62 protein-coding genes (1 of these 62 cut by a window edge) are annotated in these 56,209 nt (G+C 44.9%); 40 read left to right on the forward strand and 22 right to left on the reverse strand.

The window, feature by feature from the left end:
* Positions 1-194: 194 nt before the first annotated feature.
* The 4 genes from GWI56_RS18700 to GWI56_RS18715 all read left to right on the forward strand — a co-directional run bounded on the left by GWI56_RS18700 (position 195) and on the right by GWI56_RS18715 (position 2,576).
* Positions 195-1,136 carry a hypothetical protein gene (locus GWI56_RS18700; RefSeq protein WP_198573770.1) on the forward strand — a complete coding sequence of 314 codons (942 nt, stop codon included), beginning with the start codon at positions 195-197 and terminating at the stop codon, positions 1,134-1,136.
* A gap of 64 nt (positions 1,137-1,200) precedes the next feature.
* Positions 1,201-1,584, forward strand: coding sequence for a hypothetical protein (locus GWI56_RS18705; RefSeq protein ID WP_198573771.1), 384 nt, complete (start codon positions 1,201-1,203; stop codon positions 1,582-1,584).
* A gap of 101 nt (positions 1,585-1,685) precedes the next feature.
* Positions 1,686-2,099: a hypothetical protein gene (locus GWI56_RS18710; RefSeq protein WP_198573772.1), complete on the forward strand. Its 414-nt coding sequence runs from the start codon at positions 1,686-1,688 to the stop codon at positions 2,097-2,099.
* A gap of 81 nt (positions 2,100-2,180) precedes the next feature.
* Positions 2,181-2,576: a hypothetical protein gene (locus GWI56_RS18715; RefSeq protein ID WP_168825513.1), complete on the forward strand. Its 396-nt coding sequence runs from the start codon at positions 2,181-2,183 to the stop codon at positions 2,574-2,576.
* Positions 2,577-2,763: 187 nt separating this feature from the next.
* Here the strand turns inward: GWI56_RS18715 and GWI56_RS18720 are convergent, their stop codons facing one another.
* On the reverse strand, positions 2,764-4,704 hold the full coding sequence (locus GWI56_RS18720; RefSeq protein WP_198573773.1) for a GGDEF domain-containing protein: 1,941 nt from the start codon (positions 4,702-4,704) through the stop codon (positions 2,764-2,766).
* Between the two features lie 224 nt (positions 4,705-4,928).
* On the opposite strand from GWI56_RS18720, the gene GWI56_RS18725 reads away from it, so the two are divergent.
* The gene (locus tag GWI56_RS18725) at positions 4,929-5,687 is read left to right on the forward strand and encodes a phosphatase PAP2 family protein (protein WP_198573788.1); all 759 of its coding nucleotides are present in this window, start codon (positions 4,929-4,931) and stop codon (positions 5,685-5,687) included.
* A gap of 54 nt (positions 5,688-5,741) precedes the next feature.
* On the opposite strand, the gene GWI56_RS18730 is transcribed toward GWI56_RS18725, so the two are convergent.
* A complete protein-coding gene (locus GWI56_RS18730; protein WP_113939984.1) occupies positions 5,742-6,290 on the reverse strand; it encodes a DUF2799 domain-containing protein in 549 nt (182 codons plus the stop codon).
* Positions 6,291-6,470: 180 nt separating this feature from the next.
* Between GWI56_RS18730 and GWI56_RS18735 the strand changes: the two genes are divergently transcribed.
* Both GWI56_RS18735 and GWI56_RS18740 read left to right on the forward strand, forming a co-directional pair.
* Complete coding sequence (locus tag GWI56_RS18735; RefSeq protein ID WP_173246900.1) at positions 6,471-6,785, forward strand: hypothetical protein; 315 nt, start codon at positions 6,471-6,473, stop codon at positions 6,783-6,785.
* A gap of 335 nt (positions 6,786-7,120) precedes the next feature.
* Positions 7,121-7,981 (forward strand): PA4780 family RIO1-like protein kinase, encoded by an 861-nt coding sequence (locus GWI56_RS18740; protein ID WP_028759534.1) that lies wholly within the window; start codon positions 7,121-7,123, stop codon positions 7,979-7,981.
* Between the two features lie 715 nt (positions 7,982-8,696).
* Here GWI56_RS18740 and GWI56_RS18745 read toward each other — a convergent pair.
* On the reverse strand, positions 8,697-8,930 hold the full coding sequence (locus tag GWI56_RS18745) for a transposase (protein ID WP_106649408.1): 234 nt from the start codon (positions 8,928-8,930) through the stop codon (positions 8,697-8,699).
* 673 nt (positions 8,931-9,603) lie between these two features.
* Here GWI56_RS18745 and GWI56_RS18750 point away from each other — a divergent pair.
* Both GWI56_RS18750 and GWI56_RS18755 read left to right on the forward strand, forming a co-directional pair.
* Positions 9,604-10,293, forward strand: coding sequence for an OmpA family protein (locus GWI56_RS18750; protein ID WP_168825788.1), 690 nt, complete (start codon positions 9,604-9,606; stop codon positions 10,291-10,293).
* Positions 10,294-10,558: 265 nt separating this feature from the next.
* The gene (locus GWI56_RS18755) at positions 10,559-11,395 is read left to right on the forward strand and encodes a molybdate ABC transporter substrate-binding protein (RefSeq protein WP_173246897.1); all 837 of its coding nucleotides are present in this window, start codon (positions 10,559-10,561) and stop codon (positions 11,393-11,395) included.
* Positions 11,396-11,474: 79 nt separating this feature from the next.
* Here GWI56_RS18755 and mgtE read toward each other — a convergent pair whose 3' ends face one another.
* The 11 genes from mgtE to GWI56_RS18810 all read right to left on the reverse strand — a co-directional run bounded on the left by mgtE (position 11,475) and on the right by GWI56_RS18810 (position 19,905).
* Positions 11,475-12,839 (reverse strand): magnesium transporter, encoded by a 1,365-nt coding sequence (gene mgtE / locus GWI56_RS18760; RefSeq protein WP_113939980.1) that lies wholly within the window; start codon positions 12,837-12,839, stop codon positions 11,475-11,477.
* 250 nt (positions 12,840-13,089) lie between these two features.
* Positions 13,090-13,365, reverse strand: a complete 276-nt coding sequence (locus GWI56_RS18765; protein WP_006083073.1) for an HPr family phosphocarrier protein — start codon at positions 13,363-13,365, stop codon at positions 13,090-13,092.
* Positions 13,352-14,206, reverse strand: a complete 855-nt coding sequence (gene rapZ, locus GWI56_RS18770) for an RNase adapter RapZ (protein WP_105251390.1) — start codon at positions 14,204-14,206, stop codon at positions 13,352-13,354. Before rapZ ends, GWI56_RS18765 begins: the two co-directional genes overlap by 14 nt.
* Positions 14,203-14,646 carry a PTS IIA-like nitrogen regulatory protein PtsN gene (gene ptsN, locus GWI56_RS18775; protein ID WP_006083071.1) on the reverse strand — a complete coding sequence of 148 codons (444 nt, stop codon included), beginning with the start codon at positions 14,644-14,646 and terminating at the stop codon, positions 14,203-14,205. Before ptsN ends, rapZ begins: the two co-directional genes overlap by 4 nt.
* Before the next feature lie 2 nt (positions 14,647-14,648).
* Positions 14,649-14,936 carry a ribosome hibernation promoting factor gene (gene hpf / locus GWI56_RS18780; protein ID WP_006083070.1) on the reverse strand — a complete coding sequence of 96 codons (288 nt, stop codon included), beginning with the start codon at positions 14,934-14,936 and terminating at the stop codon, positions 14,649-14,651.
* Between the two features lie 28 nt (positions 14,937-14,964).
* The gene (locus GWI56_RS18785) at positions 14,965-16,443 is read right to left on the reverse strand and encodes an RNA polymerase factor sigma-54 (RefSeq protein ID WP_105251391.1); all 1,479 of its coding nucleotides are present in this window, start codon (positions 16,441-16,443) and stop codon (positions 14,965-14,967) included.
* Between the two features lie 107 nt (positions 16,444-16,550).
* The gene (lptB, locus tag GWI56_RS18790) at positions 16,551-17,282 is read right to left on the reverse strand and encodes an LPS export ABC transporter ATP-binding protein (RefSeq protein ID WP_105251392.1); all 732 of its coding nucleotides are present in this window, start codon (positions 17,280-17,282) and stop codon (positions 16,551-16,553) included.
* Positions 17,279-17,833, reverse strand: coding sequence for a lipopolysaccharide transport periplasmic protein LptA (gene lptA, locus GWI56_RS18795; protein ID WP_198573774.1), 555 nt, complete (start codon positions 17,831-17,833; stop codon positions 17,279-17,281). Before lptA ends, lptB begins: the two co-directional genes overlap by 4 nt.
* Positions 17,820-18,380 carry an LPS export ABC transporter periplasmic protein LptC gene (gene lptC, locus GWI56_RS18800; protein WP_105251394.1) on the reverse strand — a complete coding sequence of 187 codons (561 nt, stop codon included), beginning with the start codon at positions 18,378-18,380 and terminating at the stop codon, positions 17,820-17,822. Before lptC ends, lptA begins: the two co-directional genes overlap by 14 nt.
* Positions 18,377-18,928 carry a 3-deoxy-manno-octulosonate-8-phosphatase KdsC gene (kdsC, locus tag GWI56_RS18805; protein WP_028759542.1) on the reverse strand — a complete coding sequence of 184 codons (552 nt, stop codon included), beginning with the start codon at positions 18,926-18,928 and terminating at the stop codon, positions 18,377-18,379. The genes lptC and kdsC overlap by 4 nt, the downstream gene beginning before the upstream one ends.
* Positions 18,928-19,905: a KpsF/GutQ family sugar-phosphate isomerase gene (locus GWI56_RS18810; RefSeq protein ID WP_168825500.1), complete on the reverse strand. Its 978-nt coding sequence runs from the start codon at positions 19,903-19,905 to the stop codon at positions 18,928-18,930. Before GWI56_RS18810 ends, kdsC begins: the two co-directional genes overlap by 1 nt.
* A 643-nt stretch (positions 19,906-20,548) precedes the next feature.
* Between GWI56_RS18810 and mlaF the strand changes: the two genes are divergently transcribed.
* The 7 genes from mlaF to murA are packed head-to-tail and all read left to right on the forward strand — an operon-like array spanning position 20,549 to position 25,180.
* Positions 20,549-21,367 carry a phospholipid ABC transporter ATP-binding protein MlaF gene (gene mlaF / locus GWI56_RS18815; protein WP_063882287.1) on the forward strand — a complete coding sequence of 273 codons (819 nt, stop codon included), beginning with the start codon at positions 20,549-20,551 and terminating at the stop codon, positions 21,365-21,367.
* Positions 21,364-22,149 (forward strand): lipid asymmetry maintenance ABC transporter permease subunit MlaE, encoded by a 786-nt coding sequence (gene mlaE, locus GWI56_RS18820; RefSeq protein WP_105251396.1) that lies wholly within the window; start codon positions 21,364-21,366, stop codon positions 22,147-22,149. Before mlaF ends, mlaE begins: the two co-directional genes overlap by 4 nt.
* A gap of 56 nt (positions 22,150-22,205) precedes the next feature.
* Positions 22,206-22,679, forward strand: a complete 474-nt coding sequence (gene mlaD, locus GWI56_RS18825) for an outer membrane lipid asymmetry maintenance protein MlaD (protein WP_028759401.1) — start codon at positions 22,206-22,208, stop codon at positions 22,677-22,679.
* Between the two features lie 11 nt (positions 22,680-22,690).
* Positions 22,691-23,353 (forward strand): ABC transporter substrate-binding protein, encoded by a 663-nt coding sequence (locus GWI56_RS18830; RefSeq protein WP_105251397.1) that lies wholly within the window; start codon positions 22,691-22,693, stop codon positions 23,351-23,353.
* The gene (locus tag GWI56_RS18835; protein WP_105251398.1) at positions 23,350-23,634 is read left to right on the forward strand and encodes an STAS domain-containing protein; all 285 of its coding nucleotides are present in this window, start codon (positions 23,350-23,352) and stop codon (positions 23,632-23,634) included. The genes GWI56_RS18830 and GWI56_RS18835 overlap by 4 nt, the downstream gene beginning before the upstream one ends.
* Positions 23,635-23,653: 19 nt before the next feature.
* Entirely contained in the window at positions 23,654-23,911 is a 258-nt protein-coding gene (locus GWI56_RS18840; protein ID WP_006086065.1) for a BolA family protein, read from the forward strand.
* Between the two features lie 9 nt (positions 23,912-23,920).
* Entirely contained in the window at positions 23,921-25,180 is a 1,260-nt protein-coding gene (murA, locus tag GWI56_RS18845; protein ID WP_105251399.1) for a UDP-N-acetylglucosamine 1-carboxyvinyltransferase, read from the forward strand.
* 97 nt (positions 25,181-25,277) lie between these two features.
* On the opposite strand, the gene degS is transcribed toward murA, so the two are convergent.
* Entirely contained in the window at positions 25,278-26,360 is a 1,083-nt protein-coding gene (degS, locus tag GWI56_RS18850; protein WP_198573775.1) for an outer membrane-stress sensor serine endopeptidase DegS, read from the reverse strand.
* A 115-nt stretch (positions 26,361-26,475) separates the two neighbouring features.
* Positions 26,476-27,828: a Do family serine endopeptidase DegQ gene (gene degQ / locus GWI56_RS18855; protein ID WP_105251401.1), complete on the reverse strand. Its 1,353-nt coding sequence runs from the start codon at positions 27,826-27,828 to the stop codon at positions 26,476-26,478.
* A gap of 412 nt (positions 27,829-28,240) precedes the next feature.
* Here degQ and zapE point away from each other — a divergent pair, with 412 nt between their 5' ends.
* The 8 genes from zapE to rlmB all read left to right on the forward strand — a co-directional run bounded on the left by zapE (position 28,241) and on the right by rlmB (position 36,147).
* A complete protein-coding gene (gene zapE, locus GWI56_RS18860; RefSeq protein ID WP_105251402.1) occupies positions 28,241-29,353 on the forward strand; it encodes a cell division protein ZapE in 1,113 nt (370 codons plus the stop codon).
* 290 nt (positions 29,354-29,643) lie between these two features.
* Positions 29,644-30,072 (forward strand): 50S ribosomal protein L13, encoded by a 429-nt coding sequence (gene rplM / locus GWI56_RS18865; protein WP_105251403.1) that lies wholly within the window; start codon positions 29,644-29,646, stop codon positions 30,070-30,072.
* A 14-nt stretch (positions 30,073-30,086) separates the two neighbouring features.
* Positions 30,087-30,479: a 30S ribosomal protein S9 gene (gene rpsI / locus GWI56_RS18870; protein WP_006083052.1), complete on the forward strand. Its 393-nt coding sequence runs from the start codon at positions 30,087-30,089 to the stop codon at positions 30,477-30,479.
* 138 nt (positions 30,480-30,617) lie between these two features.
* Positions 30,618-30,806 (forward strand): DUF2065 domain-containing protein, encoded by a 189-nt coding sequence (locus tag GWI56_RS18875; RefSeq protein WP_198573776.1) that lies wholly within the window; start codon positions 30,618-30,620, stop codon positions 30,804-30,806.
* A 72-nt stretch (positions 30,807-30,878) separates the two neighbouring features.
* Entirely contained in the window at positions 30,879-32,174 is a 1,296-nt protein-coding gene (locus GWI56_RS18880) for an adenylosuccinate synthase (RefSeq protein ID WP_028759421.1), read from the forward strand.
* 112 nt (positions 32,175-32,286) lie between these two features.
* A complete protein-coding gene (gene motX, locus GWI56_RS18885; RefSeq protein ID WP_113939975.1) occupies positions 32,287-32,943 on the forward strand; it encodes a flagellar protein MotX in 657 nt (218 codons plus the stop codon).
* Positions 32,944-32,982: 39 nt separating this feature from the next.
* Complete coding sequence (gene rnr / locus GWI56_RS18890; protein ID WP_198573777.1) at positions 32,983-35,406, forward strand: ribonuclease R; 2,424 nt, start codon at positions 32,983-32,985, stop codon at positions 35,404-35,406.
* Positions 35,407-36,147 (forward strand): 23S rRNA (guanosine(2251)-2'-O)-methyltransferase RlmB, encoded by a 741-nt coding sequence (gene rlmB / locus GWI56_RS18895; RefSeq protein WP_198573778.1) that lies wholly within the window; start codon positions 35,407-35,409, stop codon positions 36,145-36,147.
* A gap of 146 nt (positions 36,148-36,293) precedes the next feature.
* On the opposite strand, the gene GWI56_RS18900 is transcribed toward rlmB, so the two are convergent.
* Positions 36,294-37,736: an MFS transporter gene (locus GWI56_RS18900; protein ID WP_198573779.1), complete on the reverse strand. Its 1,443-nt coding sequence runs from the start codon at positions 37,734-37,736 to the stop codon at positions 36,294-36,296.
* Between the two features lie 242 nt (positions 37,737-37,978).
* Positions 37,979-38,722, reverse strand: a complete 744-nt coding sequence (locus GWI56_RS18905; RefSeq protein ID WP_168825486.1) for a DUF481 domain-containing protein — start codon at positions 38,720-38,722, stop codon at positions 37,979-37,981.
* A 213-nt stretch (positions 38,723-38,935) separates the two neighbouring features.
* On the opposite strand from GWI56_RS18905, the gene rpsF reads away from it, so the two are divergent.
* Genes rpsF through rplI form a run of 4 tightly spaced genes read left to right on the forward strand, consistent with a single transcriptional unit; the run spans position 38,936 to position 40,374 of the window.
* A complete protein-coding gene (gene rpsF, locus GWI56_RS18910; RefSeq protein ID WP_105251410.1) occupies positions 38,936-39,331 on the forward strand; it encodes a 30S ribosomal protein S6 in 396 nt (131 codons plus the stop codon).
* A gap of 8 nt (positions 39,332-39,339) precedes the next feature.
* On the forward strand, positions 39,340-39,645 hold the full coding sequence (gene priB, locus GWI56_RS18915) for a primosomal replication protein N (RefSeq protein ID WP_105251411.1): 306 nt from the start codon (positions 39,340-39,342) through the stop codon (positions 39,643-39,645).
* 12 nt (positions 39,646-39,657) lie between these two features.
* On the forward strand, positions 39,658-39,885 hold the full coding sequence (rpsR, locus tag GWI56_RS18920; RefSeq protein WP_006083042.1) for a 30S ribosomal protein S18: 228 nt from the start codon (positions 39,658-39,660) through the stop codon (positions 39,883-39,885).
* 36 nt (positions 39,886-39,921) lie between these two features.
* Positions 39,922-40,374, forward strand: a complete 453-nt coding sequence (gene rplI, locus GWI56_RS18925; protein ID WP_113939970.1) for a 50S ribosomal protein L9 — start codon at positions 39,922-39,924, stop codon at positions 40,372-40,374.
* A gap of 264 nt (positions 40,375-40,638) precedes the next feature.
* Here rplI and GWI56_RS18930 read toward each other — a convergent pair whose 3' ends face one another.
* Positions 40,639-42,837: a S46 family peptidase gene (locus GWI56_RS18930; RefSeq protein ID WP_198573780.1), complete on the reverse strand. Its 2,199-nt coding sequence runs from the start codon at positions 42,835-42,837 to the stop codon at positions 40,639-40,641.
* Positions 42,838-42,962: 125 nt separating this feature from the next.
* On the opposite strand from GWI56_RS18930, the gene dnaB reads away from it, so the two are divergent.
* Positions 42,963-44,369 (forward strand): replicative DNA helicase, encoded by a 1,407-nt coding sequence (gene dnaB / locus GWI56_RS18935; protein WP_198573781.1) that lies wholly within the window; start codon positions 42,963-42,965, stop codon positions 44,367-44,369.
* Positions 44,370-44,472: 103 nt separating this feature from the next.
* Positions 44,473-45,549: an alanine racemase gene (gene alr / locus GWI56_RS18940; RefSeq protein WP_198573782.1), complete on the forward strand. Its 1,077-nt coding sequence runs from the start codon at positions 44,473-44,475 to the stop codon at positions 45,547-45,549.
* 424 nt (positions 45,550-45,973) lie between these two features.
* Here the strand turns inward: alr and GWI56_RS18945 are convergent, their stop codons facing one another.
* On the reverse strand, positions 45,974-46,438 hold the full coding sequence (locus GWI56_RS18945) for a chemotaxis protein CheX (RefSeq protein ID WP_105251417.1): 465 nt from the start codon (positions 46,436-46,438) through the stop codon (positions 45,974-45,976).
* Positions 46,439-47,183: 745 nt separating this feature from the next.
* On the opposite strand from GWI56_RS18945, the gene dusA reads away from it, so the two are divergent.
* The 3 genes from dusA (at position 47,184) to GWI56_RS18960 (ending at position 49,056) form a co-directional block, all read left to right on the forward strand.
* Positions 47,184-48,203 carry a tRNA dihydrouridine(20/20a) synthase DusA gene (gene dusA, locus GWI56_RS18950; RefSeq protein ID WP_198573783.1) on the forward strand — a complete coding sequence of 340 codons (1,020 nt, stop codon included), beginning with the start codon at positions 47,184-47,186 and terminating at the stop codon, positions 48,201-48,203.
* Between the two features lie 210 nt (positions 48,204-48,413).
* Positions 48,414-48,704, forward strand: a complete 291-nt coding sequence (locus tag GWI56_RS18955; RefSeq protein WP_131524117.1) for a hypothetical protein — start codon at positions 48,414-48,416, stop codon at positions 48,702-48,704.
* A 151-nt stretch (positions 48,705-48,855) separates the two neighbouring features.
* The gene (locus GWI56_RS18960; protein ID WP_131524116.1) at positions 48,856-49,056 is read left to right on the forward strand and encodes a PspC domain-containing protein; all 201 of its coding nucleotides are present in this window, start codon (positions 48,856-48,858) and stop codon (positions 49,054-49,056) included.
* Positions 49,057-49,187: 131 nt separating this feature from the next.
* On the opposite strand, the gene GWI56_RS18965 is transcribed toward GWI56_RS18960, so the two are convergent.
* Complete coding sequence (locus GWI56_RS18965; RefSeq protein WP_028761866.1) at positions 49,188-49,925, reverse strand: enoyl-CoA hydratase; 738 nt, start codon at positions 49,923-49,925, stop codon at positions 49,188-49,190.
* A gap of 33 nt (positions 49,926-49,958) precedes the next feature.
* Here GWI56_RS18965 and GWI56_RS18970 point away from each other — a divergent pair, with 33 nt between their 5' ends.
* The 3 genes from GWI56_RS18970 to GWI56_RS18980 are packed head-to-tail and all read left to right on the forward strand — an operon-like array spanning position 49,959 to position 52,161.
* The gene (locus GWI56_RS18970; protein WP_028761867.1) at positions 49,959-50,441 is read left to right on the forward strand and encodes a copper chaperone PCu(A)C; all 483 of its coding nucleotides are present in this window, start codon (positions 49,959-49,961) and stop codon (positions 50,439-50,441) included.
* An 11-nt stretch (positions 50,442-50,452) separates the two neighbouring features.
* The gene (locus GWI56_RS18975) at positions 50,453-51,421 is read left to right on the forward strand and encodes a DUF2333 family protein (protein ID WP_105251468.1); all 969 of its coding nucleotides are present in this window, start codon (positions 50,453-50,455) and stop codon (positions 51,419-51,421) included.
* A 2-nt stretch (positions 51,422-51,423) separates the two neighbouring features.
* Positions 51,424-52,161: a TIGR04219 family outer membrane beta-barrel protein gene (locus tag GWI56_RS18980; protein WP_131524113.1), complete on the forward strand. Its 738-nt coding sequence runs from the start codon at positions 51,424-51,426 to the stop codon at positions 52,159-52,161.
* A gap of 76 nt (positions 52,162-52,237) precedes the next feature.
* Here the strand turns inward: GWI56_RS18980 and tolC are convergent, their stop codons facing one another.
* Positions 52,238-53,545 carry an outer membrane channel protein TolC gene (gene tolC, locus GWI56_RS18985; protein ID WP_105251469.1) on the reverse strand — a complete coding sequence of 436 codons (1,308 nt, stop codon included), beginning with the start codon at positions 53,543-53,545 and terminating at the stop codon, positions 52,238-52,240.
* Between the two features lie 244 nt (positions 53,546-53,789).
* On the opposite strand from tolC, the gene nudF reads away from it, so the two are divergent.
* The 4 genes in view from nudF to GWI56_RS19005 are tightly spaced (at most 26 nt apart) and all read left to right on the forward strand, a layout consistent with a single transcriptional unit that may run on beyond the window.
* Entirely contained in the window at positions 53,790-54,392 is a 603-nt protein-coding gene (nudF, locus tag GWI56_RS18990; protein ID WP_028759445.1) for an ADP-ribose diphosphatase, read from the forward strand.
* Between the two features lie 6 nt (positions 54,393-54,398).
* A complete protein-coding gene (locus GWI56_RS18995) occupies positions 54,399-54,839 on the forward strand; it encodes a DUF1249 domain-containing protein (protein WP_105251470.1) in 441 nt (146 codons plus the stop codon).
* 15 nt (positions 54,840-54,854) lie between these two features.
* Positions 54,855-55,694, forward strand: coding sequence for a 3',5'-cyclic-AMP phosphodiesterase (cpdA, locus tag GWI56_RS19000; RefSeq protein ID WP_105251471.1), 840 nt, complete (start codon positions 54,855-54,857; stop codon positions 55,692-55,694).
* A gap of 26 nt (positions 55,695-55,720) precedes the next feature.
* Positions 55,721-56,209: the 5' portion of a YqiA/YcfP family alpha/beta fold hydrolase gene (locus GWI56_RS19005; RefSeq protein WP_105251472.1), read on the forward strand. Its footprint extends 87 nt past the window's final position; only the first 489 of its 576 coding nucleotides appear in the window; its start codon is at positions 55,721-55,723; its stop codon lies beyond the right edge, outside the window.

Genomic DNA, 56,209 nt, shown 5'->3' on the forward strand with positions numbered 1-56,209 from the left:
TATCAAGTGATTACCCATCAAACTGTATAAAAAACCGCTACCGCAAAAAAGCAAATTCCTATAGCATCATTTATACCCATTTACATGGATGTGGCAATGGCCATATTTGAGATTTAGTCAACAAGCGATTTATGCCCTGCAAACAGCGCAGCGCATAAATACTAAGACGTTAACTGCTACCTAGAATTGAGATTATGCGCGTAAAACTAAAAAAGATAGCCGACAATTTGAGCGATGAAGAACATTCATCTATCGCGGATGAAATACGCCAAGGAAAAATCGATGGTATATCTCTATCATACTTAGGTGGTGCTTTTGGTCCTACATGGTCTGCGGGTAACGATTACAGTTTAGATTTCCTGAAACACTATTCGGGCATTAGAGCTTTAGAGATGTTTCTTCCTGCGCTAACAAGTATTGATGCTATTGCTGAGCATGTAAACGATATAGAGTTTTTGAGTCTGGGAGAGCTTAATAAAAAAACTGTATCTTTAAGGCCTCTATCAGATCTGAATAAGTTAAATTCTCTGAGTTTGGTCAAAAATAAGAAAGATATCGATTCTATAGCTACGCTCACTAGCCTTAGAGACCTAACCCTTTCAGGGTATCAAGAAAAACAAATAGAGCATGTTGCCAGTCTGAGTAATTTAGAAAGTTTATATTTGGGTTTCGGCACATTTGAAGACCTAAATGCTATTAAAGGATTATCTAAGTTAACAAGCCTAGAAATACTTTGGGTAAAGAAATTACACGACCTAAGTGCCCTGGAAAACCTGACATCTCTTGAGATATTGCATTTAAGTACTCTAAAGCAAGTTACATCCATTCCAGATGTTTCCAATCTAACGCACCTTAAGAGCTTGGTCATGGATACCATGAATGGACTTTCCTCTTTGTCAGGTATTAAAGGTAGCTCAATTAACGAATTGGCTGTAATTAATTCGAAGATAGATCCTGTATTGTTTTCTGAGCTAAATAATAGTTTGCCAGTGCTGCAGCGGCTTGTACTTGGTCTCGGAACTAAAGGGAAAACAAATGAAGCATCTAGTTTCTTTGATAGTTCCGTTATATGCGACACATTTAATGATTTAAAATACAGTACAGCCAGAGGCTATAGAATTGAGTTCTGCAGTTAACAAGGCGCTGCTGTCAGACAAATTTTCCGCTGCGCTCCGCAGAGCGCGGCGTTAGGCATACACAATGAGCCGTAGATACCTTAATCTTCAAGAAGCCGAGTCGGCGCTTAAGCGAGGGAAAGCAGTTGAGTGCTTTCTTGGTGGCTGTGAACGGGATGGCCGTGCTGGTATTCAGTGGCTAAGCGTTCGAGGTCCCAAATCCGAAATAGATGTTTCAGTTTACGAAACTGCTGATTTGGGTGATGAATCATTCCTTAATATTTATGAGTTTGGTCCACTAGATCTAGACCTAGAGCTAGAGGATGCCAATGAGGTCAAATCATTCACTTCATTTGGCCAAGCGATAGAGTTTATTGAGCAACGATTCGCAGGATCATCTGAAAGGTTATTGAACGAGTTTATGATTCAAGATGAATATGCCGACTATATTTCGAGGGGCCGGAAGTAGAAATGCCTAACAATCGCAGGCACAGCGACGGCCTTTTCGTTGCAGCTCCGCCTTCACTACAAAGCCGCGCGTGCTGCGGGCGTTAACTTTATGGAAGAACTATGCACCCTCAAGCACCGCTTAAATTTTGCTATCAGGCCCTTACAAAAAAGGCGGCAAGCTATTATCGCTGGTGGGTTATCGGCACTATGTTACTTGTTCTTGCTGCATTCGTTGGTGTTACAGCTTTTGAAATGGCTGAGTGGTTATTATTTTTTACCTTTGTCCTTGCAGGGATGGTAATGACTATCACAACGCTAAGGCTTTTCTTAGTGAAACTATTTGAAGAGAATGCTGATGCGATTAATCTGTTCTCTAGTTATTTTCCGTCTCTGCTAGGCACCCGTAGATTGGAGTTAGCTTGTAAGATAACAAATTCAGTTTATTACGGAGTGTTTTATCTTTGTTGTTATTTCTTGTTGGCAGCTATTTTTTTGTTCCCGCTGTCTTTAGTTGTAGAGTATGCAAAAAGTTAACAAGGCAAGTCAGCATCGCACCTTCGGTGCTGGACTCGCTAACGCTCGCCGCTTGCGGCGTTATGTTCTCAGGGAGAGGTTGTGAATTTGGAGCACTTTTTACGAGCCGTGTTTATTGCTATAGCAATATGTTTTGTTCCAATTATGCTGTTTTACTGGAGTAATGAATCTGACTTAATAACAATGGATTTTAAATACTTCTATGGATCAATACGTTTTGTTTTAGTGTTCTATTTTATATTCTCAATTATTGGATGGATGTTAATTGGCTTTCCTGTGCATTGGGTGGCAGTAAAGTTCTTTAATCAGAATAAATGGTGTTATTTTTTAGGGATTCTAGCTTTCGGTATTCTGATTTCACTACCTTCTATGAAAATTGAATTGTTTTTGTTTTATGCAGGTATTTCGGGATTACAAGCAATCTTATTTTTGTGGTGGTTAGCAAGAGAACATAATAAGTTGCTTAAACGGACGTAAAACAGTTGGCTTGCGTTTGTAAGGTGATAACCCATAGAAATTTTAATCCGAACTCCACGAATTAGAGTAAAAAAACTAGCTCACTTTTGTACAAATGTGAGTTATAACATTCTGTGGAATGACTATTCACGTAGCATTATTCAGTCGGTTTTAATTCGCGAAATAAAAAAGAGCATTAAGGATGAACTTAATGCTCTTTTTTATGGATAAATGCCTGCTCAAACTGTGTTGCGGTAATGGGTTTACCGTAGAGATAGCCTTGGCCTAAGTCGCATTCTTCGTGACGAATAAAGGCATCTTGTTCTAGGGTTTCTACGCCTTCGGCGATCACTTCCAAGTCCAGTTTCTTACCAATGGCAATAATTGCCTTTGTTAACTCTCTATTTTGTTCGTTTTCTTCGAGTTTACTAATAAAGCAGCGATCGATTTTTAAGGTGTCGAAAGAGTATTTTTGTAGATAACTTAAGGATGAGTAGCCTGTGCCAAAATCATCTAGGGAGATGCGGATACCGAGTTCTTGTAGTTTTTGGATGGCATTGTGGGCAATGTGTTCATCCTGCATCAGCATGCCTTCGGTAATTTCAAGTTCTAAGGCGGTGGGGGGCAATTGATAGAGGGTGAGTAAGTCGGCTATGTGTTCGCTAAAGCGGGGATTGCGCATTTGCAAAGGGGAAATATTGATGGCGATTTTAAACTCTTGGCCTACCTCGCGACACCATTTTGCCGCCTGAGACAGCGCGGTATGCAATACAAAATTGCCAATATCGATAATCTGCCCATTACGTTCAGCTAAGGCGATGAATCTGTCTGGGGCGACATTGCCAAGGATGGGATTATGCCAGCGCAGTAGGGCTTCGGCACCAATCACTTGCTTCGTCTTTAAGTTAATAAAGGGTTGGTAATGCAGGCTTAACTCGTTCTTGTTCAGTGCATCGACCAAGTGGGATTCAAGTTGATAGCGTAGGTTTAAAGCGGCTTGTGTATCTTGATTAAAGAAGCTGTGAGTTGAGCCATCAGCCTTGCTGATCGTCATGGCCGCTCCGGCTTTTTGCAGCAGGATGGCGGCATCGATACCATCCATAGGTGCTTGTGCTATACCCATGCTCGAGGGCATCGTGATAACAAAATCAGCCACACCAAAGGGGGTATTACAGCAGTTAAGCACTTTATTGATGAGTTTATTGGTTTCGTTATTCGAAGGTTTGTGGGCCTGAATAATCACAAATTCGGCGCCGGCGATGCGGGCGATAAAGGTATTTTCATCGGTATAGTGCTGTAAACGTTGGCTGAGAATCGTGAGAATTTTATCGCCAATCAGGTAACCATAACTGTCGTTGATGGATTTGAAATTGCGCAGCCCAAGATAGAGTACTGAAATCTTTTCTTTGCGATTCACTTCTTCGAGCATGATCGACAGACTATTAATCAAATTGATGCGATTGGGTAATCCCGTGAGCGGATCGTAGCTTTTATGGTATTCCAGTGAGGTTTCGGTGGAGGTGCGGTTTTCGATTTCTTTAATGAGCTTGCCGCTAAGTTCGGCGAGTTCATGGGTGCGCTGTTGTACTTTTTGCTCTAGCTGCTGATTGTGCAGTTGTAGCTTAGCCTGTTGATAAAGGGTGACTAGGTTAGCTTCGATACCATTTTGAAAACGAGCGAGTAAGCTGCGAAAAGATTGGCGGTAATTATGCTCTTGGCTATCGAGCATGCAGATAGTGCCAAAGGCACTGCTATCTGGCCAACGTAAAGGTAAACCACAGTATGCGATCATGCCGAGTTTAATGTCAGGATTTTTGTCCCAGTTTTTATCCTTTAGGGCGTTAGGAATGTGGAGTTCCTTACCTTCTTTGATCACTGTTTCGCAGTAAAGCCCGTGGCCTAAATTGTCTTTATCATGTTTTTTATAGGGATTACCTTGGGTGCGGCTCGAGGTAAAGACCTCAATATCGGTTTGATGGACACGCATGATCAAAGCGGCGGGGGTGTCGACTAATTCAGAGAGCAAATCTAAGGTTTGTTGCCAGTTATCAACCATTTCTTGGGGAACAACGATTTTGTCTGTGTCGATCGTAATGTCGGCAAATAAACGATCTTTTTGAGACTGGTTAATGGCGAGGTTGTATGGCATGAATGCTCAGTCCTAGAGGCGCGATACTATTCATAAACTATAGTCTTTTTACTCATGATGTGAGTCTTTTCGGTAAATTTAGTTACTGCAAAATCTCGGTTCTATCTTAAATGCTGCGCTGTTAGATCTCTTAAGTGTTAGGTAAGAATTCAGCGGTACTCTAACACTAAATGTTCTGATTTTTGGATTTATTAGTGAGTAACTATCTGAAAGATAAAGTTATGATGACATTTATGGATTTTGCTAAGGGGCATTTAATTACGCCGCTTTTAGTGTTTGCAGTGATCATAGTGGGGCTTGAATGGACTCACGCTGATATGAAAGTCGCGACTTTGTTATTTCATTGGCAAGGGGGCATCGACTCTTGGCCATTGAGAGGATATTGGTTGACCGAAGATTTACTGCATGTCACTGGGCGTAACTTTGTCATCTTGCTGGCGGTGAGTGTCGTAGTCGGCATTGCCTTTAGTTTTCGAAGTGACAGGGTAAAACCGTACCGCAAGGGCCTGATTTACCTATTTAGTAGCGTATTGGCGAGTGTGTTGTTGGTCCGAATCGGCAAGAGCGTTACTCACATGACCTGCCCGTGGGATGTGATTGAGTTTGGCGGCCAGATGATACATTCATCCTTGTTTTCTCGTTTACCTAAAAGTGCTGAGTTTGGTCAATGTTTCCCTGGTGGCCATGCCAGTGGGGGATTTGCTTGGGTTGCCTTGTATTACGTGCTGCGTGAGTATCGCCCGCATTTAGCTAAGTTTGGATTAATCTTTGGTTTGAGTTTAGGCCTAGTATTTGGCATTGGCCAAGAGTTACGCGGCGCCCACTTCTTGAGTCATGATTTATGGAGTTTAGCCATAGCATGGACGTCCGCTAGCCTACTCTACTATGTGTTTTTTCTGCGCTCGCCTGCGTTTAGAAAGTCTAAATTGGTCGCTTTGGGTCAAATGTTCAAGGTTACAAGTAGTGGAATACCGCAAAAATAACGAGCTGCGAAGCTAACGCCCTGAGTCCTTATTGGGTTCAGTGTTTTTTATGGCTTAAAATCTAAATTCGAAGCGCATATCAGGTCTGCGTAGGCGAGATCTTTCATCTAACAGTTGGTTTTTTTCGTTGAGTAGGCTGTTTTTCTGTTTCAATAAGTCAGCCTTGTCGGTGAGATTATTGATCTTGCCATCAAGACTGCTTATTTCCCTCTCGATGGTATTTAAGCGATCGGCAATCTCAGTTAAACGTTTGTTGGTCAGGTATTGTTGATGGCCTTGGTTATAGCGCTCAACAAACTGGTTATTACTGCAAACCCCATAATAACTTTCTCCCGCTAAGCCTACGCGGTAGCCATTTTCTGGCACGCAGTAACTGGCTAACCCTTGCTGGTATCCTTGTTTCCACTGCGCGGTATCGACACTGAGATTAAATTCACGACAATCTTTTTGATATTGATTTAATTGCCCAGAACTTGTTCCACGGTTGCCATCGGCAAGCCCAAGGGCAAACCAATCACTATTGGCGCATTCTTCAATAGATAAGCTGCTGCATTGAGTCAGGGATAGGACTGAAAGTGCGAGGAAAATGCTGGGATAGTGCATGGATAAGTTCTCTATATGTTGTGGTGTTTAGGATAAAGGCTCTTATGGGGGAGATCTAGCTATATATACCGCTATTTATACTGTAATAGATGCGTTTTGTTGGGCAAAATCCATCACAGTTTAGCGGATGAATGCATGATAACCAGCTGATATTGTGTTAGTTTGCGGTTAACACTTTAAATGTCTGCTTTGGTGCTCGCTATGATTTCACTTATTTCATCTGCGTATTCAGCTTCATTACCAGCAGTTAAGTCGGCTCATCAATCCCTTGATACCGCCGAGCCAAGCGGACTTAAATCCTTTACCTATGGTGCATTAGGGCTGGCGGCTCCCAAAGCTGAGGTCAGTTTTGATGGCAATGCAAGGAGTAAAATACCTGAGCCTAGTGCGGATGATGTAGATGACGTTAAGAGTTCAAACGACACTTATTACAGTGCAGGCCAAATATTGAAAGCGGCGGCGACCGTGGGCAGTGTGATTGCCTTGTTTGTTTGAGTTATGTTCCTGCACCAATTTAGCTATGGGTATTATTTCAACTGGCTTGGATTGGCATATTCGGCGCGGAATATGGCTTGTCGTTTTGAGTCTGGTTTTACTGGGGTGAGCATAAAAGAATATTCTTTTAGTTAAAGCGGTATTTTCAGTCTCTTTCTTTGCCAACGCGCTGAGTAAATCTGGTATTGTGTTTAACACGCAAGTGCATTAGTTTTTACTTAAAATTCGTTTAATAATCCTAAACTATATTCATCAAACTTCCGCTGGAGACCGCTTTTGTATGAAGATTTGCCCGCAGTATTCCATATCATGCCTAAGTAAGGTATAAGGGCGCTATGAAAACTCCGAAACGAATCCAACCCCTGGTTGATGAAGGACTGGTCGATGAGGTCATTAGCCAGTTAATGAGCGGTAAAGAAGCGACTGTGTACGTTGTACGCAGTGGTGATGATATCCGCTGTGCCAAAGTCTATAAAGAAGCGGACAAGCGCAGTTTTAAGCAAGCTGTGTTATATCAAGAAGGCCGAAAAGTCCGTAACAGTCGTCGTGCGCGCGCGATGGAAAAAGGGTCTAAATTTGGCCGCGATCAGCAGGAAGAAGCTTGGCAAAATGCTGAAGTTGAAGCACTTTACCGTTTAGCGAATGCAGGTGTGCGGGTGCCAACACCTTACGGCTGTTTTGATGGCGTGTTGCTGATGGAGTTAGTGACGGATGCCGAGGGCAATGTCGCGCCGAGATTAAACGATGTCAGTATGTCGGCAGAAAAAGCCTTGAAGGATCATGCGTTGGTGATGACCTATGTTAAACGTATGCTCTGTGCGGGGTTAGTGCACGGTGACTTGTCTGAGTTTAATGTGTTAGTTGATAGTGAAGGGCCAGTGATTATCGACTTACCTCAGGCCGTCGATGCCGCGGCGAATAACCATGCTAAATGGATGTTAGCGCGTGATGTGAATAACATGACTCAATACTATGGTTTGTATGCTCCTGAGCTGCTAAAAACACAATACGCCAAAGAAATTTGGGCCTTGTTTGAAGCCGGTGAATTGAAGCCTGAAACGCCATTAACGGGTGAGTTTACCGAAGTGCTGGTTGAAGCCGATGTTAGTGCGGTCTTGGAAGAAATCCAAGCAGCCTTTGAAGAGGCACAAGAGCGTAAGCAGCGGATCCAAGAGGCAAACGAAGAAGACTATTAATCGTCAGTCGTTGTTTTTCACCCATAAAAAAGACGCTCAAAGTAGCGTCTTTTTTATGCTAAAAATTAAGTGAAATTATTATTTTTGTTATTGATTTTATTATTGTTATTTAATTTTTGGCGTTAGCCAATCCTTGGCTTAATCCCCGATGGAAGCTGGGGCCATCCTTGTTGCTACAAACAAGCTAGCAATCATCGAACAGTGTGATAAAAGGACAAGAGTTGAGAGAAATATGTTCATGACTTGGGGGAGCACAATTCACATATTTAATCTTTGGGGAAGATAACTCCCTCAATTCTTGCCGAAACCTTGGTCACTCTTCAGTCAATCTATGTAATACCAATCACGGCCTTCCTTGGCGCACTACACTCATTGCAGTGCTGGATCATCATTGATCCTGTGAATAAAATGACAAGGCCAGAGAGAGAAATATGTTCATGACTTGGGGGAGCACAATTCACATATTTGATCTTGGGGGAGATAACTCCCTCCCTAGTCTTGCCGAAACTTTTGCATTGTCCCTATCCGTTTGTTGCTGTTAATACTATTTCCCAATCTTCGCTGGGTTCATCAATTTGGACGACAAGGCCGGACTAAAAAGGGCGCTGTTATTATTGTTGTTAGCACATCTTTTACATCGTTAGCGTTATCAGCAGGGCGATATGCAATCTCGTCCGGCCTTGTCTATTCGGGCACGTTTAGCTTGTTGTACAGGCTAACCTATCGTGCGTAGCTCTTGATTGAGCTGTTTAATTTTTTTCTGTAGCTGGGCAATCTCACTCATTAATGCGCATTCTCTTTGCTGGGGTTGCAGATCGCTTTCTCGCACCCATTGGTAGACTGCCTTGGCAGATAAACCGTATTGACGTGCAACATCCGACAGTAAGCGACCTTGTACTTTAACCTCGGTGATAACATGTAGCTTGAGACTATTTTCTGCGATTCCCATGAGCGTTCCCTCTTTTACTGCCTTCTAACCAAAATATGACCGTTTGCGTTGCCTTTTATTGATGATAGTGACGCTGTTCTAAATCCCACTGGCTCAGACCTAGATGGCGCAGACAAATCCATTCGTGGCGACATAGTGCGATAAAGTTCATGACCGTTTTCATACTTCCTCCTTTATGACCCTAAATACTCGAGCCCATTTTCTGTCTCGATAGGTCCATTTAATTTGGATTAATCCAGTTGAAGTCGACTCTAGTTTTTCGGCGATGTTTACCGCGTCTGACTGTCTACTCACTTAGTAGTATGTAAAATTCGTGCCAATATTCTAATTTTCATTTTAACCTTTTAAATCATTGTATTGCGCCTTCGATTAAAACGGCGTTATTTTTTAGTGCTGCCAATAAAGGTGCAAGGTGCACTATTTCGGTGCCATAGACTTGATATGAAATTGGGCGGTACAAGCCATGATTGAAGCCCGAAATCTGTATCTTTGCTGACTAAAATCTGGATTAGCATAATTGAAGATGGATAAAGGATTGTCTCCAGCGCAATTGCTTATATACTGCCTGCTTTGTGGCAATCCCTAGGTCATTCGTATTACCTAATGGACGTGATATTTCTTGCCCTTTTGAGCGGTATTCACAGTCATCAATCATATAAAGAGGTTATAAATGATGAAGTGTTTTCAGGCAGTGCAATCTAAACCATCCCTGTTAGCCATAGTGGTATTGACGACCGCGCTAGTTGCATCGGGTTGTACAACAATCAATCCCTATTCAAACGAAGAACAAACCGCTAAAGCTACCAGTGGCGCATTGATTGGTGCCGTCGCGGGTGCCGCAATTGGGGTGGTATCTTCGAGCAAGAGCGACCGCGGTAAAGGTGCCTTAATTGGTGCTGCATCGGGCGCTGCAGTCGGTGGTGGTATTGGTTATTACATGGATGTGCAAGAGACCAAATTACGCCAACAATTAGCCTCAACGGGCGTGAGTGTGACCCGTAACGGCGATAACATCATTTTGAATATGCCTAATGAAGTGACCTTCGGCGTAGATCAAACCGAGTTAAGTGACGGTGCTAAACGCGTGCTGAATTCAGTGGCGGTTGTGGCCAAGGAATACAGCAAAACGCAGCTTAACGTATTAGGTTATACCGACAGCAGTGGTTCAGACTCTTATAATTTACGTCTGTCACAGGTCCGTGCTAGCGAAGTGGGTAATTACTTGATGAGTAAAGGCGTTGCCTCTGCCCGTGTAAAATCAAAAGGTATGGGTGAAGCGAGTCCTATTGCATCAAATGCCAATGCAAATGGCCGAGCACAAAACCGCCGCGTTGAGATCGTACTAATACCAACAGGTAAATAGTCTGGTCTAAGCACAAAGTTCTCGCTGAAAAAGTCGCCAGGGGCGACTTTTTTGTTTTCAGTGGTGGGCTAATTGAGTGATTAGCTTGCCGTGCTTCAATTAGACAATTTGTCCTTTATGAAGCGCACCTTGAGTGACCTGCACCACAAACATATCACTGCTAATTACCTTGGGATGAGTTCAGCTTGATCCCTTTATCGATTTCACGTTCTGTATGGGGATAAGTCACAAGAATGACTTTTAGTGCCTAAAGGAGAATATGACTATGATAAGCAAAAATGTGTTAGTAGCCTTGAGTTTAAGTCCTGTCATCATGGTGACTGCTGTACAAGGAGTGCCGATGAAAGCCGAAGTGACCACAGGAGCCGCGCCGATAGAACTGCGCGCCGCAGGCAGTTTAAAGGCTGCGATGAGTGATATTATTGCTGCTTATCAAGCACAGTCGCAAATAAGTGTTGTAGCGCAATATGCGCCCTCAGGTTTATTGTTAAAGCGCATTCAAGAGGGCGAGAAAGTCGATATCTTTGCCTCGGCGAATATGAAACATCCACAGGCATTAGTGGATTCGGGTCAGGGCGAAGCGGTGCAAATGTTTGCCCGTAATCAACTCTGCGCTGTTGCTCAAGACACAGTTCAGGTGACGAGTGCGACCTTACTCGATACCTTGTTAGATCCTAAGGTTAAAGTCGGCACCTCAACCCCGAAAGCCGACCCCGCGGGTGATTATGCCTGGGCCGTTTTTGCTAAGGCCGAAGTGGTAAAACCTAATGCGAAAGCCGCGTTAGAGACCAAGGCATTACAACTGACGGGCGGCCCTGAGAGCGTTAAATCGCCTAAGGATCGTAACCCCTATGGCTGGGTAATGGAAAACAAGCAAGCGGATATCTTTTTAACCTATTGCACTAATGCTGTGCTGGCTAAAAAAGAAGTGCCGAGTTTACAAATCATCGACTTACCGCAGGAACTCGCCGTGGGTGCCGACTATGGTTTATTGGTTTTACAAGGCGCTAATACTGTCGCTAAGCCGTTAGCTGAGTTTATTCTATCGACCAAAGGCCAAGCGATTTTGAGCAGTTATGGTTTCCAACCTCCGGCAAAATAGCCTTCTTTAGCTTTCCAGCGGGATAAAAAACGGCACCTTTGAGGTGCCGTTTTTGTTATTAGCTCAAACTGTTAAAGCGTTAGTTCATCAGGTAGAGCGTCGCTAACCCGAGGAAGGCGAACAGGCCAACCACGTCAGTGACTGTGGTGAGCACCATACCGCCAGCGAGGGCAGGATCGATTTTAAGTCGTTTTAAAATCAATGGAATACTCGCACCTGCAAGCCCAGCTACTGTCATATTGATCAGCATAGCGCTACCAATTAATCCCGCCAGTGCCATATCATCCTTCCATAGCCACACGGCGACAAAGACTAAAATCGACCACATCAAGCCATTGAGAAAACCAATCGATAGCTCTTTACCGATAAGCCAGCGAGCGTTGCTTTGGCCGATATGGCCTAAAGCAATACCGCGGATCACGAGCGCTAAGGTCTGATTACCGGCAACACCGCCCATGCTAGGGACAATTGTCATCAAGATGGCGATAGTGGCAAATTGCTCAATAGTGCCTTCAAACATATTGCTGACCGACGAGGCAAGCAGGGCGGCGAATAAGTTTATAGTAAGCCAGAGCGAGCGACGTAGGGTACTTTTTAGCACAGGACCAAAGGTATCTTCATCTCCGTCCATCCCCGCCATACCCATCATGGAATGTTCAGCATCTTCGCGGATAACATCGACTACGTCATCGATTGTGATACGTCCGAGTAGCTTACCATCACTGTCGACGACAGGTGCCGATACCCAGTCATTGCGTTCGAATTTCTGCGCGACTTCGCTGTCGGACATGCTCACCGGAATACTTTGAATATTGGGATCCATGATATTGCGAATTGTGGTGCTTGGCGCGCAAGTCAGCAGATCTGCCAGCCTAACACCGCCAAGGACTTTGTCCTGTTTGTCGACCACATATAAGGTATCTGTGGTGTCGGGTAGGTTGCCCCTTTGCCGAAGATAGCGCAGCACCACATCGATATTCACATCGGGTCTTAAGGTGACTGTATCTGTATTCATCAAGCTGCCGGCGGTCTCATCTGGATAAGATAGGGCTTGTTCTACCCTCAGGCGATTTTGCTCCGTCATCGACTGCAACACTTGTTTGTAAACGGCGTCGGGAAGACTTCGCAGAATATAGGCGAGATCGTCGGTGTCCATGCTTGCTGTCGCTTTCGCGACTCGCTCAGGGCTCATGCTGCGGATCAGTGGGTCTTTGAGTTCTTCACTCAACTCATCGAGTATGTCGCCTATTTGTTCCTGATCGATGAGCTGCCACAATACTTGTCTGGCACTTGGCGGTGATGATTCTAAGATCAGCGCGATATCTGAGGCGGCCATTTTTTGCAGCATATTACGCACATGCACGAACATGCCGCTGCTAAGCGCTTGGTTTAACTGGTCAAGACTATGTCCGGTGTGATCGTTTTCTGCATTATCTACGGGCATTTGTCCTCCATTGTGCGGCAAATTGGTTTGAGATCTTAGTGTTGGGCTAGGATTTTGCGGTGACTAAGCGTCAGTCGATGACATAGATTAAGACGGCTAAGGTAAGGTTAAGGCCAGCGCAATGACCGCTAGTGTAATCGCCTGTGGCTTGTATCGTCGAGCGACAAATGTTTTGCCATGTGTGAATGGCAAGTTTTTAAAACTAGACATGAAGTGAAACTAACGATGAAGTGCTTAGTGTGAAGTGAAACTAACAGGCTTCGTCAAACTTAGCGTCGATTAAGGCACAAATGGCATCGAGAGCCGGCTCTGCATCTGGGCCTTCGGCGATAAGCTTGATGGTTTTACCCATGCCAGTTTCAAGCATCAGCAAGCCAAGCACACTGGCGGCCGATGCTTGTTTATCGCCTTGGATTAAGGTGATGGTCGCATCAAACTCGGAAGCCAGTACCACCAACTTAGTGGCGGCACGGGCATGTAAACCGAGCTTATTACAGATGGTTATCTGACGTTCAAGCTTTGGCATTATTGAGCTCTCGATGACGGGCATAAACTTTATGTTTACCGTTACTAAAGCGTTTGGCCAATTGCTCTGCGACGTAAACGGATCTGTGCTGTCCACCTGTGCAGCCAATGGCCACAGTTAAATAACTGCGATTGTTACGCTCGAGGTGCGGCAGCCAAGTCTCCAGTAAGTTTTCGATTTGCCAGATGAACTTATTAACCAGTGGTTGACGATTTAAGAACTCAGCTACGGGTTCATCTAAGCCAGTCAATGGCCGCAGCGCCAACTCCCAGTGGGGATTGGGCAGGAAGCGCACATCGAACATAAAGTCGGCTTCGGTGGGCATTCCGTGCTTAAAGCCAAAGGACTCGAAGTTGATCACGAGTTCTTTATCGACACTACCAAGGAGAATTTGTCTGACTTGGTCGCTTAAATCATAGATATTCAAATTCGACGTATCTATGTAGTGATCGACCAGTTTTGACATAGGCTCGAGCAGTTTCCCCTCCAGCTTTATCGCTTCTTGCAAAGAGACTCGGCTCTTCGACAAAGGATGCAAACGGCGGGTTTCGCTGTAACGCTTGAGCAGAATTTTATCGCTGGAGTTAAGGAAGAAGCTCGTTAACTCAGTATCTGGAGGTAGGCTAGCGAGTTGTTTTACTAAGACCTTATCCTGCTCAGGCATGTTACGCACGTCGACACTGATGGCGACGAGATCGTTACTGCCCTTGAGTTGCTCAAGCAAACTGCCAATCAATGGCAAGGGAAGGTTATCGACACAATAATAGCCGAGATCTTCGAGTACCCTAAGGGCGACAGATTTGCCTGAGCCTGAGCGGCCCGACACTATGACCAGTTTCATCCAGTGATTACCTGATAGAGTTCCGTTTCATCATGCGTCTTGCGTAATTGCTTTAATATTTGCTTGTCGCTCAGCTTTTCGGCCATGCAAGACAAGGTACTTAAGTGCTGCTGACATTGGTCTGCAGGCACCAGTAGTGCAAATAAAATATCAACAGGTTGCTTATCGATAGCATCAAATGCTATCGGCTCTTCACACTTAATTAGTATGGCAATGGGCTGATCTATATCGGCTAGTCGACCATGTGGAATGGCGATGCCGTTACCTATACCTGTGCTCCCCATCTTTTCGCGCGCCACTAGGCTTTCGAATATCTCTTGAGATGAGAGGGTCGGGTACTGGGCAGCGACTAAGTCGCTGATGAGTTCCAGTACCTTTTTCTTGCTGCCCGGAGTGGCGCAGGTAGTGCACTCCGGCCGCAGTATGGTACAAAGTTCCATTATTAGTGTTTTGTTAACTTCTCTTTGTGTTTAATAACCTGACGGTCAAGCTTGTCAATCAGGGCGTCTATAGCGGCATACATGTCAGCATGCTCTGAAGTAGCAAAAACTTCACCACCTATGAGGTTTATTCTCGCTTCGGCAATCTGTTGCATTTTCTCAACATTGAGCACAACGTGCACATTATTGATCTGTTCGAAATGGCGTTCAAGTTTTGAAAACTTTTCTTCTACATATGCACGTAACGATTCGGTAATTTCGACATGGTGTCCACTTAGGTTTATTTGCATAGAAACGTCCTCCGATATCCACTGTAGGTTATAAACTTTTACGCTGATTAGAAGGTGGAATAAGCATAGCCTCTCGGTACTTCGCAATGGTTCTGCGGGCTACGTTGATCCCTTGTTCTGCCAGAAGTTGTGCCATCTTACTATCGCTTAATGGTTTTTTCTGGTTTTCCGCTGCCACCAGTTTCTTTATAAAGGCTCTGATTGCTGTGGATGAGCACTCACCACCATCGTCAGTACCGACGTGGCTAGAGAAGAAGTATTTTAGTTCAAAAAGTCCCTTAGGGGTATGCATGTATTTTTGAGTTGTGACCCGTGAGATGGTGGACTCATGCATTTCTACCGCTTCGGCAATATCGTTAAGCACCATAGGTTTCATGGCTTCTTCACCGTACTCAAAGAAACCTTGCTGATATTGCACTATGCAATTAGCAACTTTAAGCAAAGTATCGTTACGGCTTTCTAAGCTCTTAATAAACCATTTAGCCTCTTGCAGATGGCCGCGAATAAATTGGCTATCGGCTTGGTTTTTGGTACTGCGTGCCATAGAAGCATAATGTTGATTTACATTGATTTTTGGCATGCAGTCAGGATTAAGCTCAACGACCCAGCGGCCATTTTTCTTCGACACAGACACATCTGGGATAACGTATTCGTCATTATTGGGCGTGATCAACAAACCTGGGCGAGGATTGAGGGTTTGGATAAGTGCTATACCATCCCTTAATTCATCTTCTTTTAATTTAGTCTTACGCATCAATAACCTAAAATCACGGGCGGCGATCAGATCTAAATGATCTTTGATCAGCATACGGGCGTTTTCTAGGTTGGGAGTATCAGCGGCGAAATGCGACAGTTGGATCAGCAGGCATTCACTTAAATCGCGGGCGGCAACGCCTATGGGATCAAAATGCTGAATACGCTTGAGTACGGCTTCGACTTCGTCAAGCTCAACTTCAGGATTGCCCATGGCTTCGAGAATTTCTTCAGTGCTTTGGGTGAGATAGCCCTGATCGTCGATGGCATCAATAATGGCGGTGGCAATGGCTAAATCGGTTTCAGAAAACGGCGTGAGGTTTTTTTGCCATTCTAAGTGTTCGTACAAACCTTCACTGGTCTCGCCTTGGAAGGGCATATCGTCTTCACGACTGCCGCCGGGGCCTGAGTTTGGGGAGGCGGTAAACACTTCATCCCATGTGGTGTCCATGGGGAGCTCATCGGGCATGGATTCTTTGGTTAGCGACTCTGCCGTATCTATGGTGGAGCTGTCTTTTTCTGGTGGCAGAGTGCTAGATTCACTGAAATCCGTATCGGATAGCGTTTGGTTTACAGGGGTTTTAGTGGCGTCGAATTGATCCTCTTCCAGCTCGAGAAGGGGATTAGAATCTAATGCTTGCTGGATCTCTTGCTGCAGTTCTAATGACGACAGTTGCAACAGACGTATAGCCTGTTGTAGTTGTGGCGTCATGGTTAACTGTTGACCCAGTTTGAGCTGGAGTGACGCTTTCATGTTACCGCTGATCCCTACGTTATTATTGTTGGATGAGGTCGCTTATTATTATCTTGAGTGAAGCCCAATGGCGGTATAAATTGCCTCCATTGGCTTCGCTCGATTAACTATAGCCTGAATTGTTCACCTAAGTACACAGCCCTAACTTGCTGATTGTCTAAGATCTCTGCTGGAGTTCCTTCGGCAATCAGGTTTCCGTGACTCACAATATAAGCATGTTCACATACATCTAATGTCTCGCGGACATTATGGTCTGTGATCAGTACGCCAAGGCCGCGACTTTTGAGTTGTTCGATAATCTTCTTGATGTCGATAACCGAAATAGGATCGACGCCGGCAAACGGTTCATCGAGCAAAATGAACTTAGGATTAGCGGCTAAAGCCCGCGCAATTTCGACGCGACGACGTTCGCCACCCGACAATGACATGCCTTGGCTGTCACGGATGTGGGTGATATGAAACTCTTCGAGCAGATGTTCTAGTTCTTCTTCTCGTTCTTCGTTTTTAAGTTCTTTACGAGTTTGCAGTACGGCCATGATGTTGTCATGAACAGTTAGCTTACGAAAGATACTGGCTTCTTGCGGTAAGTAACCTATGCCTTTGCGGGCACGCAGATGCATAGGATCTGCGGTTAAATCATCATCGTCGATAAAGATATGTCCCTTATCGCTCTTCACTAGCCCGACAACCATGTAAAAGGTCGTGGTTTTACCTGCACCGTTTGGACCGAGTAGGCCAACGACTTGACCGGTTTTTACCGTCAGACTGACGTCTTTAACCACTTGGCGACTCTTGTAACTTTTCGCCAGATTTTGTGCTCTTAAGGTGATTTGGGTCATTTAGAGTCCTGCTTTTTTACAGGTTTATCCGCCGGAGCGTCTGATTTAGCATCATCTTGATAGTTTTCAGGCTGAATAATAGTGATTACGCGATCGTCACCACTGCCAGTACTCTCGGCCATCAATTTCTGTTGAATCATGTTATAGCGGATTAAATTGCCTGTAACTTGGCTACCCGCTTGATCTAATGACGCCATACCTTTCAGTGTTAAGGTGCGGCTTGCCATATCGTAACGAATTTCTTTCGCGCTGGCAGATGCAGGGCGGCCATCGTCTAATATTTGGCTATATGTAGCAGGGTTGCCTGTGGCGACCAAAGTTTTGCTATTTTCACCTTCAGCGGAAAATGCACGCAGTTCATTTGCTTGGATTTTTATTGAGCCTTGGGTCACTTCAACCGGACCAAAGAAAATGATCTGGTTGTTTTTGATATCCGCAGTTTGGCTCACAGCTTTGATTGTGACTTCTTGCTTTAAGTCGCCGACTTTCGCGAAAGCACTCATGCTCATAATTAGCATTAGGCTGGCAAGTAATACGTTATTTTGCTTCATATGTTCCTACTACCTGACTGGTCAATTGCACTTCTTGCGCGTTGAGGTCGGCATAAAGGCCTTGGCCTTGAATATTAAAATCTTTCCCTGTGACGTAAATGGTACGGTCAGAGGTCATTATCATAGTGTTGAGATCGAGTTCCAGATAACTGGTGGACAAGGTCTGAATCGGTTCTTCTGGGCTAATGGCATCGATAATAACATTATTTTCTAATACAACCTTGCCAGTTTCCTTGTTTAGCTTGCCCTGATCTGCCCTGAGTTGCCATTGTGCTTTACCTTGGTCTGGATAAACAAGATAAACAGGTTGAGTAAAGAAAGTTTGATTCGTTGAATCATAATGTTCCATGTGTTTCGCCGTCACACGGCTATTCACTAGTCCTTGCTCATTGAACTCAACACTGCGCAGATCTTCAACGATGAAATCTGGGGTATTTTGATCTTTTACTCTGTTATCGGAATCACCGCTGTGTTTGTTCTGCACTTGCCAGTAAAGCGCTAGTGCGGTTCCAAAAAAAGCGATAATCGCGAGTGTCACACGACTCATATACTCATTCCATGGGCCGAAGTGAATTTATTTTGACTTAGGAGTAACAGATCTGTGAGTTCACGCAGTGCACCGTGGCCACCATTGAGCGTAGTCACAAAATGGGCGTGTTGGCGTACATAGGGGTGGCCGTCAGCAACACTGACCGCTAAACCGACAACATTCATCACGGGTAGATCGACAATATCATCACCGATATAAGCCACTTCTTCTGGGGTGACACCATAAAGTGCGAGCAATGCTTCATAGGGCTCGAACTTATTGTCTACGCCTTGGTAAATATGGGTAACACCAAGGGCTGTCATACGGTTTTCAACGATTTTGGATTGACGTCCTGTGATCACGGCGAGGTTGAAACCGCTGGTGAGGAGTGAGCGCACGCCATAACCGTCACGGGTATGGAAGGCTTTGAGCTCTTCGCCGCTATTACTCAAGTAAATACGGCCGTCGGAAAATACCCCATCGACGTCACAGATTAACAGTTTAATCTTTTGCGCGCGTTGCCACACATCATCACTGATTGGGCCGTAAAATCCTTGCTGTGGCATTAAATGACTCCTGCTTTTACCATATCGAGCATGTTAAGAGCGCCAATAGGATGGCGATCTTTATCGATAACAATTAATCCGTTGATATTTTTTGAGTCCATCACTTGCAGTGCTTGGGCGGCCAACACATTATCTGTGATCGTGACGCAGTTACGGGTCATCACATCGGCAATGGGCGTCGTGCGTAAATTCACTTCTGCATCAATAACGCGGCGTAAATCACCATCAGTGAAGATACCAACCAGCTTGCGCTGATCATCAATAATCGCCGTCATGCCTAAGCCTTTCTTGGAGATTTCGTACAGAGCTTCTGTGATGCAAATATCGTGGTTAACGAGCGGTAAGTCATCACCGCTGTGCATGACATCGCAGACTTTTAACAATAACTTGCGTCCTAAAGCTCCGCCAGGATGGGACATAGCAAAATCATCACGGGTAAAGCCTTTCGCTTGTAGTAGCGCAATGGCGATGGCATCGCCCATCACTAAGGTCGCGGTAGTGCTCGACGTTGGGGCTAGTCCAAGTGGGCAAGCCTCTTCTGGGACTTCGATACATAAATGCACTTTAGATAATCGCGCCATATTCGATTCGGGTTTACCCGTTACTGCAATAACAGGTACTCCCATACGTTGGATGACCGGCATTAAGGTGAGGATTTCGCTCGACTCACCAGAATTTGAAATCGCTAAAATCACATCGTTATCGGCCAATACACCCAGATCGCCGTGGCTGGCTTCACCCGGATGCACAAAAAATGCGGGCGTTCCTGTGCTGGCGAGGGTGGCTGAAATCTTATTGCCGATATGGCCCGATTTGCCCATTCCCATGACAATCACTTTGCCTGTGCAGTTGAGGATCAACTCGCAAGCCTCTGCAAATTCAGCCGAATCAACATATTGATAAAGATTGTCTAGGGCTGACTTTTCAATATCGATAACTTTACAACCCCATTGGCGCAGTTGTGATTTGTCTACCATGTCTATCTCTCTTTTTGCATTGTCTTTGTCGCCCCATTGATGGGATTGGAATAGCACAATTTGGTACGCGATAAAGATGATATGTAATAGGCTTTCTGCCAAGTATTAGTTTGTTTTCAGACAATTTAGCTTATGTATTGCTGTGGTTAATTACCGAAAATAGCAAAACAATTGCGGCAGGCTAGAGCGATTGATCCGACTCGTCAAGTCCAGCTGCGTTAGCTATTCATGCACAATAACGTGTTTAGCGGCAGAAGGTCTTGAGCAATATCATCGTCTTTGTCGTTTATTTCAATGGATTTATCCCATATCGCAGCGGGTATTACCCCATGGGATGCCTCTTTTGCGCAATTGCGTATCGACTCTCCCCGATAAAAGTGGGCGAAGAGTGAGCTAAGTGCGAACGAATTAGCCAATACTGCCAATTCTGCAACTAGGTTGAAAACATTAAGTAACATTTTACCTGTGCAGAGTGAAAACTTAGGGCGCATTTTCGCTGTAAATGAGGCAAATTGAAAGTATCGCAGGGCGATAGTGTCGATTCGGTTGTAGGTTAAAGCGCAATTACGTACAATTTGCGGCTCTTCGATTGGTCAGTCTAGGAAGACTAGGATCACCTCATTTGCAAATGTCGGAATCAAGCATGACTCAAGAACAAACGCCGTTGGTTGAGATCCGTAATTTGGGGTTTAGCCGCGGTCAGCGTGTGATATATGAAGATATTAGCCTGTCCATTCCAAGGGGCAAGGTGACGGCGATCATGGGGCCGAGCGGCATAGGCAAAACGACCCTGTTGAAATTGATTGGCGGCCAATTAACGCCTGACCATGGACAAGTGTTATTCGACGGTCACGATATCCATGGCGTGAGTCGCAATGAATTATTTAGTCTGCGTAAGCGGATGAGCATGCTGTTTCAAAGTGGCGCGCTGTTTACCGACATTAATGTGTTCGATAACGTGGCGTTTGCACTGCGTGAACATTCTGGACTGCCTGAAGACATTATTCGCACTATCGTGCTGATGAAGCTTGAAGCCGTAGGTTTACGTGGTGCCGCTCAGATGATGCCAAGCGAGTTATCCGGTGGTATGCAACGCCGCGCCGCATTGGCTAGAGCCATAGCGCTTGAACCTGAAATGGTGATGTACGATGAGCCTTTTGCAGGGCAAGACCCAATATCGATGGGTGTGTTAGTAAAGCTTATTCGTGAGTTATCCGATGCGCTGAATCTGACTTCAATTGTAGTGTCCCACGATGTGGATGAAGTGCTTGGCATTGCCGATTATGTATATGTGGTGGCTGACAAAAAAGTCATCGCCCACGGTACCCCTGAAGAATTAAAGTACGCTGATAATCCGCAGCTGAAACAGTTTATTCAAGGTGCTCCGGACGGCCCTGTGCCGTTCCATTATCCGGCAAATGATTACCAGCAAGAATTAATGGCAAAAGGAGTTGGCAAGTGAAGTTAATCGACAGTATTGCCGACTTAGGCCGCAGCGCGATTGAGCTAGTGCTCGGTTTTGGCCGTGCAGGCCTTATGCTGTGGGGTGCGATTTTTCGCTGGCCACGCGTGCGTAAAGGTTTTCCATTATTAGTGCGCCAGATTTATGTGGTCGGTGTGCAATCCATGGTGATTATTTTAGTCTCAGGACTCTTTATCGGCATGGTGCTCGCACTGCAAGGCTACAACATCTTAGTTGGTTTTGGCACCGAAGAAAGCTTAGGTCCTATGGTGGCGCTCAGTTTACTGCGTGAGTTAGGGCCAGTTGTTACCGCGTTATTGTTTGCGGGACGGGCGGGTTCAGCATTAACCGCTGAAATTGGTTTAATGAAAAGTACTGAGCAGCTTTCCAGTTTAGAAATGATGGCGATTGACCCATTAAGGCAGATTATTGCACCGCGCTTTTGGGCTGGAGTGATCAGTATGCCATTGCTGGCGTTGATGTTTACCGCTGTAGGTATTTATGGCGGGCACCTTGTTGGCGTGGAATGGAAAGGGATCGACAGTGGTGCGTTTTGGTCGATTCTGCAGGCGTCTGTCGAATGGCGTCAGGACATAGTTAACTGCTTGATCAAAAGTGGTGTGTTTGCCGTAGTGGTCACTTGGATTGCGTTATATCGCGGTTATCAAGTGATCCCAAATCCGGAAGGCATCAGCCGTGCAACGACCCAGACTGTCGTTCAGTCGAGCCTCGCTGTATTGGCATTGGATTTTTTACTGACAGCCCTGATGTTTGGCCGCTAACGGAACACTGCGGATTTCGACACAGGTTAGATGGATTAACAGAGTGGTAGCTGAACATGTTGACACGAAAAATTGAATTATTAGTGGGTGTGTTTCTTTTAACAGGATTGGCCGCTTTTTTGGTCTTAGTCTTTAACGTCGCCAATATTGAAGTAAAAAGCAGCGATAGCACTTATACCATACAAGCCAATTTTACCAACATTGGTGGTTTGAAGGTGCGTTCGCCAGTCAAGGTTGGCGGTGTTGTCGTTGGCCGAGTGAGCAGCATAGATTTAGACCCAGTTAAGTTAGTGGCTGTGGTTACATTAGTAATGGACAAGCGTTACGATAAATTCCCTGAAACCAGTAGTTTAGCCATTTTGACTTCGGGTTTGTTGGGCGAGCAATTCTTAGGGTTAACACCGGGTTTTGTCGACGATGATGTCAGTATGCTGAAAGACGGCGATAAGATTGACGACACTCGCTCGGCATTAGTGTTGGAGGAGCTGATTGGTCAGTTCTTATATAGTATGGGTTCGAAGGATAAATAGGGGTTACCGCTATGTTTAAAAACTTATCTCGTTTTTTATTGCCGTTAGTGATGGTTTTAGGGGCAACGAGCGCAGTCGCCGCTGATGTGGTTGTCGATACGACAGATCCGTATGCCATGGTGAAAGCCGTTGCCAATAAAACCTTCGATCGTTTTCACAAAGATAAAGCATTAATCGACGCAAATTCAGACCATTTAAAGGTAATTGTTCGTGAAGAACTCATGCCTTATGTCGATTATAAATACGCTTCTTATAAGGTATTAGGCCAATATCTTAAGGATTCAACCGAAGAGCAACGCAATCGTTTCGTCAATGCTTTTGAAGGTTATTTAATCTCTACTTATGCCCAAGCCTTTACTGAATATACTAATCAAAAAGTGGAATTCTCACCTGGGATTGATTTCAGCAAAGAGAAAATGGTCGATGTAAACGTGCAGATCATCGAAGCTGGTCGCCCACCTATTAAACTATTGTTTAAGGCGCGCCGTTTAAAGGATGACTCATGGAAGGCATTTGATTTAGTTGCCGAAGGTGTGAGCTTACTGTCTTCTAAGCAGTCGGAAATCTCTAATCTAATTCGCCAACAGGGTATCGATCCCGTGATTAAGATGCTTGAAGATCGCACTAAAGAGAAAGTGGTCATGAAGGCTAAGTCAGGGAAGTCACAGTCGTGATTGAATTTGTGCAACAGGGGACAGTTTGTCATCTCAAAGGGCGCATAACCCAAGCCGATGTCATTACACTTTGGCCACAGCGGCAACAACTGCTAAATGAGTCAACCCAGATATTGTCTCTGTCTGGGCTCGAATACAGTGATAGCGCTGGCATGGCATTTTTGCTGGCGTTAGTGCGTGAACATCGCAGCCAACTTGTATTGAGTTCTGCTTCACCACAACTTAAAAAACTAATTGATTTATATGATTTAGATGCCTTCTTTACCGAAGAAGCGCATTGAGAATAGGGTAATAGATTTCATGGAATGCAGCTTAATTGAACAGATTTTACGTGATGCGTTAGGGCTTGAAGAAGTTCACGCTAGCTCGGATGGTAGCCATTATAAAGTGATCGCCGTAGGTGAATGCTTCGATGGTATGAGCCGAGTCAAACAGCAACAAGCCATTTATGCACCGTTGACGGCACACATTGCCAGCGGTGAATTACATGCATTAACGATCAAAACTTTCACGCCGACTCAATGGAAACGCGAAAAAGTTTTCAACATGCCTAGCTAGTGAGGAAAAGTGGATAAACTAACAATTCAGGCAAGCCCCCCGCTTGCCGGTGATGTGATTATTTCGGGTGCTAAAAATGCAGCTTTGCCTATTCTGATGGCCGGTGTATTGGCTGAAACCGATTTTGTGGTTTCTAACGTGCCCAATCTGCGTGATGTGAGTACGAGCTGTAAATTATTACGCTGTCTCGGCGCTGAAGTGACTGAACTCGGTGACGGACAGATCCGCATTTCTACCACTAATCTGAATGAGTTTTGCGCTCCCTATGATCTAGTGAAAACCATGCGTGCTTCTATCTTGATCTTAGGGCCGTTATTGGCTCGCTATGGTACGGCTGATGTGTCATTGCCTGGCGGCTGTGCCATTGGCGCAAGACCAGTGAACTTGCACTTACATGGCCTTGAAATGATGGGCGCCAAGATTGAAGTGAAAGAAGGTTATATCAAGGCCCGTGTTGATGGTCGTCTTAAAGGCGCACATATCTTTATGGACATGGTGAGTGTTGGTGCGACCGAAAACTTACTGATGGCCGCAGCATTAGCCGATGGCGAAACCGTGATTGAAAACGCGGCCCGTGAACCTGAAGTGATCGATCTCGCTAATTGCTTAATTGCCATGGGTGCAAAAATCACTGGTGTAGGCAGTGCGACATTGCGTATTCAAGGGGTTGAGCGTTTACAGGGCTGTAATTACCGCGTGATGCCAGATCGTATCGAAACCGGTTCATTTTTGGTGGCCGCTGCGGTGACCCGTGGTCGCATTCGTTGTTTAAAAGCCGATCCTGCTTCACTTGAGTCGGTTATCGCTAAGCTTGAAGATGCAGGCGCGACGATTACTACGGGCGAAGATTGGATTGAGCTCGATATGCAGGGTAAACGTCCGAAGGCGGTGAATATCAAGACGGCACCTTATCCTGGTTTCCCAACCGATATGCAGGCGCAGTTTTGTGTGCTCAATGCCTTAGCACAAGGTACGGCAACCATAACTGAGACTATCTTCGAAAATCGTTTTATGCATGTGCCTGAACTTATCCGTATGGGCGCTACCATGGAGCTTGAAGGTAATACCTGCATCATTCAAGGGATTGAATCTTTAAGTGGTGCTCAGGTAATGGCGACGGATTTACGTGCGTCAGCGAGTCTAGTGATTGCGGGCTTAGTGGCCGATGGTAAGACGATTGTCGATCGTATCTATCACTTAGATCGTGGCTATGAGCATATTGAGAATAAGTTTCAAGGTTTAGGCGCACAGGTTGTGCGTATTCAGTGATCTGTTACTGACTTAAGCTAATTTTGAATCATTAAAAAACCAGCTAAAAGCTGGTTTTTTGTTTTCTGCAGTTGAGCTCGTAATACTGAGTGACACTCTAGTTATCGATCACAATCTTTTCATCGATAATCACAGGCAACTCTTGTTGTTTACCTTGGCGTATCACAGTCATCATCACTTTCTTACCCGGTGTGGTTTCAGCGATGCGGTCCATTAGCATTTCAACGCCTGGCACATCTTCACCATCGTATTTAATAATCACATCCCTTGGCATTAGCAGGGCTCGGGCCGCAGGGCCATTAGGATCGACACCCGTAACGAGCACACCTTTGAGATCGGGTAGATTAAGGATTTGTGCCACCACAGGATTAATCGGCTCGCCAGAAATTCCTAAGGCACCACGGATCACGCGGCCGTTTTTAATCAACTTACCCATAATGCTGTGGGCTAATTTAATCGGGATAGCGAAGTTAATCCCATGGCCGCCACCTTCTTCACCCACTTGGAATGCTGCGGTATTAATACCGATAAGGCTGCCGTTAGTGTCAATGAGTGCGCCACCCGAGTTACCCGCATTAATCGCTGCATCGGTTTGTAGGAAGTCTAAGTAACCTGAACTTAAGCCGTTGCGCCCCGTGGCACTGATGATGCCTTGGGTAATGGTTTGGCCTAAATTGTAGGGATTACCAATAGCGAGTACGACATCACCGACTTGAGGCGGACTGTCGAGATTAACGGGGACAATCGGTAAGTTATCGCCTTCAATTTTAAGTACCGATAAATCGGTTTCAGGATCGAAGCCAACCACTTCAGAGGTAAATTTGCGTCCATCTTGCAGGGCGACAACAATCTCATCGGCTTTCTTAATGACATGATAATTAGTGAGAATATAACCTTCTTTACTCATTATCACCCCAGAACCTAGACCTTGAAGTGAGCCTGAATTAAGCGGCCGATTCTGATCTATGCTGAGGCTATAAATATTCACAACGGCAGGAGCTGCACGGCGTACCGCCTTGGCAAAGGATAGCTCGACTGTGTTGTTGGCACGGGTTTGTAGCAGACTACTACCGAGGGATTGGTTATCGAAATAACGTGTCACCAATAAAAACATGGCCGCCATGATAAGGCCGAAAAGGGTGGCTTTACCGAGATATAACAGAGTGTCTTTTATAGTCATGGCAGGATGGATCTAGAAAAAGGTGAGTTAGATTAACATGTTTAATCGATGTAAGCATAGGGAACCTAAGCTCCCTATGCTTATCTATGGCAGAAAAAATGGCCTATTTTGTCGATTAACGTAGGACTAAATACAACATGCTCTTATCACGCATTATCTTCAGTGCAACGGCACCTTCTTGATCTTTAAGTTGTGCTTTAAGTGTCTTAAGATCTTTAATTGCAGTACGGTTAATACCGACAATCACATCTCCTTTTTGTAAGCCACTCATGGCCGCTGGTGAGCCTTGTGCGACATCGGTAATTTCAATGCCCTTAGATGAGTTTTCTAAGGACGCACCTTGCAGCATAGGATGCACGGCACCAGCCGCTGTTTCACTGGTTTGGCTCGCTTCACCTAAGGTCACTTTAACTGTTTTCTTATCACCGTCACGGATGAGTCCTAACTCAACGTTAGCACCTGCACCCATAGTGGCGACTTTAGCCCGAAGTTCTTGGAATGACTTAATACCACGGCCATCAACGCTGATGATAATATCACCTGCTTTTATACCGGCCTTCTCTGCGGCACTGCCCTTGGCTACTTCATTCACGAAGCCGCCGTGTTGAGTGTCTAAACCGAAACCTTGGGCGAGTTGGCTATCGAGATCACGTCCCGAAATACCTAATACACCGCGGCGTACTTCTCCGTGTTCGGCAATTTGTGCCACGAGGTTTTTCACCATATTAGCAGGGATGGCAAAGCCAATACCGACGTTACCGCCGCCCGGTGCTACGATTGCGGTGTTAATCCCAATTAACTCGCCGTTAAGATTGACGAGTGCGCCACCCGAGTTACCACTGTTAATCGCGGCATCAGTTTGAATAAAGTTTTCCAGCATTTCAATGCCTAAGCCGCTACGGCCTAAAGCACTAACAATGCCCGAGGTGACGGTTTGACCTAAACCGAAGGGGTTACCAATGGCAACGGCAAAGTCACCTACGCGTAAATCATCGGAATCAGAGGCTTTGATTGCGATGAGGTTTTTCGCTTCAATTTGCAATAATGCGATATCTGACTCTGAGTCAGTACCAATCAGTTTTGCTTTTACTTCACGGCCGTCATGAAGACCAACTTGAATATCATCAGCACCGTCAATCACATGGTTGTTTGTGACGATATAGCCTTTTTCTGCGTCAATAATCACGCCTGAGCCTAAGCCTCTAAAAGGACGCTCTTGCACTTGCTCTTGTGGTGCATTAGGGCCGAAAAAGTAACGGAAAACATCAGGTACTCTTTGCTTAGAAACATGAGTCCCCGTTACCGCTACTGATACGACTGCGGGCGTCGTACGCTCAAGCATAGGCGCAAGACTTGGAATGGATTGTCCCTCAACCGTCTGTGGAATGGCGGCCTGTGAGACGACAGGCATTATAGTCAGGGTAGCGGCTAACATTGCGGCTGAAAGTACAGATAATTTTGTTTTCATCTATTCATAACTCCAAATAAGGGTTGAAAGATCTGGATGTAATGCATCAGCAATCGTGCGAGTGCCAGATCAAATCTGTATCGGTACCGGCTATTTGCCTAGGTAATCACTCAGACTCGCACCTTATTGAAAAAGTTCATTATATTAATAAATGTTAATTTTTTTAGCCTATTTTATCGGCTGTTTCATACTTGTTTCCGAACAGAAATCTGTGGGCGATATTAGGATTTTTCAAGCCCTAATATCAGCAGATTTTGCTGATTAAAATGACCTACAGCATAGATGGTTATTAGACGTTTGTATGCAGTTTAGCGCTAAGGTAAAAGTCGTATTCTGCATTAATATATCCTGCGTCATATTGGCCGTGCTAATATCGTCACAGTTTTAATAAAGGACATAAGAGAATTTAAACGTGCCTCAGTTAAGCCCTTGGCAGCATTATCAAAAAGATCTTACCCGCGACGGTTTTTCCCATGATCCGGCTCAAGAAATTGCCGTTAAGGCGTTACAACGCGTCTATGAAGACTTAACTACGGCAGAAGAGCCTAGTTCTATTGTGGGGAAATTGTTTAGCGCATTAGGCTTAAAATCGGCACCAGCATCACCTAAAGGCCTGTATCTTTGGGGCGGAGTTGGGCGCGGTAAAACCTACCTGATGGATACTTTTTTTGATGCCTTGCCTGGTGAACAAAAATTGCGGGCTCACTTCCATCGCTTTATGCATCAATTGCATTTAGATTTGGACGAGTTAAAAGGCGTTCGCGATCCTTTGTTGGTGATTGCGAAAAAGATGGCCGCAAAATATCGCGTTATCTGTTTCGATGAATTCTTTGTCTCTGATATTACCGATGCCATGCTATTAGGTACGCTGTTTCAAGCGTTATTTAAAGAAGGCGTTGTGCTGGTTGCAACTTCGAATATTATCCCCGACGACTTATATAAAAATGGCTTACAGCGCGCACGTTTCTTACCTGCGATAGCCCTAATTAATCAACATTGTGAAGTGCTCAATGTGGATTCTGGCATTGATTATCGATTGCGTACCCTTGAGCAAGCAGAGATTTATCATCATCCATTAGATGCACAAGCTGATGCCAATCTGATACGTTATTTTAGCCAGTTAGCGCCTGAGTCTGAGGTGCTTACTGCTGACATCGAAATAGAAGGCCGCAGTATTAGTATTCGGCAGCAGGCGCAGGGCGTATTGTTGGCCGATTTTAGAGCGCTCTGTGATGGCCCGCGAAGCCAGCGTGACTACATGGAACTTGCGCGGATTTATCATACTGTTCTCGTGAGTGGCATAGAACAAATGGGCGCCTTTTTGACTGGCGATGACATCGCCAGACGTTTTTTAGCTATGGTCGACGAATTTTACGAGCGCAATGTAAAGCTGATTGTATCGGCTCAAGTGCCACTCGAAGATATTTATGCCGATGGTTTGCTTAACTTCGAATTTAGGCGTTGCCGTTCACGCTTAATTGAGATGCAATCCCACGATTATTTAAAAACCGAACACCTGCCGTAACCCAGTAGTGTAAGAGTTTTGCATTAGCTGCGGCCTTAAATCACCAGAGGCTTGTTAATCCTTAGGATGAAAAGCCAGATTGGTCGATATTTTATAATTTTTATCAAAATATCAGGTGATTTTTAACTCAGCTTTGTCTATACTCCGCCACCTGCCCACGTTACTCCGCCAATTGGGCGGAAGTTGTAAGCCGAAGTCGGTGCTCGAAGGGGTACTAAAAGGCAATTTTGTGTTGTTTGCAAATGCAGACAACATGTGAGACAGAAAATTAACTTTGGGTTTTTGTAATAATGAAGACTTTTACTGCTACACCAGAAACTGTAACTCGTGACTGGTTCGTCGTCGACGCAGACGGCAAAACTTTAGGTCGTATCGCTACTGAAATCGCTGTCCGTTTACGCGGTAAGCATAAGCCAGAATACACTCCACACGTTGATACCGGTGATTACATCATCGTTGTTAATGCTGAAAAAGTGACTGTTACTGGTAACAAAGCGAAAGGCAAAACGTACTACTCGCATTCAGGCTTCCCTGGTGGCATTAAGCAAATCAGCTTTGAAAAGCTGCAAGCGCAAAAGCCAGAAATGATCATCGAGAAAGCAGTTAAGGGTATGTTACCAAAAGGTCCTCTGGGCCGTGCCATGTTCCGTAAACTGAAAGTTTACGCTGGCGCAGAACATAACCACACTGCACAACAACCTCAAGTTCTTGATATCTAAACGGGATTAAGCAAATGGCTGCAACTCAGTACTACGGCACTGGCCGTCGCAAAACCTCTACAGCTCGCGTTTTCGCTAAAGCAGGTAGTGGCAACATCGTTGTAAATCAACGTCCTTTGGATCAGTATTTTGGTCGTGAAACTGCTCGTATGGTTGTTCGTCAACCTTTAGAGTTAGTTGAAATGACTGACAAGCTGGACATCTATGTAACTGTTAAAGGCGGTGGTATCACTGGCCAAGCAGGCGCAATCCGTCACGGTATTACCCGTGCTCTGATGCAATTAGATGAAGCACTGCGTCCATCACTTCGTTCTGCTGGTTTCGTTACCCGTGACGCTCGTAAAGTTGAGCGTAAGAAAGTGGGTCTACGTAAAGCACGTCGTAAGCCACAATTCTCTAAGCGTTAATTCGTTTTTGGAATATCAAAAAACCCAGCCTATGCTGGGTTTTTTATTGGCTAAAAATTGACGGTATAAGAAAACTCTTTGGTTGGAGTATGCTGATATACAATAGATTTATATTAAGCGAGTGAGTTTGAGGTAAGCATGACTTTTCAAATTTTTATGCTAGCAGTGGCACTTGTGTTGGTTTTGGAAGGCCTTGGGCCATTATTATTCCCAAATAAATGGCGTCGTTATTTAAATGAACTCTCCCATCAAAATCAGCAAGTTATCCAGCGACTTGGTGGGGCATTAGTCACGGCTGGAGTCGTTCTTTGGGTTATTTTTGCATGAAAAATAGCCTGCTTGCCCTTATTAACTAAGATCTGTTAAAATTCTTTTTTAACCGCAACCTTGCAGCAAATAATGGGCAAAAACGTAGTTGTTCTCGGCACCCAATGGGGTGACGAAGGAAAAGGTAAGATTGTCGACCTTCTAACAGAACAGGCAAAATATGTAGTTCGCTATCAAGGCGGCCACAATGCTGGTCATACCTTGGTTATCGACGGTGAAAAAACCGTTCTTCATCTGATCCCATCGGGTATCTTGCGCGATAATGTGAAATGCATTATTGGCAACGGTGTGGTGCTTGCACCTGACGCCCTGATGAAAGAGATCAACATGCTGAAAGATCGTGGAGTTCCTGTTGAGGAACGTCTGTTGATCTCTGAAGCGTGTCCGCTGATCCTTCCCTTCCATTGTGCCCTTGATATTGCCCGTGAAAAAGCGCGCGGTAATAAAGCTATTGGTACAACTGGCCGTGGTATTGGACCTGCGTATGAAGACAAGATCTCTCGTCGCGGTCTGCGAGTAGGCGACCTGTTCAATGCTGAACTGTTTGCTGAAAAGCTGAAAGAAGTTATGAAATACCATAATTTTATGCTGACAGAGTACTATCAAGTCGAAGCGGTTGATTACGAGCAAACGCTAGCAGATGCTTTGGCTATGGCCGATTATCTGAAGAGCATGTGTGTTGATGTGACTGAACTATTGGATACTGCGCGTAAAGCCGGTGAGCCAATTCTGTTCGAAGGCGCTCAAGGTACATTACTCGACATTGACCACGGCACATACCCATTTGTAACCTCTTCAAATACCACTGCTGGTGGTGTTGCGACGGGTTCTGGTTTTGGTCCGCGTCACTTAGACTATGTCTTAGGTATCATGAAGGCTTACACCACTCGCGTAGGTGCAGGTCCATTCCCAACTGAACTATTATGTGAAGTCGGTGATCATTTAGGTACTAAAGGTCATGAGTTTGGTGCAACAACGGGTCGTAAGCGTCGTCCAGGTTGGTTGGATGCTGTGGCAATGCGCCGCGCAGTTCAAATCAACAGTGTCAGCGGCTTCTGCTTGACTAAGTTAGATGTACTTGATGGTCTGAAAGAAGTGAAGATTTGTGTCGGTTATCAGAATCCTGATGGCACTATCTCTAAAGTCACTCCGCTGGCCGCTGAAGGTTATGAACTGGTTACGCCGGTTTATGAAACTATGCCGGGTTGGAGCGAGTCGACTTTTGGCGCGACATCAATTGAGCAACTGCCTCAAGCAGCGATCAATTATATCAAGCGTCTTGAAGAGTTATTAGAAACACCAATCGACATTATCTCTACGGGTCCTGATCGTAACGAAACCATGATTTTGGTTAATCCGTTCAATTAAGATCTGTTAAGGCCGTGTTTCACGGCCTTTTTCTCTGCTTCTTTATGCCTTTCTCTGTTTCATTCTGCGGTTAGAAATTCAGCTCAAGCTCAAGAAATAGGTTATACTGCCGATGCAAGTATTCATCCTACTGTCATTGAGAGTCGTTATGCTACGTACAGCACTCGTTGCGCTACTGCCTTTAGTATCTTCAATGTGCTTTGCTGAAACGCAGGCGGTGGATATTTATAGTCAAGATCAATTGCTTGATTTGATCCGTAGCAATCAATACTTAGCGAAAGTGAAACGTGATGATTGCCAGTTAGTCCAAGACATTGAGGCGCGAGCCCAAGTCTTAAAACAGCCTTTATATCAATTTCTTTGGGGCGAAATGCTCAATCATGGAACGTGTGTAAAGGCTAACCCTGTGAAGGGTATTGCTTTGTTACGTGACTCGGCCGAACAAGGTAGCTCAGAAGCGATGTTAAAGCTTGCCGAGTATTATCAGAGTGGGAAATTTGTCATCCGCAATAAAGACAGAGCAGTGCATTATTTACTGCCTGCGGCTGCAAGTGGCAGTTTATCCGCTCGTATGATGTTAGTTCGTTTATTCGGTGAAGGTTATGGTAGTCCTAGGGATTACGAGATGGCCTATCATTGGTTATATAACGATGTATTTGCGGACGAGGCGACTAAGAATAAAGCCTTGTCTTTACTGCAGGTGTTAGCAGCTAAAATGCCCCCCAGTGCAGTGGCGCGGGCCCAGCAAGAACAGTTGCGAACCCGTTAAGTGGTCTCTTAATCTAGAGACACATTATTTGGATATTGAATGATCAAAGACCCTCATTTTGAGCGTGAACAGGATAAGTACGAAAACCCTATCCCAAGCCGTGAGTATATTCTCGATTACTTACGTTCTCAAAAATCACCTATCACTCGTGACAGCATTGCCGCGGCGTTAAACATCCAAGAGGAAGAACAACTTGAGGCCTTGCGCCGTCGCCTACGTGCGATGGAACGCGATGGCGAACTGGTGTTCACCCGTGGGCAAAGCTATGGCTTACCCGAGAAAATGGATCTGATCCCCGGCACTGTGCTCGGACACAGAGAAGGCTTCGGCTTTTTCAAACCCGATGAAGGCGGTGATGACTTATTTATTTCGAACCGCGACATGCTGATGTATTTCCACGGTGATAAAGTGCTGGCGCAAAAAGCGGGCACAGATCGTCGTGGCCGTCGCGAAGCGCGTTTGGTTCGTCTGATCCAGCCGCGAAGTGCCGCGATTGTTGGCCGTTATCATGTCGATAGCGGTATGGCATTTGTCATTGCCGATGATAAGCGTATTACCCAAGAAATTTTAGTCGCGAATGAAGATCGCAACGGCGCCCGTCAAGGTGATGTGGTTGTGGTTGAATTAACGCGTCGCCCAGGCCGTTTTGTTAAGGCTGCGGGTAAAGTGACTGAAGTGCTCGGTAAGCAAATGGCGCCGGGGATGGAAATCGAAATTGCCCTGCGTAATTATGATTTACCCCATACTTGGTCACCTGTGATTGAGAAGAAACTGCGCCGTATTCCCGATGAAGTAACCGACGCCGATAAAGTCGGTCGTGTGGATTTACGTCATCTGCCATTAGTGACTATCGACGGTGAAGACGCCCGCGATTTTGACGATGCCGTGTACGCGGAGAAAAAAGCCGGTGGCGGCTGGCGTTTATGGGTTGCGATTGCGGACGTTAGTTATTATGTCCGCACTGATTCTGCCTTAGATACCGAAGCACGTGCCCGTGGTAACTCTGTGTATTTCCCATCGCAAGTGATCCCTATGCTGCCGGAGAAAATCTCCAATGGCCTATGTTCACTTAATCCTCACGTCGACCGTTTATGTATGGTCGCCGAGATGACCGTATCTGCTAAAGGTAAGTTGTCGGGTTATAAGTTTTATCCGGCTGTGATGTATTCCCATGCCCGTTTCACTTATACCCAAGTGGCAGCAATGTTAGAAGGCGGCCCAATTGCGCCTGAGCATGAAGCCTTGTTCCCGCATTTGCAGTGTTTACAGTCATTGTATTTAGCGCTCGATGAGCAAAGAGCCGAGCGTGGTGCGATTGCGTTTGAAACCATGGAAACGCAGTTCATTTTCAATGAGCAGCGCAAGATTGATAAAATCGTGCCGCGTGGCCGTAATCAAGCCCATAAAATCATTGAAGAATGCATGATTTTAGCCAACGTATCTGCGGCTAAATTTGTGAAGAAACACAAAGGCGATGTGCTGTACCGAGTGCATGAAGCACCATCTGAGCAAAAGTTGGCAAACTTTAAAGAGTTCCTTGCTGAGCGTGGTTTGACTATGCCTGGCGGACTTGAGCCAACGCCGTCAGATTACCAGAACGTGATGCTGCAAATTGCCGACCGCCCTGATGCTGAACTTATCCAAGTGATGTTACTGCGCTCTATGCGTCAGGCAATTTACACTCCGGATAACGAAGGTCACTTCGGTTTAGCCTTAGAAGAATATGCGCATTTTACCTCGCCCATTCGCCGCTATCCGGATTTAGTGTTACATCGTGTGATCCGTTATTTACTGGCGAAGGAAAGAGGCGAAGCCACTGAGAAGTGGACGCAGGATGGTGGCTATCATTATCAGCTCGATGAGCTCGACCAATTAGGCGAAGAGTGTTCAACCACAGAACGTCGTGCCGATGAAGCGACTCGCGATGTTAGCGATTGGCTGAAGTGCGAGTTTATGCAAGATCACGTCGGCGATACCTTTGAAGCTGTGATTGCCTCAGTGACCAGTTTTGGTTTGTTTGTGCGCTTAAATGAACTGTTTATCGATGGCTTAGTGCATATCTCAAGTCTTGGTAGCGATTACTACCAATTCGACCCTATGCGTCAACGTCTTATCGGTGAGCACACAGGTCAAGTTTATCAAGTCGGCGATCCTGTGACGGTTAAGGTTGCTGCAGTCAACTTAGATGACAGACAGATTGATTTGGTTATGCTGGGTGATGACGGCAAAGGTGGTAAACGTAAAGCATCTGCCAGCCGTGATAAGCCGATGACAGCCCGTGAGCGCGTTAATCGCGAAGGTGCTAAGCAAGGAAAAGCGGGTAAAACCGCAACGCCTAGCACTAAGGCTGAAGCTGGCAAAGCCAAACCTAAGGCTAAAGCGGGCACTAAAGCGAAAAAAACAGCAGTAAAAGATCCGGCTAAAAAGCCAAAAGCCGCTAAGCGGAGCACGAGAAAGAAATAAATGAAAAAACAAGATATTATTTTTGGGATCCACGCAGTTGAAGCCCTGTTAAAGCACAGCCCTGAGCGCATTATCGAGTTATGGCTGTTACAAGGCCGTGACGATGAGCGCTTAACTGTGCTGGCCAATCAGGCCAAAGCTTTTGGCACGACGATTCAGGTCGCTTCTCGTAAAGCCTTAGATGACAAAGCGGAAAGCAGTCAACATCAAGGCATAGTCGCGCGCGTTAAAGCGGCGAAAGTGTTGAATGAGCAAGATTTAGATGTGCTGCTTGCTAACACTGAGCAAGCATTCTTGCTGATTTTGGATGGCGTGACGGATCCCCATAACTTAGGCGCTTGTTTACGTAATGCTGATGCGGCGGGCGTGCAAGGTATTATCGTGCCTAAAGATAATTCAGTTGGCTTAACGGCCACTGTAAGTAAAGTGGCATGTGGCGCGGCAGAAACCGTCCCTTTATTCCAAGTGACTAATCTTGCACGTACTATGCGTCACCTGCAGGAAAAGGGTGTGTGGATAGTAGGCACCGCGGGCGAAGCAGATTGCGAGCTTTATCAAGCCGATCTTAAAGGGCCATTAGCGATTGCCATGGGCGCGGAAGATAAAGGTTTACGCCGTTTAAGCCGTGAGTCTTGTGATTCACTGATCTCTATCCCTATGGCCGGTAGTGTGTCTAGCTTAAACGTATCGGTTGCGACCGGTATTTGCTTATTTGAAGCAGTGCGTCAGCGTCGTAGCTAATATGCTCACGTTTGCCTGATTTCGAACATGAGGTATCAGGCTTGCAGTAACGACTTGTTGCAGTAACTATCTGTTTTAGTTAGAGCTTACAGAAATAAAAAGGCCGATTAACTTTAAACAGTTAATCGGCCTTTTTCTTGGCCTTTTTATGTCAGCGCTTTGTCTAGGTTGATCTGATGGCTATCGGCGTCATCCGTTTGAACGGCTTCAGGCTCTGCTTGCTCGATATCGAAACTGAAGGCGAGTTGCTCCTCATCACTGTCATTTGCGTCGATAATATCGTCATCGACACCATCAGCCCCTAAATCATATTCCGCTTCATCTAGGTTAGCGCTGGGCGTCATATGCTCTTGAATTGATTCAACATCAACCCGAGGGTCCAACGCTGCCGCCAGTGGTGAAGAGACTAAGTCGCCCGTCGCCATTATGTAGTCTTGGGTGACATTGGTTTCGACTTTTTGCTGTGAATGTACATAACGTAAACGCACAAAGAGTATTAAGGTACAGGCTGACATAAAGCCATATAACATGTTATTGCCAAACCATTGCATTAATGTCGATGCGATAAGCGGACCGATACTGGCGCCTAAGCCGAAGGTTAATAATATTGTTGCTGATAAGCCTACCCGCTCATTTTGCTCTACTCGAGAGTTGGCAAGCGCTGTGGCGAGCGGATAGAAAGTGAAACCTAAAATACCAAATAGGAAAGTCATCACCAGTGAAATCACCGGATGATAGGGGGTTAAGGCGATAGCTAAGGCTAAGATACCGAGCAATATACAGTTGATACGGATAAGGCGACTGCGGGACATAATGTCGGACAATTTTCCCATTGGCCACTGTGCCAGTAATCCCGCTAAAATCGTTGCCGTCATATACGTGGCGACTTTTTCAGGCGGTAAACCTAAGTTACTGGCGTAGGCGGGAGCGAGACCATAAAACGAACCCACTATCATGCTACCAATCGCGATTGTCGTGAGTGCTTGTGGTGCTTTTTTCCAGTAATAGGCAATTTTGAGTGGGGCAGGAACTAAGGGCGCAGGGTGAAGACGACGCGTGAGTGAAATCGGTACGATACAGAGTGAAAAACAAATTGCGATAAGCAGTAGTGGCTCTAGTCCTAATTCGGGGAAAATACTGATCGCACCTTGGCCCAAGATTAAGCCGAAGTAAGATACGATCATATAACTCGCAAACACAGTGCCCCTTTGATTACTTTCAGCTTGTTCGTTAAGCCAACTTTCTAACACCATGTATTGGCACATCATCCCCATGCCGACCACGAGTCTGAGGAGCAGCCAAACCGCTAGCTCATCCACGAGTGCATGGCCTAATGCCGATGCCGCGACTATGCCTGCACTGGCGACAAAGGCGCGGATATGGCCCACTTGAGCGATAAGTCGATGACCAATCTTAGAGCCTGCCACTAGGCCAACATAGTAGGCCGACATCATGCCGCCAATCCATATTTGTGGCACATTCATCACTGAGAGCCTGAGCCCAAGATAGGTGGTAAGCAAGCCGCCGGCTAATACCATTAATAATGTGGTGCTATATAAAGAGGCGAAAGTGCGCAGCGGATTAGTCATATACAACTCCGAAAACACAAACTAGATTGATAATGAGGAGTGAGTATATCAGGGGTTAGTGTTTATGTTGTGTTGCAAATTGTTGGTAAATCTTGATTAATTGCGCATTTCTGCTCAAAAAATCACTGAATTATGTCGGAACAACTCAAGGGGATGCTTGTAAAGCATTCACATAGACGCCAGTCGAGTAGGCTATTAGCGTCATCTTACTCTATGTATTTCGTCGTATTTTTTAAAAAGAGTTATCTAAAAGTGTAAAGCAAGTTGAAGGTGGTGATGGTATCCATGGGTTGGCTTCCTTCTGGTACCACTTCAGTGTATTTGATGTTCATACCGATCTTAAATGCCCAATCTTGGAACACCAGATTTTTATAGTTCATATCTAAGGTGAGGGTGTTGTTGTTCTCGCCCACTTCCGCGGTGAGATCGGCATTGAGACTGCTGTATTCCTGTAGTTTTTGAGAGAATTTGGCAGCGGTACGAAGAATGACATCTTTTTCGGCATCAGGGCTGGGGATGGTTACCGATTCTGCAGGTAAGTTATATCGATAACCTGGGCCGAACTCGAGACTGAGTTTTGTTTTATAACTACTGATAGCATTGAAACCGTAACCACTCGAAAGAGTCGATATTTGTGTGTAACTACCGAATTGATCCCAAGTAAAATCACCACGTCCGAAGACATAACCCTTAGTCAGTTTATAGTTCGATTGTAACTGTAGCTCATATTTTTCGGAGGTTGTTTGACTTTTTTCTGAGGCAAAATAGGCTTTTAGTGTGGCTTCTTGCTTGGTTTGCTTTGTATCGTAAATCAGTTGGGTTCGACCATTAAAACTGCTGGATTCGGTATTGCCTGTGTTCAGTTGCAAGCCAGCTTCGATTTCCGCGGTAAAATCGCTGGGCGGTTCCTGATAATCAGGTGGAACAAGCGCAAGCGCTGGAAATGAAAGGAAAAACAAACTGATTGGCGCAATAACTTTTAGCATTATGTTTTATTCTTGGTTAGCTGATTTCAGACGTCCGAATGTAGGCGAACCGCCATCATACCTGTATTGATTGGCGAGGCAAAGTTATTGCTTGAGTTTCTGGCTTGCTTTCTGTACTATCTCGCGCTCAAATCAGTCACTATTTTTCGTTCCTTGCCTCCATTTGGTCTGACTGAGCCAATACCGAGGCTACATAACCGTAAGGAGCAATAAATGCGTCATTACGAAATCGTATTTATGGTTCACCCAGATCAAAGTGAACAAGTACCAGGTATGATTGAGCGTTACACAGGTGTTATCACCGAAGCTAACGGCACAATCCACCGTTTAGAAGATTGGGGCCGTCGTCAACTGGCTTACCCAATCCTTGACCTGCATAAAGCTCACTACGTTCTGATGAACGTTGAAGCTAAAGCAGAGACGATCGAAGAGCTAGAAACAGCTTTCCGTTTCAACGACGCAGTTCTGCGTAACATGGTAATGCGTACTAAAGTTGCCGTTACTGAAGCATCTCCAATGGCTAGAGCTAGAGATGAGCGCGATTCACGTCGTGGCCCAGCTGGCGAACGCTCATATGATGAAGCTCACGCTGAAGAAATCGCTGAGTAAGGTAATCTGTGACCACCAATAACTTGGTGTTGTCAGGAACGATAACTCGTTCAAGACGCTTTAAAAGCCCAGCAGGTATTGCACACAGTGTAATTATGTTGGAACACAAATCGCAGCGTTATGAAGCCGAAATGCTCCGCAACGTCTACGTACAAATTCAAGTGATATTGAGTGGCCCACGCTTTGAAAGCGTCGCAGAAGATCTGAAAGCAGGTGTGGAAGTACAAGTGCAAGGCTTTATGACGCTTCAACAGGGGCGTAATGGTCAGAACCGCTTAGTCATCCATGCCGAAAATGTCGAATTGAAAACTTAGGAGACTGTCAACATGGCACGTTATTTCCGTCGTCGCAAGTTCTGCCGTTTCACCGCTGAAGGTGTTGCAGAAATTGATTACAAAGATATCGTTACTTTAAAGAACTACATCACTGAAAGCGGCAAGATTGTTCCTAGCCGTATCACTGGTACTAGTGCTAAATATCAGCGCCAACTAGCTCGCGCTATCAAGCGTGCTCGTTATCTTTCTCTACTGCCATACACTGATTTACATCAGTAATTGCAGTATTCCTAATCGAATATAGAGGATTTGATAATGAACGTTATTCTGCTTGATAAAATCGCTAACCTAGGCAACTTGGGTGACCAAGTTACTGTTAAAGCTGGTTACGCTCGTAACTACCTTTTGCCACAAGGTAAAGCTGTTGTTGCTAACGAAAGCAACGTTAAAGTATTTGAAGCTCGTCGCGCTGAATTAGAAGCTAAATTAGCTGCTGAATTAGCTGCTGCTAACCTACGTGCTGAGAAAATCACTGCACTGGAAGCTGTTGTTATTGCTTCTAAAGCGGGTGATGAAGGCAAACTGTTTGGTTCAGTTGGCAACCGTGACATCGCTGATGCAGTGACTGCTGCTGGTGTTGAGCTGGCTAAATCAGAAGTTCGTTTACCATTAGGCGCTCTGCGTACTACTGGCGACTTCGAAGTTGAAGTTCAGTTACACACTGAAGTTAAAGCTGTTGTTAAAGTTTCTATCGTTGCAGAAGCTTAATTACTCCTTGCTTTAATCTTAGCTTGTATTAAGAGAAACACCGCTTCGGCGGTGTTTTTTTATGGCTGAAATTTAGGATTTGAGTGTATTTAGGTTTTGATATCGGCTCTGCGATGGATTTAAGCAATAGGTGATACGCGCCTACTCATTCAATCTCATCATCCAAAAGTGTATTCGCTGCTAAAATACGAGCCCAAATAAAAGCCGCTTACTGCAAAACAGTGAGCGGCTTTTTGTTTAGATCAACTGATTCAGCTCTGGGTGTTAATTTCTTACTAAATCCAGTTCTTTAATCAGATTATCGGCATGGTCGACTTCGTCCATCATCCACAGGATATAGCGAATATCCACGTGCACTGCACGGGTGATGGTTGGGTTGAAGAACCAATCTTTAGTGATAGCTTCATAGGTTGAGTCGAAGTTAAGGCCCACTAACTCACCTTTTCCGTTGAAGACAGGTGAACCGGAGTTACCACCTGTGGTGTCCACGCTGGATAAGAAATTAACCGGTACTGAGTTAAATTCCTCTGGTTTATCTAAACAAGAGAAGAGTCTGCAAATCCAGCCGCGGGGATCTTGATAAACCGACTTCACCAGATGATCGCCAAAACGTTGTTCGCTAATCGCATCGAGGAGTTTTTTCGGCGCATTATAGGGCTCAACGCCTGTGTGTTTTGCGACTATGCCATCAAGACGAGTAAACGGCTGTTTATAGAGCGCATCACGTGATTGATAACCATCAACCATGCCATAGCTGATCCGTAGCGTACCGTTGGCGTCAGGGTAGACTGGCCAGTTGTTTGCTTTGTAGTATTCGATCACGGCCGCCATATAATCAGGGCGAGCACTAGATAGCTTGCCGTCTAAGATTTTTTCTGATTTTTCCTGTGCCATATTCGTGTCGTAAAGTGCTACGGCTAAACGAATAAAGGGATCTGCACTGGTTTCGAAAGCGCTAGCATCGGCATTCATCCACGCAAGGCGCTTAGCTTGGTCTGTGAGCGTAGTGAGTGAGTACAAACCATCAAGTTTAGCTGCGAGATCGGCATCTTTCGTGTTTACATTTAGCATCTCATCGAGTGCTGCTACGCGATTTGATTGGCTAAGGTAAGCATTTAAATCCTGTAGCCACAAAGTCTTATCAACAGTGACATCAAAACTTGAATCGATACGTTTAAGACGTGAGCTTAGCATAGCAATATCACGTTCTTGGTAGCCTTGCTCACGCTCGGCATCGGGCTTTTGTTTTTCTTTAGCAAGACGGTAGAGGCTGTTTGCTGCGGTTAACAATGTGCTAGATTGAGCATTGGTAAAGTAGTAATTACTTTGGAATGCTTGTTGTTGCTCGGCGAGTAACACTTCTAACTCAGCAATGAGATTTTGATTTAGCTTAGGGTTTTGTTTAAGCCAAGCTAAAAAATTATCTTCACGGCTTTGCTTAATGCCAATGATATCCGTTGCTTTAAAACCCGCTAATAGGCCGTTGAGTTTCTTCATCCGGTTGGCCATTGAGGCCATATTACCTGCGTACTTAATGGCGATATCGGCATCTTTTTGTCCCATAGCCTCGATAGTATCAATCTGTAATTGATAGCGCTTAGCTTGGGTTGGGTACAACCAATCACTGGCAAATTTAAGTTCACTGGTCAGGTTGTAACGGCTAGTCGTGCCTGGGTAACCCGCCACAAACACACCGTCACCGGCTTTTACACCATCGGCATTGACCTTAAGGTAGCTCTTTGGCTGGTAAGGAATATTATCGTCGCTATACGCGGCAGGTTTGCCATCTTTACCCACATAAGCCCGTAGGAAGGCAAAATCACCCGAATGGCGTGGATATTCATAGTTATCAATATCGCCACCATAGCCCCCAACACTTTCAGGTGGTGCGTAGACTAAGCGCACATCGCGGATCATCAATTGCTTGATTAAGTAGTATTCTAAGCCGTTATGGAAACTGCGGACATTACAACGATAGTTAGTATCGGCTTCACAGTTTTTGATGAGCGCTTTACTGTGATTTTGAATGTCTTCGTAACGACTTAGCGGGTCTTGGCTGAGGTCTTTATTGATTTGCGCGGTGACATTGGTCACTGCTTCTGTGATGTATAAGCGTTCGTTAGGACCGGCAGAGGGTTCCTTGTCCATCGATGTTGCTAAAAAGCCTTGTTCTAGGTAGTTATGCTCTTGCTTAGTGTTATATTGTATCGCCTTGTAGGCACAATGGTGGTTTGTCACAACTAGCCCTTGGGGGGAGACAAAACTGGCGGTACAATAGCCCAGCCCAACCACGGCGTTCATTGGATAACTTGTCAGATCGGCCAGTTTTTCTGCTGGAATATTGATTCCGCGTTCACTGAGTTTGTCTGCAATTGAAGGCATTTGATAAGGTTGCCATTGTCCTTCGTCGGCAGTTGCTATGCCGGATGTCAGTACTAAGGCCGCAACCAATGCAATACGCATGTTCTTTCCTTATTGATTGTTAGAGTGTCCGTTGGAATGAAATAACAGGCGAGTGTAAACATCCTGTTTGCTTGACGCGGGTTTTATATCATATTTTGTTAAGTTGTTGGAAATCGGGAGCGTTAATGTCACAACAAGGTGCTTTTAAGACTAAAAGTAAGCCAAGAGATTTGCAGCTTGATGGACTCAAGCTGCCACCGCATTCAATTGAGGCTGAACAATCGGTATTAGGCGGCTTGATGTTAGATGCCGAAGCGTGGGACAGGGTCGCTGAGGCTGTCGTAAAAGAGGATTTTTACTCTCGCTCACATAAGATGATCTTCTCTGCCATGCACAGATTGGTTGATTTAGGGCAACCGATCGATTTGATCACTGTTTCTGAACAGTTAGAAGTTGAGAACCAATTAGAAGATGCTGGTGGTTTTGCCTATTTAGGTGAGATTGCGAAAAATACCCCAAGTGCGGGTAATATTTTATCTTACGCTGAAATCGTCCGTGAACGGGCAGTGGTCCGTGACATGATCCGCGTCGCACATGAGATTGCCGATGCGGGCTATAACCCAGAAGGTCGGGACTCGGGTGAATTACTCGACCTGGCTGAGAGTAAAGTATTTAAGATCGCAGAGATGCGAACTAATGCTAATGAAGGTCCCGAAGGCATTAAAACTATTCTGGAAAAAACCGTTGATAAGATTGAGCAGCTTTACAATAACCCCCATAACGGTGTGACTGGAGTATCGAGCGGTTTTAACGATTTGGATAAGATGACCGCTGGTTTCCAGTCTGGCGACTTGATTATCGTTGCGGCGCGTCCTTCTATGGGTAAAACCACCTTTGCGATGAACTTGTGCGAACAGGCCGCAATGAATGAAGATAAACCCGTACTTATTTTCAGTCTCGAGATGCCGTCAGAACAGATTATGATGCGTATGTTGGCCTCCTTAGGCCGCGTCGATCAAACTAAGATCCGTACTGGTCAACTCGATGACGAAGATTGGGCGCGGGTTTCATCGACCATGGGTATCATGCTCGAGCAAGGTAAAATGTATATTGATGATGGTTCGGGATTAACCCCGACCGAAGTCCGTAGCCGCGCGCGTCGTATCGCCCGTGAGTACGGTGGTTTATCTATGATCATGATAGATTACCTGCAGTTAATGCAGGTGCCCGCCTTAAAAGATAACCGTACCTTAGAAATTTCTGAAATTTCACGCTCGCTGAAAGCATTAGCCAAAGAGTTGGAAATCCCGATTATTGCCCTGTCGCAGCTTAACCGCTCGCTCGAACAAAGGGCCGATAAACGTCCTGTTAACTCGGATTTACGTGAATCAGGCGCTATCGAGCAAGATGCGGATCTCATCATGTTTATTTATCGCGATGAAGTGTATAACAACGATTCTCAAGATAAAGGCACGGCAGAAATCATCATTGGTAAGCAACGTAACGGCCCCATTGGTCGGGTGCGGCTCACTTTCCAAGGGCAATTTTCGCGTTTCGATAATTATGCTGGGCCGCAGTTTGAAGAAGATTAATTGACGTTTAAAAACAGTCAGTTTGCGTTTGCAGAAGATGAGCTGTATTGATGTATTTTTTTATATCCGTGACTTTTTATTTCCTGAGTAAACAAGGTAAATTTTGAACCCTTTTCCCCGTGCAGAAATTAGCAGTAGTGCACTGCAAACCAATCTCGCTGCGTTGCGTCAGCAGGCACCAGCGAGTCGTGTGATGGCCGTCGTTAAAGCGAACGGTTATGGTCATGGATTATTGAATGTCGCTAATTGTTTAGTCAGTGCCGATGGCTTTGGCCTAGCACGATTGGATGAGGCCTTAGAATTACGAGCGGGCGGCGTGACAGCGCGTTTATTATTACTAGAAGGTTTTTTCCGTGCCACCGATCTTCCGTTACTCGTCGGGCATGATATTGACACTGTAGTGCACCACAGCTCTCAACTTGAAATATTAGAGCAAACTGTGTTGTCAAAACCCGTCACTGTCTGGCTTAAAGTGGATTCAGGCATGCATCGTTTAGGTTTTACGCCCGAACAATTTTCAACGGTTTACGCAAGGTTAATGGCCTGTCCCAATGTGGCAAAACCGATCCATTTGATGACACATTTTGCCTGTGCGGACGAGCCTGAAAACACCTATACCTCAGTACAGATGGCGGCTTTTAATACGTTAACGGCAGGCTTGCCCGGATTTAGAACCTTAGCAAACTCTGCTGGTGCCTTGTATTGGCCTCAGAGCCAAGGCGATTGGATCCGTCCTGGTATTGCACTCTATGGCGTATCTCCTGTTACTGGTGATTGCGGTGCGAATCACGGGCTAGTTCCTGCGATGGAATTAGTATCACAGTTGATTGCGGTACGGGATCATAAAGCCAATCAGCCAGTCGGCTATGGTTGTTTCTGGACCGCGAAGCAAGATACCCGTTTAGGTGTCGTGGCGATTGGTTATGGTGATGGTTATCCTCGCAATGCACCGGAAGGCACACCCGTGTGGGTCAATGGTCGCCGCGTACCCATAGTCGGCCGTGTTTCTATGGACATGTTGACTGTTGACTTAGGTCAAGGTGCGCAAGATAAAGTTGGGGATAGTGCATTGCTGTGGGGTAAGGCATTACCCGTGGAGGAAGTCGCTGAGCATATCGGCACTATCGCTTACGAATTAGTCACTAAGCTTACGCCAAGGGTTGCTGTTTGCTTAGCTTAACCCTGACAGATAGAATCATTATGGGACACTTTTTAGCAAGAAAATGGTGATTAAACACCGTTTTCTTTTATGTAAAGTGTCAGGATGAATAATTGCCACTACACGAATGGTTACTGCAAATAACACTATGAATTATAAATATTTGTTAGCGGGAGAAGTGTCGAACCTGTAGGGCTGAGATAAACAAAATAGTGGTTTGCAGTTCACCGTTGGCGACGCAATATGTTTTGGACCTGAGGATGAAGCTGTGCTGAACTGGTGTTAGGCGGCAAAATAGACGATAAAAATACCTCAATTCAGGTTCCGGTAAACCAGCCGTTCTGATCTTTGTTATCTGGCTTTAAATAAGCGAATGAAACATAAGATCCAGAGCGACAGGATAGTTAATGTATTTTGAGCTGACTGGCTTGATGCATTTTAGCTATTAGTTTTCAAAACATATTTCAATATAAGCAGTACCATGCGGGCTTGTAAATGGCATGATAATCTTAGTGCCATTAGCTTTATGGGAAATTGTATGGCCTTTCCCTGATACGACCATAGGGGTGGCCATTTCAAATTCATAGCCTTTTTGCCCCAAAAGATTTTTTGCGCCACCAGTCACCATATTCGTAATTTCGCCTACTAAGTCAGTCACTTCCTCGTTAATTTTACCCGGGTTTTCGCCCAGCATATTCTGCATTATCTGCAAAACAAGCTTTTGTTCGAAGGTAATTGACAGTGATCCTTTTGTTTGGGGTCCAACAAGACCGATTAGGCCGGATACATCACCCTTAGCTAAGTTATCTACTTTGATTTGGGGTTTGCCCGGCGTCAAATCCATACTCGCCATCGTAGATATGACATTGAGCAAAGATTGGAGGAAAGGATTAATAAAATTAACGTTCATGCCTAAGTTTGTCCTCTTTTGAGCCTAAACCATGGAGTAATGGCATTGCTTAAGGCTATTAGAAAAGTTGCTTATTGACAGCAATCTTGATCACACTCTATCAGCTTAGATGAGACAGCTATAAATGTGAGGCTAATTTAAAGATATTCTTATCATTTATCTGAGTTATAGGCAGCTAAAGCTCCATATAACCGTGTCCTTTATTGTTTAGACCGTTTTGTATGATGGTTTATAAGTTTGTTTGGAAGACGCTTATCGTCAAATAGCGTTGTTTTACGTCTCATACATACAAAAAATGGCAATATATCGGCTGGATTAGCCCCATTCATAGTGGCTCATGAGTGCCGATGCTGCAAAGTTTTTTAGCCTTTTTATGGAGTAACTCGACTTTTATTTGCACTTGAACTTGTGAGAAGGCGTTGCTACTCAACTCTCTATCCCATCGCGTCTTACGTAATCCCATTTTATATGGCTATTTTCGGCATTGTGGAGTGCTATCAAAAAGGCGTCTTGGCCTTGAGTGTCTTAGCTGACTTTGTAAAAGTACGATGTTCGCTGTAAACTGTCTCACTTTTTGCTTCACCCTAACGACGCATTTGTAGTGTGTTGTTCAGTACGTGTTTTCAGGTCAATTACTGGGAACACCATCTTGAGCGCTCAATCTTATAATTTGGGATACCTCACAGGATGCCCGGCAATTAGACAAATGCACAAATGTGTAAAAACAGCTTAAAATGTGAGTGTAATGATTCAATCTAAAATGAGTAAAACCCCAGTTATATCAACTATTCCAATTGATAGAACCTTTTCCATTGCGCCCATGTTGGATTGGACAGACCGGCATTATCGTTATTTTGCACGTTTGATGTCGGCTAATGCTTTGTTGTATACGGAAATGGTGACAACAGGAGCGATATTGCATGGTCGCGGTGATTACTTAGCGTATAACCAAGAAGAACATCCTTTGGCGTTGCAGTTAGGTGGCTCTAATCCCTTAGATTTGGCTCGTTGCGCTAAACTCGCTGCTGAGCGAGGCTACGATGAAGTTAACCTCAATGTGGGTTGTCCTTCCGATCGAGTGCAGAATGGTCGCTTTGGCGCGTGTTTGATGGCGGAACCTGAGTTAGTGGCTGAGTGTGTTGACGCCATGAAACAAGTCGTTGATATTCCTGTGACTGTGAAAACGCGTATCGGAATTGATGAACAAGATAGTTATGCGTTTTTAACCCAGTTTATTGATGTGGTCAGTGCAAATGGGTGTACGGATTTTACTATCCATGCGCGTAAGGCGTGGCTTCAAGGGTTAAGCCCAAAAGAGAATCGCGAGATCCCGCCGCTCGATTATGAGCGTGTGTATCAACTTAAGCGTGATTATCCTGCACTTAATATTGGTATTAATGGCGGCGTAACAACTCTCGAGCAAGCACAAGTTCATTTAGTGCAGCTCGATGGAGTAATGATGGGGCGCGAGGCTTATCAGAATCCTTATATTCTGGCGCAGGTGGATCAAATATTGTGTGGCAGTCAAAAAGCTGTGATCAGCCGCGAGGCAGTGATTGAGGCTATGCTGCCTTATATTGAAGCGCATTTGCAGTCGGGTGGCCGGCTCAATCATATTACTCGTCATATGATAGGTTTATTTCAAGGTTTACCAGGTGCCCGCGCTTGGCGTCGTTATTTGAGTGAAAATGCCCATAAAAACGGCGCTGGGATAGAAGTGGTAAAACAGGCTTTTCAGAGTATTCAAACTGAAGTCACTGAGTGATTTCTAATCAACTTAAAAGATGGTGAAATTTACTAGTTTGAGTAGTATTTTTCACCACTTGTTATTTTCCAATCCATCCCTATATCTCATCTTGTCCACATAAAATTTTTTAAAATGATTAAAATCATGCTGTTAAAAATATTTTTATAAGTTGGCACGCAGTTTGTAATACTCCTTTCGTCAAGTTAATTAATCGAAAGGGATGCCATCATGTTTATGTTAACCATTAAAAAATCAGTACAAATGAGTGTGTTATTAGGCGCGTTAGTCGGTAGCGTTGCAGCACACGCAGAAGCCGCACCAATATCAGATGTTGTGGGAACTATTGAGCAAACATTAACTGCGCAGACACAAGAATTGTTCGTCAGTGTAAAGCGTGAATTTGTGATGTCATTGCAAACACAACTGGCTGAAAGTATGTATGACTTCAACAGTCAACTTAGCTTAAACGCTGAAAATAAAGGTGAATCGGCAGGTGCCGATGAATATAGCGCTAAGTAAAGGATCTGCTTATGTGGTTTGTAGCACCTTTGATGACATTGCTACTGTTACCTGTAATTAGTCTTGCGTTGTTTTCAGGCATTATTTGCTGGTTTCAGTGGCATAGTGTTAATGATAAATAAGTTAGCGATCAACTGAGCCGAGGTTTTAGATGAAACGATTAAAAGTGCGTATGGAGAGTCCAGAGCGATTAGTGTGTGGTGTTGCTGCAGGCATGGCGTGGAAATTTGATTGGTCTTGTTTTTGGACTCGTGCGGTGTGGACTGGTGCAGTTGTATTTATGCCGGGTGTGAGTTTGTTAATTTACTTTGTTTTAGCATTGTTAGTTGACCAATGGAAAAAACCAGCCTAAGCATGCAGTGATGGCTGGTGTTGATGAGCTAATAAGTGGCTTGTTTTGATTTAAAATGATGCAGTTAAACCTATCAACAAGAGGGTACTTTGACCCTCATGCGAAAATGTATATGCATACTGCCTTGCAGACTACTTTTTCAAAAAAGCCTGAAATCTGCTTTTGGCTTCATCACTTTTTAGCCTAGCGCTAAATTGTTCAAGTTCTTGGTGCATTTGGTGTTGTACACGATTTTTATGCGGACGCATTAATTGACGTGTGATTTGTAGTGCTTGTGGCGGTTGATTGGCCAATTTTTTTGCCTGAGATAATGCATAACTGAGTAAATCTTCATGGGCCACAATTTCGTTGATCATATTGAGTCTATGGGCCGTCTCGGCATTAAAACTTTCACCAAGTAGCAGTAACTCAGCCGCTTTTTGATAACCAATGAGTTCTGGTAAGAGTAGGCTAGCCCCCGCTTCTGGCACGAGAGCCAAGTTGACGAAGGGAAGTTGAAATTTCGCCGTGTTGTCAGCGTATACCAGATCGCAATGTAGCAGTACGGTTGTACCTATACCGACGGCGGCACCAGAAACAGCAGCCACCAGAGGTTTTTTGAGTTCGAGCAGACAAAATAAGAAACGTACTGCGGGATGATTTGGCCCTAAGTCACTATTTTTCAAAAAGTCAGCAACATCATTGCCTGAGGTGAAACAATTATCTTGGCCATGGAGCATAAAGGCACGAATGTCGTTGTCTGCTTCACCTTCGATCAGGTATTCTGTCAGTTGTTTATACATATTAAGATCAAGTGCATTGCGTTTATCAGGGCGATTAAAGCTAATAATGCGCACGCCCTGATCATCCTGAACCTGTATATGACTCATGGGTTGTTTCCTTTACGACGACATTGGGTAGACATGGAGTTTAAGACATTGAAACCAATATTCAAACAGCTGTTTAATTGTCTAGTTTTATCTTGTGCATCATTTTCAGCGTTGGCGAACGTAGTCATGACTGAAGGTCATATACGCGCCATGCCTGAGACAGTACCAAATACTGCCGCTTACTTTACGCTTGAAAACCACACAGATAAAGCGATTCGTCTTATCGGTGTCAGTACGACTGTGGCAAAGGATGCCCAATTACACACGATTATCGAAGACCAAGGCATGGTGAAGATGCGCCATGTTGAAGGTTTTGACATCCCCTCCCATGGCACATTAACGTTAACGCCGTCAGGGGATCACGTCATGTTGCTTGGCTTAAAAGCGCCATTGGTGTTAGAGCAACAAGTTGAACTGCAATTAGAGTTTGACGGTGGCGAGAAAATGGCAATTACCCTGCCTGTTAGTAAAGCAGCAGAAAACGCCGCAGAGCAAGAGCATCATCACCATCATTAAGGAGTCGCTTGATGCAAATTACATGGAAAAAAGTTACCGGGGTCGGTTTATTTTTAGTATTAATCGGTTATGGCGTGAGTGTATGGTGGAGTATCGAACCGGATCCAATTAGCCCTCAACAATTAACAGCATCCAATAAGAATATTGTTGGGTACGCTACTACTACATCGCTAATCCTCACAGTCGAAAATTTACTCGATAAGCAAGGTGGTTGGCTATCAAACGATGTGATGCCACCTTCCATCTTCATGGATAACATGCCCGCATTTGAATATGGTGCTTTGGAGCAAGCCCGTGATTTAGCCTTGATTATGCGTAAAGAGTTTAGCCGCTCACAGTCACAATCTGCGGCGGACAAAGATTTAGGCGAAGCCCAATCTAAGCTCAATATTGACCACACAAGCTGGTTAGTACCGAGTGCCGAAAGCGAATATCGCGATGCAATCAAATTGCTGAAGCTTTATCGTGCCCGCATGATGGACCCAAATAATCAAGATGCACAGTTTTATGCCCGTGCTGACAACCTTAATGAATGGTTGAAAGAAGTGCAGAAACGTCTGGGCAGTATGTCGCAGCGTTTATCTGCCAGCGTTGGCCAAGAGCGCTTAAATACAGACCTAGCCGGTGATAATTCGGCGCGTCAATCAACTCCAAATTTGACCAGCCATCAGGTAAAAACCAGTTGGTGGAAAATTGATGATGTCTTCTATGAGAGCCGTGGTGCTTCATGGGCGTTGTTGAACTTTATGCGCGCAGTTGAAGTTGACTTTGCTGACGTATTGAAGAAGAAAAATGCTGAAGTAAGCCTAAGACAGATCATTCGTGAGCTGGAGGCGACTCAGCAAACTGTCTGGAGCCCTGTTGTGCTGAATGGCAGCGGTTTTGGCTTAGTCGCTAATCATTCATTGGTTATGGCTAACTATGTGTCGCGTGCGAATGCCGCGGTGATTGATTTAACGAACTTGCTATCTCAAGGTTAATTATGAAAAAAACTCTCCTCGCCAGTGCGGTATTAGGATTCTGTATGGCCTCATCTGCCCAAGCGGCAACTGTGGTTGGTTTTACTATTGGTGGTGATTACTGGCGCGCCGATACTAGCGGTACTTTTGCTGATAAAGGTCAACCACAACAAACATTTGATTACAGTTCATCTGCTCAAGGCAGTTATTGGATTGCAGTTGAGCACCCATTGCCATTTGTCCCTAACATTAAAATCCGTGAAAATAGCTTAGATCAGAAAGGCGGCATGTCGGATGCTGATTTCAACTTCAATGGTCATGATTTTAAAGGTAATGTTACTGCTTATACTGATTTGAGTAACACAGACTTCGTGCTGTACTACGAAATATTGGACAACGACATAGTGTCGTTGGATCTCGGTGCAGCATACAAGTTAATGAATGGTTCACTGCGTGTTCAAGATCCTGGCCATCCAGAAGAGAAAGATGTCGATAGCGGTATTGTGATGGGTTACGCCAGTACGCATGTAGGTATGCCTGGCTTAGGCTTGTACGGTTTTGCTGATTTGATGCAGGGCGTCAATGAGTCAAGCGTGCACGACTATGCAATTGGTTTAGGTTGGCAATTTGATGGTTTGGCCGTCGATACGCGTGTACGTGTAGGCTACCGTGAATTTTTATTCGATGTGAGTAATTTCTCGGGTGTGAGTGCTGATACTAAATTTAAAGGTTATTTTGCGGGTGTTGAAATCAACTTCTAATTTTGTTGATTTTAACTTCTAAGCATAAAAAAACCGCCAAATGGCGGTTTTTTATATTTAATGACTGAGAGCGTTGTTACTGTGCAATCAAGCCATTATTGATGGCGATAACATCATCTTCATTCAATGTACCCGCAGCTTGCTTTAGTGCAACAACTGAGTTGATGTAGCTATAGCGCGCATCGGATAATTTACGTTTTGAGTCGTACAAGTCACGGGTACGGTTCAAAACATCAACGATAGTACGAGTACCCACTTCGAAACCCGCTTGAGTGGCTTTTAGGGCACTTTCTGATGAAATAACAGATTGCTCATAAGCTTTGATTGAGCTGATAGAAGCACCTACGTTGTTGTAGTTATTACGAACGTTTTTCACTACACCACGGTAAATTTGCTCAAGCTTTTCACTTGCTTCAACATACTGGAATTGTGCTTCATTAACTTGTGAGCTGACTTTAAAACCTTCGAAAATCGGAATGCTTAAGTTGACACCAACGCTGACATTATCAAAATCAGGTTCGTTGAGATTCCCCATTTTTTGCTCAAGACCTTTGTTGTAACCGGCATTTAAGCTTAAAGACGGCATGTGGCCTGCTTGATAAAGCTTAATAGTCTCTTGAGCAATATCTTTACCAATACGTTGAGTCATTAAATCAACACTATTGGTTTCAGCAATTTTTAACCATTCGCTAGATGACGTTGGCGCTGGCGTAACTGCTGAGAAACGGTTGGTATCTAACACATTAATCGTCTTGTGATCGATGCCGGTGATTTCACGTAAGGCTTCATAACTATTGGCGAGCGTGTTTTCGGCTAAAATTTCAGTGGCTGAGGCTAAGTCATATTGCGCTTGAGCTTCATGCACATCGGTAATCGCGGTTAAACCCACTGCGAAACGTTGTTTAGTTTGTTCAAGTTGACGCTCGATTGCGCGTTTTTCTGCACCTTGGAACTCGTAGTTGTCTTTCGCCGTTAATACATCGAAATAGGCTTTAGTGATACGAGTAATCAAGTTTTGTAATGCGGAAGCATAAGCGGAATCAGCCTGAGAAGCGGCTTTCTCAGCAAGACTTAAACCAACCCAAGCACTGTGATCATAGATGACTTGATTTAATTTCAGGCTACCTACTAGACCACTTGCATCATCCTTCGGATCATTCCAAGCTTTGTCATAACCGACGTTTGCACTAATGGTTGGCAACAGCGGAGCGCGGTTTTGTTCGATTTTCTCAAACAAACCATTACGCTGGGCTTGGGCTTGCAATACGAGCGGGTCGCTGGTCAGTGCTTGCTGATAAATTTGCAACAAATCATCTGCTTGCACCGCTGAAGCGGAAGCCGCAAGTGTTAATGCTGCGCATAAATTATGGATCTTAAATTTCATTTGCTGTCCTTATTAGACAAAATCCCCCCACGGAGGAATATTTTAACTTCGTTTAGACTAAGTAATGCCTTTACCAAGGCGGTTTGCGCTTCCCGACGCTTCCCGATACAGCTAAAACTTAATGACCTAGAGTCTAAGAACTCTGACACTTTCAAGTCAAATTCGAAGTGTAACAGATTTTATTTTAAAAATGTGCTCAAATTGCCTTGATTATAGGCGCAAATTTAACTTTTAAGGATAGAGTATGAAACCCCCTGTTTTTTCGCAAACGGATATTGAGATCTTAGGAAAAAAATCCCTTTATCAAGGTTTTTTCTCAATGGACGAATACACTTTCAAGCATAAATTATTCGCTGGGGGCTGGAGTAAGCCTGTCACTCGCGAAGTGTTTGAACGGGGTCATGCTGTGGTCGTCCTTCCCTATGATGCCAAGCAAGATAAAGTCGTACTCATTGAACAGGTACGCTTTCCTGCATTAGCAACCGCTAAATCTCCTTGGCTTCTTGAGTTAGTCGCGGGTATGATTGCGCCCGCAGAAACGCCTCTGGATGTTGCACACCGAGAATTAATGGAAGAAACTGGCTTAATGGCTAAGCAAATACACAGTGTAAATAGCTATTTAGCGAGCCCAGGTGGTAGTACAGAACGTTTCTATTTCTATTGGGCTGATGTCGATTCAAACGACGCCCGTGGATTGCATGGATTAGCTGAAGAGCACGAAGATATTCGATTACATGTCATGAGCCGCGAGCAAGCTTATGAGCGAGTGGTTGCGGGCGAGATTGATAATGCGTCGACCGTTATTGGATTACAATGGTTACAATTGAACTATCAGCAACTGGTTTAAGTTGGGATGAATTTGGCTACTTCGAGTCTAAAACGGCGCTATAAACCCAACGTCAGTGATTTTTTAGCACTGTGCGGGCGTAATTATGGCTACATGTTGAAATGGTTACCGTTAGAGATAGCTATCGGTGAGTCATGGCGACTCGAAGGTGAGTTTGGTATATTAGTAGTGCGAATTTTAGAAAATACCAAATATACTCAGCTAGTTGAGATATCTCGTCCCATCGAAATCAAGGAGTTTATCAATACTCCCAAGGTGTTAGTGAGAATTTATCACGATGCTAAATTAGCAGAAGTGTTAACTGGCCAACAGATTTACCAATTACGCCCAGTGTATGATTATCCCAATGTACGCATGTATCAAAGTGATGAAAAGTACCAGGTGAATGCATTCCTGGAAGAGTTATTAAAGATTGGTTACCAACACAGTGTCGTGTGCCAGTCTTAGAATTGGGTATTCAATGTGCTGAAAGAGGCTGTCTCTTACTCCATAGCTGAAGGGGAAAGCGTGCGTATCGTGCAAGTCACAGATCCGCATCTTTTTGCCGATCCTGAAGCTCAGCTATTAGGAGTTAATACTAGCAAAAGTTTTGCTGCCGTATTAAATACGATTAGAGCTGTGGACTATCCTGCTCACTTGATGCTCGCCACAGGCGATTTGAGTCAAGACTATTCGGCTGAGTCCTATCAGCAATTTGTGAAAGCAGTCACCCCCGTTGGCTTACCTTGTCATTATCTTCCTGGAAATCATGACGATCCACGGATCATGTATCTGCACATGCAGGGTGAACAGATTTTTGGGCAGCAGCGTATTCTGGCGGGAAACTGGCAAATCCTCATGTTGGATTCAACCGTGCGGGGAAAGCCTGGCGGCAATATGGCCGAGACTCAGTTCGAATTAATTGACGAAGCCATTGCCGCACATCCTGAATGCCATACTTTACTGGTGATGCATCATAATCCCATCGTTGTGAATTGTACTTGGTTGGATCAGCACTGCATGGACAATGGCGCCGAGTTTATCGCGCGAGTGGCAAAATATCCGCAGGTCAAAGGATTGCTCTGGGGACATGTGCACCAATGTATTGATACCCATCATAATGGGCCCCATGGCACGTTGCAGTTGATGGCGACACCTTCCACTTGTATTCAATTTAAGCCGTTATCGCCTTATTTTGCCTTGGATGGCGTTCAACCGGGTTATCGTTTGCTGGAGTTGAAAGCCGATGGTAGCATCAACACTAAAGTGTATCGCGTACCGGGTAACCATTTTTCCCCTGACAACAACTCTAGCGGTTATTAACGCGAATAGCCGCAGCCTGAGGAAATATGCTGCTTTATATTCACGGTTTTAATAGCTCTCCATTTTCAGATAAAGCTGTGATGACGGCTAAGTACATGGCGCGGCATCATCCTAGTGTGGCCTTCCATCAGCCCCAACTGCCTAATACGCCTAAGGCTGCGATGGTGCTCTTAACCGCTTATGTTGAGGCGGCGATTGATGCCAAAGAGCCATTAGCTTATATAGGCTCATCTTTAGGTGGGTATTTCGCCAGCTATTTAGCCGAAACCTACGGTGGCAAAGCGGTGTTAGTTAATCCTGCGGTAAAACCCTTTGAGTTGTTCGATGAGTTTATGGGGCCGCAATTCAATCCTTACACTGAACAGCATTATCTTGTCTTACCTGAGCATAAGTCTGAAGTCGCTGAATTTAATACGGCTGTGATCCGCAATCCGGATCGTTTTTTGGTATTATTGCAGACAGGTGATGATGTGCTGGATTATCGCGAAGCGGTCAATAAGTATCATCACTGTCAA

The organism is Shewanella sp. DW31 (assembly GCF_015767295.1).
GTDB lineage: Bacteria > Pseudomonadota > Gammaproteobacteria > Enterobacterales > Shewanellaceae > Shewanella > Shewanella oncorhynchi.

Bases quoted from the DNA above. Each gene is read 5' to 3' on its own strand.
- GWI56_RS18700 (WP_198573770.1), top strand. From the start codon at position 195: ATGCGCGTAAAACTAAAAAAGATAGCCGACAATTTGAGCGATGAAGAA.
- GWI56_RS18705 (WP_198573771.1), top strand. From the start codon at position 1,201: ATGAGCCGTAGATACCTTAATCTTCAAGAAGCCGAGTCGGCGCTTAAG.
- GWI56_RS18710 (WP_198573772.1), top strand. From the start codon at position 1,686: ATGCACCCTCAAGCACCGCTTAAATTTTGCTATCAGGCCCTTACAAAA.
- GWI56_RS18720 (WP_198573773.1), bottom strand. From the start codon at position 4,704: ATGCCATACAACCTCGCCATTAACCAGTCTCAAAAAGATCGTTTATTT.
- GWI56_RS18725 (WP_198573788.1), top strand. From the start codon at position 4,929: ATGACATTTATGGATTTTGCTAAGGGGCATTTAATTACGCCGCTTTTA.
- GWI56_RS18730 (WP_113939984.1), bottom strand. From the start codon at position 6,290: ATGCACTATCCCAGCATTTTCCTCGCACTTTCAGTCCTATCCCTGACT.
- GWI56_RS18735 (WP_173246900.1), top strand. From the start codon at position 6,471: ATGTCTGCTTTGGTGCTCGCTATGATTTCACTTATTTCATCTGCGTAT.
- GWI56_RS18740 (WP_028759534.1), top strand. From the start codon at position 7,121: ATGAAAACTCCGAAACGAATCCAACCCCTGGTTGATGAAGGACTGGTC.
- GWI56_RS18745 (WP_106649408.1), bottom strand. From the start codon at position 8,930: ATGGGAATCGCAGAAAATAGTCTCAAGCTACATGTTATCACCGAGGTT.
- GWI56_RS18750 (WP_168825788.1), top strand. From the start codon at position 9,604: ATGAAGTGTTTTCAGGCAGTGCAATCTAAACCATCCCTGTTAGCCATA.
- GWI56_RS18755 (WP_173246897.1), top strand. From the start codon at position 10,559: ATGATAAGCAAAAATGTGTTAGTAGCCTTGAGTTTAAGTCCTGTCATC.
- mgtE (WP_113939980.1), bottom strand. From the start codon at position 12,839: ATGCCCGTAGATAATGCAGAAAACGATCACACCGGACATAGTCTTGAC.
- GWI56_RS18765 (WP_006083073.1), bottom strand. From the start codon at position 13,365: ATGCCAAAGCTTGAACGTCAGATAACCATCTGTAATAAGCTCGGTTTA.
- rapZ (WP_105251390.1), bottom strand. From the start codon at position 14,206: ATGAAACTGGTCATAGTGTCGGGCCGCTCAGGCTCAGGCAAATCTGTC.
- ptsN (WP_006083071.1), bottom strand. From the start codon at position 14,646: ATGGAACTTTGTACCATACTGCGGCCGGAGTGCACTACCTGCGCCACT.
- hpf (WP_006083070.1), bottom strand. From the start codon at position 14,936: ATGCAAATAAACCTAAGTGGACACCATGTCGAAATTACCGAATCGTTA.
- GWI56_RS18785 (WP_105251391.1), bottom strand. From the start codon at position 16,443: ATGAAAGCGTCACTCCAGCTCAAACTGGGTCAACAGTTAACCATGACG.
- lptB (WP_105251392.1), bottom strand. From the start codon at position 17,282: ATGACCCAAATCACCTTAAGAGCACAAAATCTGGCGAAAAGTTACAAG.
- lptA (WP_198573774.1), bottom strand. From the start codon at position 17,833: ATGAAGCAAAATAACGTATTACTTGCCAGCCTAATGCTAATTATGAGC.
- lptC (WP_105251394.1), bottom strand. From the start codon at position 18,380: ATGAGTCGTGTGACACTCGCGATTATCGCTTTTTTTGGAACCGCACTA.
- kdsC (WP_028759542.1), bottom strand. From the start codon at position 18,928: ATGCCACAGCAAGGATTTTACGGCCCAATCAGTGATGATGTGTGGCAA.
- GWI56_RS18810 (WP_168825500.1), bottom strand. From the start codon at position 19,905: ATGGTAGACAAATCACAACTGCGCCAATGGGGTTGTAAAGTTATCGAT.
- mlaF (WP_063882287.1), top strand. From the start codon at position 20,549: ATGACTCAAGAACAAACGCCGTTGGTTGAGATCCGTAATTTGGGGTTT.
- mlaD (WP_028759401.1), top strand. From the start codon at position 22,206: ATGTTGACACGAAAAATTGAATTATTAGTGGGTGTGTTTCTTTTAACA.
- GWI56_RS18830 (WP_105251397.1), top strand. From the start codon at position 22,691: ATGTTTAAAAACTTATCTCGTTTTTTATTGCCGTTAGTGATGGTTTTA.
- GWI56_RS18840 (WP_006086065.1), top strand. From the start codon at position 23,654: ATGGAATGCAGCTTAATTGAACAGATTTTACGTGATGCGTTAGGGCTT.
- degS (WP_198573775.1), bottom strand. From the start codon at position 26,360: ATGACTATAAAAGACACTCTGTTATATCTCGGTAAAGCCACCCTTTTC.
- degQ (WP_105251401.1), bottom strand. From the start codon at position 27,828: ATGAAAACAAAATTATCTGTACTTTCAGCCGCAATGTTAGCCGCTACC.
- rplM (WP_105251403.1), top strand. From the start codon at position 29,644: ATGAAGACTTTTACTGCTACACCAGAAACTGTAACTCGTGACTGGTTC.
- rpsI (WP_006083052.1), top strand. From the start codon at position 30,087: ATGGCTGCAACTCAGTACTACGGCACTGGCCGTCGCAAAACCTCTACA.
- GWI56_RS18875 (WP_198573776.1), top strand. From the start codon at position 30,618: ATGACTTTTCAAATTTTTATGCTAGCAGTGGCACTTGTGTTGGTTTTG.
- GWI56_RS18880 (WP_028759421.1), top strand. From the start codon at position 30,879: ATGGGCAAAAACGTAGTTGTTCTCGGCACCCAATGGGGTGACGAAGGA.
- motX (WP_113939975.1), top strand. From the start codon at position 32,287: ATGCAAGTATTCATCCTACTGTCATTGAGAGTCGTTATGCTACGTACA.
- rnr (WP_198573777.1), top strand. From the start codon at position 32,983: ATGATCAAAGACCCTCATTTTGAGCGTGAACAGGATAAGTACGAAAAC.
- rlmB (WP_198573778.1), top strand. From the start codon at position 35,407: ATGAAAAAACAAGATATTATTTTTGGGATCCACGCAGTTGAAGCCCTG.
- GWI56_RS18900 (WP_198573779.1), bottom strand. From the start codon at position 37,736: ATGACTAATCCGCTGCGCACTTTCGCCTCTTTATATAGCACCACATTA.
- GWI56_RS18905 (WP_168825486.1), bottom strand. From the start codon at position 38,722: ATGCTAAAAGTTATTGCGCCAATCAGTTTGTTTTTCCTTTCATTTCCA.
- rpsF (WP_105251410.1), top strand. From the start codon at position 38,936: ATGCGTCATTACGAAATCGTATTTATGGTTCACCCAGATCAAAGTGAA.
- rpsR (WP_006083042.1), top strand. From the start codon at position 39,658: ATGGCACGTTATTTCCGTCGTCGCAAGTTCTGCCGTTTCACCGCTGAA.
- rplI (WP_113939970.1), top strand. From the start codon at position 39,922: ATGAACGTTATTCTGCTTGATAAAATCGCTAACCTAGGCAACTTGGGT.
- GWI56_RS18930 (WP_198573780.1), bottom strand. From the start codon at position 42,837: ATGCGTATTGCATTGGTTGCGGCCTTAGTACTGACATCCGGCATAGCA.
- dnaB (WP_198573781.1), top strand. From the start codon at position 42,963: ATGTCACAACAAGGTGCTTTTAAGACTAAAAGTAAGCCAAGAGATTTG.
- GWI56_RS18945 (WP_105251417.1), bottom strand. From the start codon at position 46,438: ATGAACGTTAATTTTATTAATCCTTTCCTCCAATCTTTGCTCAATGTC.
- dusA (WP_198573783.1), top strand. From the start codon at position 47,184: ATGATTCAATCTAAAATGAGTAAAACCCCAGTTATATCAACTATTCCA.
- GWI56_RS18955 (WP_131524117.1), top strand. From the start codon at position 48,414: ATGTTTATGTTAACCATTAAAAAATCAGTACAAATGAGTGTGTTATTA.
- GWI56_RS18960 (WP_131524116.1), top strand. From the start codon at position 48,856: ATGAAACGATTAAAAGTGCGTATGGAGAGTCCAGAGCGATTAGTGTGT.
- GWI56_RS18965 (WP_028761866.1), bottom strand. From the start codon at position 49,925: ATGAGTCATATACAGGTTCAGGATGATCAGGGCGTGCGCATTATTAGC.
- GWI56_RS18970 (WP_028761867.1), top strand. From the start codon at position 49,959: ATGGAGTTTAAGACATTGAAACCAATATTCAAACAGCTGTTTAATTGT.
- GWI56_RS18975 (WP_105251468.1), top strand. From the start codon at position 50,453: ATGCAAATTACATGGAAAAAAGTTACCGGGGTCGGTTTATTTTTAGTA.
- GWI56_RS18980 (WP_131524113.1), top strand. From the start codon at position 51,424: ATGAAAAAAACTCTCCTCGCCAGTGCGGTATTAGGATTCTGTATGGCC.
- tolC (WP_105251469.1), bottom strand. From the start codon at position 53,545: ATGAAATTTAAGATCCATAATTTATGCGCAGCATTAACACTTGCGGCT.
- nudF (WP_028759445.1), top strand. From the start codon at position 53,790: ATGAAACCCCCTGTTTTTTCGCAAACGGATATTGAGATCTTAGGAAAA.
- GWI56_RS18995 (WP_105251470.1), top strand. From the start codon at position 54,399: ATGAATTTGGCTACTTCGAGTCTAAAACGGCGCTATAAACCCAACGTC.